This window comes from Parageobacillus caldoxylosilyticus, assembly GCF_019272935.1.
In the GTDB taxonomy this organism is placed as follows: domain Bacteria; phylum Bacillota; class Bacilli; order Bacillales; family Anoxybacillaceae; genus Saccharococcus; species Saccharococcus caldoxylosilyticus.
Window position 1 is genome coordinate 1195001 of sequence record NZ_CP040553.1, and the last position, 57671, is coordinate 1252671.

Here is a 57671-nt window from a genome sequence, read left to right on the forward strand (position 1 = left end):
TTCGTTTTGTTCAGTTTTCAAGGAACATTTTTCGTTAAAACGACTTTTTTATTTTAATATTTTCATTCTCTGTTGTCAACTCTTTTTTTATTAACGCCTCGCAACCAGCCGCGGTTGCGACGACGTTTTATAATATATCATCTCCTTTTTTGCAAGTCAATAACATTTTTTATTTTTTATGATAACAAAAAAATAAACAGCCCTTTTACCAGTGAAAAGTAAGGCTGGCATGTTTTCAAAAACAAAAGCGTCGCCCTCCAGCATGCAAAAAATGCATGTTCTCTTCCTGCTATTCGTTTTGCACTGAATAATAACGATGATATATATGACGACTTTTTGTCGGTATCTCTTCCACGGACAAAACTTTTTTCTCTGCTAAATATTCCAACATGATAATAAGATCTACCGAATACGGGGAAAGCTCCGGATGCTCTACAATTTCGGCAATGCTCCACGCCCCTTCTTTCTCACCTAACACTTTATACAAATGGGCGGCTCCTGATGAAATTCGTGAATGGATCAAAAATTCGTTTGCTAAAAATAAAAGCTCTAACCGTTTTTGCAACGGTTCTTCACTGCTCACAAGCTCCTCATACAACTTATAAATTTGTCCATCTATTTGTTTTACTTGGTCCCATACCGTTACTTCCGGATAAAATCCTTGTTCGATCACAGCTAGTCTTGCTAGGTGATGTAACGCATGAATAACATGATTATATGCATCTAATAATTGCCCTGCTTCAAAAAATGCCCTTCCATCCATATAGCGGCGAATCAGCTTTGCAAATTCTAACCCCATTTTTAATTGCCGCGTTTCCTCCGGAAATTCCTTCATACGGTTTCTCAGATGATGGATATAATCATTTCGGTCAAACAAAACTTTTCCATTGAATATCCAGTCAATCACTTTTCGATGGGAACCGAGAAGAAGCCATTCATTTAGCTTTGCTTCACTAACTGCATATAAGGCCGCTTTTTCTTCACCTAATGCATAATGTTTCATAAAGACGGGAGCATTCCCATCAGTGGTAATTACTAATAAAACCCTATCAAACGTATCAGTGACCGCTGAATTATTTACTTTCTTTTCAATCATTAAAATTCCTAATGTATCGCGGCGGCTAGCCCATTCTTGGTAGATGGGACGAAGCAAATCCTCCATAATCGTTTCCTCCATCTCCTTTATGCTGTCATTGCTTATTCGACAAAAATCGAAAAAATCCTCTTTATTGTTTTGCCCAACAGGACAAAAACATGCATTGGGAAGAAAAATGTTAAAATTAACGGATTTTCTGCACTTTATGGTATAGTGGTGTATATAGGAGGGACAAGCATGGGCATTAAATATTCAAGCAAAATCAACAAAATTCGTACATTCGCCTTAAGCTTAATCTTTGTCGGCATTTTTGTCATGTATATAGGTATATTTTTCCGCACCTCTCCTTTAGTAATGACACTGTTTATGATCTTAGGACTCCTTTTTATCATCGCTAGCACGGTCGTTTATTTTTGGATTGGAACATTATCAACAAGAGCTGTACAGGTGGTATGCCCTTCTTGTGGCAAAGTGACAAAAATGCTTGGCAGAGTAGACTTATGTATGTTTTGCAGCGAACCGTTAACATTAGATCCGGAGTTAGAGGGTAAAGAGTTTGATGAAAAGTATAACAGAAAAAAAAGAAAAAGCTGATAGCCATTTTCCTGCTATCAGCTTTTTAATGTTGGCGATGTCCGTTTTTCTGGCAGTCCGGACATGTTCCGTAGATCTCCATACGGTGATGATCCACTTTGAATCCGGTTACATGTGCGGCAAGCTGCTCCACTTCATCCAGCGCTGGATAGTGAAAATCGACAATTTTGCCGCACTGTTCACAAATAACATGGTAATGGTTTGATGTGACGAAATCAAAACGGCTTGATGCATCACCATACGTTAATTCTTTCACTAATCCGATCTCTTTAAAAACGCGCAAATTGTTATAGACGGTTGCTACGCTCATGTTTGGAAATTTTCCTTCCAGCGCTTTATATATTTCATCTGCCGTCGGGTGTGACATCGAATTAATCAAATATTCCAATATCGCATGACGTTGCGGAGTGATGCGTATTCCCGTCTGCTTTAACATATCAAGCGCTTCTTTTAGCTGTTGGTTGTCAGACACCGTCATGCACCTCTCTTCCTTCAAAAAATAAAAAGAATTATTATTTTATAATTTTTATAATTAGTCTACAAGTATTTTATATCATTTGTCAATATTCATTACCATTAATATATGAAACCGCCATATTTTTTTTACATTTTTCCCGAGAAGTCTCCCTTCCTCTAAACGGAGTAAAGGAGAGAGAGGAATCGGGAAGTTTTTGATTCCCAAAAACGAACATATGTGCTATAATCAAACTATCCTATCACGCAAAAAAAGAAGGGATTCTCATGCTTCGTGGCCAAAAAGTATTCTTCCGGGCATCGAAAGTGGATTTGGAACGATTGTACTCCTGCAATCGGGAATCCGCCCGTGTTTGGAACGAATGCCTCCGCTTAGCCAAAGAATACTTCCTCCAACATGGATGTTGGATCACCAAAAGCGAGCTGCAAAAGCAAACAAAAAGAAAGTTCCATCTTCACAGCCAATCGGTTCAAGCGGTCTGCCACAAATATCTCTTCGCAAGACAAGCTGCGCACCAAGCCATCCAACAAGGACATCCTGCCCGCTACCCCTACAAGAAAAAGAAGTATTTCTCTACGAAATGGGCAAAAGATGGATTCAAAGTGTATGAAAACGGAAAAATCGAATTGTCCATGGGCATTCATCACGGAAAACGGGAAAAGCCGATCGTCGTGTATGCGTCGCATCTGCCAAAGGGAACGATCAAAGAAATCGAATGCTGCTTTGATCATAGTCTTTATTTAGCCGTGACATATGAAGATGGACAAAAGGCCAAAGCGTATGAACCAGGGAAGGCCGTTGGAGTCGATCTTGGGGAAGTGCATACCATTGGAGCATTTTGCGAAAACGGTCAGGCTATTCTCATCACCGGAAGAAAAGTACGCTCCCTTCACCGGTTGCGGAATAAAAAACTGGCGGAGATTCAGCGTCGTCAATCCAAGTGTCAAAAAGGATCCCGTCAATGGAAAAAGTACGAACAGGCGAAAAAATATGTATTATCCAAATCCGAAAGACAGCTACGGGATGCGATGCATAAAACGACGAAACAGTTTGTCGACTGGTGTTTGAGGCAGTCCGCCTCCGATGTGTATATCGGAAACGTTGAAGGAGTGCAGCGCAATACGAGAAAGAAAAAGCAGGCAAGCCGCAAACAAGCGCAAAAACTCTCGAATTGGTCATTCGGGAAAGTGAAGAAGTATCTTGCTTATAAACTTGATCAGCATGGCATTCGCTTGCATGAAATCGAGGAGTCGTATACGAGCCAGACATGTCCTGTCTGTCAAAAGAGAAAAAAAGTATCTTCCCGCCTGTTTGTGTGCCGGTGTGGGTATGAGGAACATCGTGACGTTCACGGCGCGAGAAATATCTTAAGCAAGGCGCTGCATGGCACCTTTGTGCATTGGGACGTACAAACGAAGCTGACGTATCTACGGATTGCGTAAGCAAGAAGTAGTAGAAGGGTTGGACCGCCCCATCGGTGTAGTACGATGTTGCTTACTGGACCCATCGGGAAGTCTTCCGATGCATTCATCGAGTGGAAGGAGACTGCCTTCTTCTGCGCAGAAGCTTCTTCGATGGAGATGGTGAGAAACTCCCACCTTTTCATGGAATGAAGGTGGGAGAGGTTCATCAAAAAAATGTGCGGAAGAACGTTCCGCACCCATGTCACCCTTTCATTCATTTGAGGAGGTTAGTATCCATTATACGCAGCCTTTTTTGTTTTGTATGGACTTCTACCCAATTAACGGTACGTTAATGCAAATTTTTAGAAATATACTCGAGCGCCTCCTCGACATGACCCTTTACTTTGACACCTCTCCATTCTTTTACCAACTTGCCGTCGCGATCGATAATAAACGTAGATCTCTCGATGCCCATGTATTCTTTGCCAAAGTTTTTCTTCAGCTTCCAAACGCCGTACATTTCCGCTACCTTGTGATGCTCATCAGCAAGCAGCAAAAACGGCAGTTCGTACTTTTCAATAAACTTTTTATGCCGCTCGAGCGGATCGGTGCTAACCCCTAAAATAACCGTGTCCAACTTGGCAAACTGCTCGTAATGATCACGAAAATCGCATGCTTCTGTCGTGCACCCCGGCGTCATGTCTTTCGGATAAAAATATAGTACGACATGTTTACCGCGGAAATCCGAAAGGGAAACCATTTCCCCGTTGCTTGCCGGCAATGTGAAATCTGGTGCCTGTTGGCCAATTTGCAAAGCCATACTTTTCCCTCCGCAATATATTTTTCTTTTAGCGTAACGGAAGGAATGATAAATTGCAACGATTACCGCTTATCCCAGTCAACCATTGTTCGAACAACAAGCACAGCAGGCATAATATAACCTAACAAAGCTTCAATGATGGCAAGCCATCTTCCAATCCCCATTGGCGTAATGTCTCCATATCCGACTGACAATAACGTCACCCCGCTTAAATAAAGGCTGTCTTGAAGGATAGAAAAACATTCGTTAGCTGTTTGATTGGCAGATGGGGCAAATACGTTATGCCCATTAATTTGAAGCACCATATATATCAGAGCGAAACCTAGCATCATTGTGATATACCATTGGATAAGAACAAATAAATTTTCTAAGGAAATACGACGGGTCGTTTTTATACTTGTCGTCCAAATAGACGCAATGCTGGCAAGTAACACCGTCGCTATAATTCCAATGAACGCGTACTCCATCGCTCTCACCTCGCATACTTGTCCATAACCATATATACAAAAACAAAAAGCCGATTATTCATATAATAAGTGGATTAGATATAAATGAAAGGGAGAAAACAATGCATACGATTTTGATTGTCGAAGACGATGATAAAATCGCATCCATGCTGAAGGAGCGTATGGAAAAATATGAATATCGCGCACATATGCGGAACAGTTTGACGATATTAAAAGGGAATTTATAAAGTTCCGTCCTCATCTTGTACTGCTCGACATTAATCTGCTTCGATTTGACGGTTTTTATTGGTGCCAGCAAATCCGAACGATTTCCCTCTGCCCCATTATTTTCATTTCTGCACGCAGTCATGAAATGAACCAAATCATGGCGATCGAAAATGGCGGGGATGATTATATTACAAAGCCGTTTAATTTAGATCTAGTCATGGCCAAAATCAAAAGTTTACTGCGGCGAACATACGGTTCTTATGCCGCTCCTATGCAGCCCCGTGTATATGAAGTATCAGGGTTGTATTTTTTATATGATCAACATATGGCGCAATGGAAAGATAAAACGATTGAGTTGACCAAAAAAGAATTCATTTTATTGGAACGTTTGGCGAAAAAAGTAGAAAAAATCGTATCTCGTGAAGAACTTTTGGAATCATTATGGGATGATGCGGAGTTTGTCGATGATAATACACTATCCGTCAACATTGCACGCGTTCGCAAAAAACTGCAGCAGATCGGGATTGAACAAGCAATCGAAACGGTGAGAGGAGTCGGTTACAAGTTAATAAAAACATGGGAGGGTTAACCATTCACTTGTTTCTGCGTGAGCATGTCTCGTTGGCCATTTTTCATTTCCTTCATACATTGCTTTTGTTATCGATTGTTTATTTATATATGCTAGAACAATCCTTGCACCCATCCTTCGGTATATTCGCATATCTTTTTACCGTCAGTTTTGTGTGTTTAGTAGTGTTTTTAGCCGTTCGTTTCGGGCGGCAACGCGATGCATATCGTTTTTTATCATCCAGTTTGCATCATTTGGATAGGAGCATCCCCTCCTTTAGCGGTTCTCCATTGCTGCTCCATGCAAATGATAAAACGCGCCCTTCCCATTTTATTACTCGTCATTATTGGAACGTATTTTTTATATACGTAAGCGAGCAGCGGGCTGCTGCGATATTATAAACAGCGAAAGCACTCCTATTATCGTGGCACAAACTTAATTACCGCCGCTGAACTGACATATAAACTGAAAGACAACGCGAGAATTTTAAGCATGGTGACGATTTTAACAGCAGTGACCTATACTTCTACCGGGGTGCTTGCCAACCTTTATTTTGGCAAAAAAGCAGAAGCACGGTTTCCGCATGCAATTGCACTTATATCAAAAAAGAACCGAAAGCCTTCGAAAACAAATTGCAAATACTGAAAAATGCTTTACGTGATGAGCATATTCCTTTTACAAGTCATAAGGCCGTTTTCATCCGCGCATATAATCCTAAAAAAACTAACGATGATATAATGCAAAACCTTGTTCTTATGCGTGTAACAGATTATAATCGATTCGCGGATTTGGCCGGTCTGCCGCATATATCGCTGCCAGCAAATACAGCGGCGTATATGCACCCTACCCCTGACCAAGGATATGAACCTATTAAAGGAAAACAAATTGCGATTGCCATAAAAAATAGTAATGAGACGTCGGTGATTCCGTTGGCTAAATCGATTCCCCAGCCAGCTATCAATCCTTCGGGGTTTATCGGATATATGTTAATTGTTCCTGATCATTTATATGCTAAATTTCATCGTCTCGCAGCGGAAGAAACGATTCAATATTACGCTGGTGTATCATATAAAAATTGGGAAGCAAAAACATCCGTAATCAAAAAACTGAACCGCGTGATTCAAAAAGATGATGTCGATTTCACCAATCGTTTAGAATTCTTTAACCAAATGGAACAAATTTTCTCCTTAATGCTCTTTTATTGGTTTTTTCGTCAGTGCTCTCTTCTTTTTGGCGGCCGACACATTTTATATTTTAAGCTGTATAACGATTTGGAGCAGGACAGCAAGCAATACGAAGCGTTATCCAAACTCGGTTTAACATTAAAAGAAATGAAGCAAATCGCGGCGAAGCAAGTAGCAATTCTCTTTTTCATTCCGTTTGCCGTTGCCACCGTCCATGTCGGCTTTGCCTTTAAAATGCTGCAAAACATAGTGTCCGTCTCCATGATCAAAGCAAGCGTGCTCGTCATTATCATCTTTTTCGTTGTTCAACTTGGTTACTATTTTTTGATTCGTTCGCTTTACACGAAAAAGATGGAGCAAGTAATGTAAAATTAAACGTTTTGCGGCCTTTTTCCAGGTATATAAATCGGAAAAAGGCCGCAGAATCATCTTTTTTCGCCTATACACAACACAGTGCTTAACTTAATAAACAAACTATCATTATCTAAATTCCAATGATCGAAAGACCAATGATCGAAAGAACGTATGTCCAGACTCCCACAAACAATAGCAGGATCAAGCTATAATAAATCGTCATTTTAAACAAGTTAGATTCTCTGCCAGTCTCTTGCACCGCGGCTGTTGCAATCGCGATGGATTGCGGAGAAATGAGTTTTCCCATAACTCCCCCGCTTGTGTTGGCAGCAAGCAATAACGAAGAGTTTGTCCCTATTTGCGTTCCTGTAACGACTTGTAAATGGCCAAATAAAGCATTGTTGCTCACGACAGATCCTGTTATAAACACACCAAGCCACCCTAATAACGGGGAAACGAACGGAAATGCATTTCCCGTCTTCGCTAATGCTAAACCAATCGCAGAGGATAAACCCGCATAGTTAGCCAAGTTGGCAAATCCCATGATAAAACAAATAGTTAATACAGGAATCCATAGTTCTTTACATGTTTCTTTTAAACTTTGTACTCCTTCGGCGAACGTAATGTTTTTGCTAAACATACCTGTGAACAGCACCGCTAATAAAATTGCTGTACCTGTTGCAGACACAAGATCCAGCTTAAATATTGCATCTAACGCAGTCTGTGTCGGCGCCACCGGAGGAATTTTTACAACTTCTCCATGCAAAAACGGCACTTTAAATAAAAGCGTAGTTTGATGAAGCATTCCACCTTCAGCAAACAGAGCTTTAAAACTCGGCAGACTCCATATAACAACGATTGCCGTTAAAATATAAAAAGGAGACCACGCATGGATGACTTTTTTCAAGCTGTATTTAGATTTTTCAACAACTTCCCCATCCTGATTCACTCGATATATCTGTGACGGCTGCCATTTTTTTAAGAAAATAGTTAGTGCCCCCATACTGACAAGTGCTGCTAAAATATTAGCCAACTCAGGACCGAATACAATGATTGTCAATGTTTGTACAATGGTATAGCTTCCGCTTACCACTAAAAGAGCAGGCAATGTTTCTCTAATACCTTTCCATTTATCTAAAATAAACACTAATAAGAACGGAATAAGAAACGTAATAAACGGTAAAATCCAAGCAAGTGTGCGAGATAACTCAATCGGAGTTAAATCTCCCATTTGTGCTCCGACAATAACCGGAATTCCAATTGCTCCAAACGCGCCAGATGCAGCATTGGCAATTAAACAAAGAGCAGCTGCTTTTAATGGATGAAACCCGAGTTCAGCAAGTAAAGCAGCAGAAATAGCAATCGGAACACCAAATCCCGCGGCTCCTTCTAAAAATGCGTTAAAGCTAAAACCAATGAGCAACAGTTGAAGCCGCTGATCTTCAGAAATGTTTGCGATACTCCCACGGATAATGTCAAATTTCCCTGTTTTCACAGCGATTTTATATAGCCAGACAGCCATGATCACAATATAGCCAATGGGCCATAAACCGTTCGCGATTCCATAGATGGAAGCGGCAAGCGCCTTTGAAACCGGCATATGAAAAAACCAAACAGCTGTCACTAATCCAAAACAAAGAGTGAGAAAAGCGGCTTTTATTCCCTTCATCTTAAACACCGTTAAACATAATAAAAATAAAACAATTGGAAGCGCCGCAATGAATGCAGAAAGATACGCATTATGAAAAGGATTGTAATGTTGTATCCACATGATGTTCACCTTGTTGTTATTCTAAGTCAGTATTTATTGCTTTACCTCATCAAAATAACGGGAAAGAATGTCTTTTAATACGGTTACGCTATGATGAAATTGCTGTTGTTCTGTTTCATTTAGCTTCAATTCCATTACCTCGCGAATACCGTTTCGGTTGATAATGGCAGGTACGCCGATATAAACATTTTGCTCGTTATATTGGCCGTCCAGATAAGCGGAAACGGTGAGTATCGCATTTTCATTGTGCAAAATAGCGCGTGTAATGCGGACTAGCCCCATCGCAATGCCGTAATACGTCGCGCCTTTTTTCTCAATAATTTGATATGCCGCGTCACGAACATTGATAAAGATATTTTCTAAATCCTCTTTTCGGTAGCTATCGTTTTGCGACAATATTTGCTCAACTGGAATACTTCCAATTTCTGCACGGCTCCAAACAGGCAGCTCTGTATCCCCATGTTCTCCGATAATATACGCATGCACATTGGTTGGAGCTACTTGAAAGTATTCACTCAGCAAAAAGCGGAATCTTGCCGTATCCAGAATCGTTCCCGAGCCGATCACCCGTTCTTTCGGTAAGCCGCTGAATTTCCAAGTAGCATACGTTAAGATATCTACTGGATTCGTTGCAACAAGAAAAATGCCATCAAACCCTGATCTCATCACAGAATCGACAATCGTTTTAAAGATATTCATGTTCTTGTCAACAAGATCGAGTCTTGTTTCCCCTGGTTTTTGGTTAGCACCTGCACAAATCACCACCAAATCGGCATCTCGACAATCTTGATAATCTCCATGCCATATATTCATTGGCTTCGGCGCAAATACTTTTCCGTGATTGAAGTCCATCACGTCGCCCTCCGCCTTCTCTTTATTCACATCAATCAACACTAGTTCATCCGCTATTCCTTGATTCATAAGGGCAAACGCATAGCTGGAACCAACGAATCCTGTTCCTACAAGCGCCACTCGATTCATGCATTGTCTTTTCATCGTTGTCTGTCATCCTTTCCAAAAATCAATTTGTGAAATTATTCACAAATATATTGTGCATTATTTCACAAACTTTATCAAGTATCAACTATAAGAGAAATTTGTCTTTTTTGTTAACAGTTTGCTCACACAACAACATCCAATAAACGAAAAAACGGTCTGTCATTATTAACCTCCGTAATACCCTATAAAAAATAAGAGGGCGGATCCGTTAAAGGAATTTTTACTTCCTTTTGGATTCACCCTCTTTCTCAATTCCCCGCACCCCGATATCGCTTTACTCCTGCGTTCCATAAAACGACCGCAATCCCAAAAAAGATAACACCCATGATTGGAGTAAAAAATGCATAGCCGTACCATTCTTTTTTACCAAGAAAATACGATGCGGGATATACGCCAACAAACGCAAACGGCAAAATCCACGTTAAAATATAGCGGATAACGCGATGATAAATATCAATTGGATAGCGCCCGTAGTTGCTGATATTGTACATCATCGGCATGATCGATGTACGAGCATCAGACCAAAAACTAATAGTTGCCAATGACACAAATACTCCCGCGTAAATAAATGCTCCCCCTAAAACAAACAAAATAAACATCAAAATGTCATACCAATGAAACGAAAGAGATAAACGCGCACTTGCATACGCCATAATGATGATGCCCGTTACTCCGCCAAGCAACGATTCAAGTTCCATCCGCTCGAGAATAATTTGAAACAAGCTGTGCACCGGGCGCGTCAATACGCGATCCATTTCTCCACGCACAATATAGCGCTCATTAAAATCCCACAAATTAAAAAATGCTCCGAACACCGCATATGGCACTAAGAAAAAGCCGTAAATAAATAAAATTTCATCGCGCGTCCAGCCGTGCAATAACGACGTATGCCCAAACACAATGAGAAGAAAAACAAGATTGACCGCTTGTGACATCAAATCAGAAATAAACTCCACCAGCAAATCGGCACGATATTGCAGCTTTGTTTTCATGTATTGTGCCATATATTGAAAAAAGATCGATACGTAAAACACGACTCACCCTCCTTGAATGACAAGCTGTTTTTTCGCCGCTCGCCACAACAGCTGAATCGGGATGAGCAACAGCACACACCATACAAGCTGAAACAAAAGGCCATGGAGGATTGCTTGCCCTTGAAAACTTCCTGTTACAATCATACTCGGAATATAACTAATTCCTTGAAACGGAAAGTATTTCATTGCCTCTTGCGCCCAATCTGGATAAAAGCTGATTGGCAAAATAAGTCCGGAAAACAAGTCGATCACAAATCGCTTTGCCCGCAATAACCCTTCATTGTTAAGGGTAAAAAATGCTATGATGCCGGCAAGCAAATTTAATTCTGAATTAATAATAAAACTAAGGGCAATCGACAAAGTGAAAAACATCCATGTATGAACATCGGTTGGAAAACGAAGCGGCAAAAATAAAGCGACAAGAAAAATTCCCGGAAGAGAAAGAAACAACAAACGAAAGATTCCTTCCCCTAATCCTTGCATCGTTTTCATTCCGAGATAACTGTAAGGACGAATCAGCTCTGTCGCCACTCTTCCTTCTTTAATCTCCATGGCGATTTCACGGTCGATATTATTGAAATAAAACGCCCGCGCCATCCATGAGATGGCGACATACGTGGTCATTTGCGCCATCGACATTCCTTGCATCGTCGATTTGCTGCCGTAAATCGCTGACCAGAGAAAATAGTACGCGGCGATATTAATGGCGTAAATAAGAATGCCCGTATAATAATTGGTCCGGTAAGCAAGCATCATTAAAAAGCGGATGCGGATCATCTCAATATATTTATCCATGCACAACACCTTCTTCATAGATGTTGCGGATAATTTCTTCTGTAGAAATTTCATTAATGTTCATATCTTGAATCGAATAGCGGGCGACAACGCGGCCGATCACTTCCGGCAATAACGCGGAAGGCACTTGTGCTGTCCAGACATTGTCTTGCTCCCCTTTTTTCCATATCACTTGCAGACCATTCGTTAGTTCTCGTAACGCATGAAACGTGATTTCGCCCGCAAACGTAAACTGGATTTGCTTTCCTTCTCCCCATTTTTCTTTGAGACGCTTAAGCGAACCATCGTAAATGATTTTGCCTTCATCAAGCATAATGACACGCTCGCATAACGCTTCGATATCGGAAATATCATGTGTCGTCAATAAAATCGTCGTGTTGTATTTTTCATTAATTTCTTTTAAAAACTGACGGATTTTCAGTTTTACAAGCACATCGAGGCCAATGGTCGGCTCATCCAAAAACAACAACGGCGGATTATGAATGAGCGCCGCTGCCAGTTCACAGCGCATCCGCTGCCCGAGCGACAGCTTGCGCACCGGCTTGTCCAAGAGCGGGCCGATATCTAGCGCCTCAATAATATGTTCCATATGTTGCCGATAATCTTCATCGGAAACGCGATACACTTTTTTCAAGAGCCGAAACGATTCTTGCACCGCAATGTCCCACCACAATTGGGAACGCTGTCCGAATACCACACCGATCGTCCGCACGAACTTTTCCCGCTCTTTATGCGGATTCATGCCGTTGACGATCACTTTTCCCGCCGTCGGCGTCAAAATTCCCGTCAGCATTTTAATGGTCGTCGATTTTCCTGCGCCGTTTTCGCCGATATAGCCAACGATTTCCCCTTGCTTTACGGTAAACGAAATATCATTCACCGCACGAATGATTTTATAGTTTCGCGTAAATAAATCGCGAAACGCGCCGATTAAGCCGGAGCGGCTCGAATACGATTTAAACTCTTTTCGTAAGTTTTCCACTTCGATGGCGTTCATAGTTCTCCTCCCTGTATATAGACACAGAAAAAGGTATGAAATTCCTTTTTTCGTAAAGCGGAATGATTTTCGCTACGTATTGCATTATACATAAACACGCCGATATTTCATCTTTTTTGTTTTGTTATCATTTTCCATTCGTGTATCGTCCAATCACCGCCATGCGAAACGCCAAAAAGCTCCAATCACTATAAATATGTTAGAATAGGAAGGTAAAAGACTATGAGGATCACAGGAGGCTTTAGAACATGAATTTTACGAAATCGGAACAATTGTATCAGGAAGCGCTCAAGCATATCGTCGGCGGCGTAAACAGCCCATCCCGTTCGTATAAAGCGGTCGGCGGCGGAGCGCCGGTCGTCATGGAGCGGGCGCAAGGCGCTTATTTTTGGGACGTCGATGGCAACAAATATATTGACTATTTGGCGGCATACGGACCGATTATTACAGGCCATGCCCATCCCCACATCACGAAAGCGATTCAGCGCGCTGCAGAGACAGGCGTCCTTTATGGCACTCCAACTCCTCATGAAATTACGTTCGCGAAAATGCTAAAAGAAGCGATTCCATCCTTAGAAAAAGTGCGTTTTGTTAACTCAGGGACGGAAGCGGTCATGACGACGATTCGCGTCGCGCGCGCCTATACCGGCCGTGATAAAATCGTTAAATTTGCTGGCTGCTACCACGGACATTCCGATCTTGTCCTTGTCGCTGCCGGCTCTGGTCCGTCGACGTTAGGAACCCCAGATTCTGCCGGCGTGCCAAAAAGCATTGCCCAAGAAGTAATTACTGTACCGTACAACGATGTTGACTCATTCAAACAAGCGATGGAAATATGGGGAGACCAAGTCGCCGCCGTGCTTGTCGAACCGATCGTTGGCAACTTTGGCATCGTTACACCAAAACCTGGCTTTTTAGAAGCGATCAATGAGATCGCTCATCAGGCAGGAGCACTTGTCATTTACGATGAAGTCATCACGGCATTCCGCTTTATGTACGGCGGGGCGCAAAATTTATTAGGGATTGAACCTGATTTAACGGCAATGGGCAAAATTATCGGCGGCGGTCTGCCGATCGGCGCCTATGGCGGCCGTCAAGACATTATGGAACAAGTCGCCCCACTCGGTCCGGCCTACCAAGCGGGGACAATGGCAGGCAACCCTGCTTCCATCCTTGCCGGCATCGCCTGCCTTGAAGTACTGCAGCAAGACGGCGTGTATGAATACCTTGATAAACTTGGTGCGATGTTAGAAGAAGGCATTCTTCACCATGCCGACAAATATGGCATTCCAGTAACAATCAACCGGTTAAAAGGCGCACTTACCGTTTACTTTACGACCGAAAAAGTCGAAAACTATGAACAAGCACAGCGAAGCGACGGCGAAATGTTTGCGAAGTTCTTTAAACTCATGTTAAAACAAGGCATCAACCTCGCTCCTTCGAAATATGAAGCGTGGTTTGTCACGCTCGCACATACAGAAGGCGACATTGAATATACGCTTCAGGCGGTAGAAAACGCATTTAAACAATTAAAAAATGCATAATTATACAAGCCATCCAGGAAGGATCTTCTCCTGGATGGTTTGCTATATTTATGAAAACGGTTACAAACAAACAATAAAAAACTTGACAATTTTGTGAATAATATATCCAATAAAGTGAATAATTAATTGATTTGAACTTTCTGACATGGTATGATAAGTTATAAATTCTGAAAATTAAGACGTGATTTGCCGCTTACCATTCGGAAATCCGTCACTGACGTTATCAAGATGAAGCGGGGATCGGTTTTATAACGGGCTGACAGGACACGTATTTGTCCATGAAAATCTAGCGGAACAAGAGGAAACATCTATACGAAGATGTAGTGCGCTAAAGCATGCCGATTCCATTGTACAGAGGTTCAGGGAATACAACAGGAGGTGAACGGCGAAGGCGGGTTCCTTCCCGCTGGATCACGCCACTTGCATATGAAACAACGCTGGAATCCGAATCTTTTCAAAAACTTTCATCAGGTCGAGCATGATGCCTGTGGTATTGTCGCCGCCATTGAAAAGCAGCGCATCCCGACGCGCGAAAACATTATGACATGCATTGATGCACTTGTCAAAATGAACCACCGCGCCGGCTTTATTAACGGCGAAGGAGACGGCGTCGGCATTCATATGGATATTCCGAGAAAACTGTGGATGGAAAAACTCGCAAATGCCGGCCAAAACCCGGAGATTGCCAATGACGAAAGCTTTGCCGTCGGCCATGTTTTCATCCATCGGTCTGCAGATGTAGACAATGTCAAAGCACAAATCAAACAGCTTTGTAAACGTTATGGTTTCTCATTGATTTTTGAATCGGACCGAGTCACTTCATCGAGCGCATTAGGTCCAATCGCGCTTCGACAAGAACCGGTATTTTGGCAAATCGCCTTGCTGCCAAACGACAAGATGCAACTTTCGAAACGGTTATTTGATCTCGCTATTGACATCGAGCAAGATGAACATGTCCATGTCGCCTCTTTAAGCAATTTCCACGTTGTCTATAAAGTGATGGGAGCCGGAGATATTTTGCCAAAATACTATCATGACTTGGCCCACCCATTTATCGCATCGACCATGACATTAGGGCATAACCGTTACTCGACCAATACGCTGTCTAACTTTTTCCGCGTTCAGCCGTTTAGCGTATTAGGACATAACGGAGAAATCAACACGATCGCAAAGCTGCGCGAGGAAGCGGTGATGATCGGCGTTCCGCTGACAAAAGACGGCAGCGATTCCCAAGATTTAAGCCGCACGATGGAAACGCTTATTTGCCGCTATGGCTATAGCTTATTTGAAGCGATGGATATACTATTCCCGCCTATTTTGAATGAAATCAAGAAATATCCGCCACACTTGCAAGATTTATATGCATACATCCGCGAGGCGTGGGGACATTTCGCCCAAGGGCCGGCGGCGATTATCTCCCGCTACGCCGACGAAGCAGTATTCAGCGTCGATGCCCTTGGTTTGCGACCGCTGTGGAAATTAGAAACGGAAAAGCGGTTTGTGTTTACGTCCGAACCGGGAATTATGCCAACATGCGAATATACTGGCGACCCCAAACCGCTTGCGCCGGGGGAAAAAATCGGTTTGATGTGGTCCGGCAGCGGAGCCATTCAAGTGTTGGAATATGAGCAATTCCAAGAAGAAGTATACACTCGTTTTTCGGGGCGGTTTGATATCGCAAACTTTCGAAAACGCCTCGATGTTCCGAAACTAGAAAACTATATATTTTCCTCCGCTCCGACTAAAGTGCATAACGGGCAATATGCGGCATTTGGCTGGGACAGGGAGCATATTCAGCTGTTAGAGCAAATGGCAGAAAAAGGTGCGGAGCCGATTCGCTCACTTGGTCATGACGCGCCGCTGGCAGCGATTGATCCGAACCGCAAAAATCTTGCCGACTTTATTAAAGAAAGCGTCGCTGTTGTCACCAATCCGGCGATTGACCGCGACCGTGAGATGGAACATTTCTCCACAAGAACCGTCATCGGAAAACGGCCATCTCTCGTAAAAAAAGCAGAAGCTTCCTATGTAATCGAGCTTGGCTCGCCGATTCTCATCGAGGGGAAAATCGGCAGTGATTGTTTAGCGGAACTAGGCCATCCTTCGTATGATCAAATCGTTCATTCGTTCCAAGAAAAACAGTTAACGCACATCTTGTCAACGACATTTACAAGCGAAGAAACAATTCCAGAAGCGCTAGCGCGTCTTGCCGCTGAAGCATGTAAGGCGGTTCGTTCCGGCAAAACCTTGCTCGTTTTAGACGATGCAGAGGCACACCAAAACGGAAACTTATGGATTGACCCATTGCTTGTTACATCGGCGATTGATCAAGCGCTGACAAAACAAGATTTGCGCCGCGACTGTTCGCTTTTGCTTCGTTCCGGTGCGATTCGCTCCCTTCACGATGTGATCGTCGCCTATGGGTTAGGAGCAAACGCCATCAGCCCGTATCTCATGTTTGCGACGGTTGCGGCAGAAGAATCGATTACGCCTGTAGTAAACTTATTTAAAGCACTGAATAAAGGATTAGAAAAAGTCATTTCCACCATCGGCATTCATGAATTGCGCGGTTACAGCCGTCTCTTCTCGTCGATCGGACTGCATGATGAAATTGCCGATGTGTTAAACATCGTCAACTTCTTTGGTTCAGATTCATTGCAATACGATTTCGCGGCACTAAAACAAGACGCCATCGCCCGCGCCGAAGACTACGCCAACGAAAACGCCAAGCCGAGAAAAACGTTCCACCTCTTCCCGCGCATTTGGAAGGCGATTGGTGAAGTCGCACAAACAGGATCATATGACAGCTACCGGGAAAAAGCAAACGAGCTGGAAAGCGAAACGCCGACAACCATTCGCCACTTGCTGGATATGAAAAAATCCAACAAGCCGGTTCCGGTCGAAAAAGTCGATATTAGTGTCGGTGAACATAGCCTGCCGTTTGTCATTGCTTCGATGTCGTTCGGCTCGCAAAATGAAGTGGCGTTCCGTGCTTATGCGGAAGCGGCAGACCGATTAAATATGGTCAGCCTCAACGGCGAAGGCGGCGAAATTAAAGATATGCTCGGCAAATACCTGCGTACGCGCGGCCAGCAAATCGCCTCCGGCCGTTTCGGGGTCAACGCGGAGCTGTTGAACTCTTCGAATCTGCTCGAAATTAAAATCGGCCAAGGGGCAAAACCAGGCGAAGGCGGACACCTTCCAGGTTCAAAAGTGACGGCAAAAATCGCCGAAGCGCGGAACGCAACAGTCGGTTCCGACTTAATTTCGCCGTCCAATAACCACGACATTTATTCAATCGAAGATTTAGCGCAAATGATCGCCGAATTAAAAACGGCAAACGATAAGGCAAAAGTCGCCGTTAAAGTGCCGGTCGTGCCAAACATTGGAACGATTGCCGTCGGCATCGCCAAAGCGGGGGCGGATATTATTACATTAAGCGGCTTTGACGGCGGAACCGGGGCGGCGCGCATCCACGCCCTGCAGCATGTCGGCCTGCCAGTGGAAATCGGAGTAAAAGCGGCCCATAACGCGCTCATCGAAGCCGGTTTGCGACACAAAGTCGAAATTTGGGCGGACGGCGGCATCAAGAGCGCGCTGGACGTTCTTAAAGTGATGCTGCTTGGGGCAAACCGCATCGGCTTCGGTACATTATCAATGATCGCGATCGGCTGTACGACCTGCCGCGGCTGTCATTTAGATACGTGCCACGTCGGCATTGCTACGCAAATTGAATCGGTAGCACAAGCAAAAGAGCATGGGCTGCGCCGTTTCGTACCGCGGCAATTCGAGGCGGCGGTGCAAGGATTAGTCAACTTATTCACCGCTTTTGGAAACGAGCTAAAAGCGTTAACAGCAGCTCTCGGGGTTACCCGTCTGCAAGATGTTGTCGGCCGCTCTGACTTATTGGAACAAACAAGAGGACTGGGGCAAATGAATCTAGCAAACTTGCTCGAAGTGCTCGAGGTCGAGCAGCTGGCGCCAAAAGAAGCGGCCGCAAGCGCGGAAGAACCAGCATTGCTCGTGGCCGCTGGAGCGGAATATCTTGATTATCATGTAGAAGATTTGCACCGCTCCCGTGAATTTACGACTGTGACATCGGAACAGCGCGTTCTTGGCAGCCGTGTTTCATGCCACCGCGTGCGCGGACGTCTGGATGGTTCGTACAAAAAATTGCCAAACGTCACCTTGCGCTATACGAAAGGCTCGATCCCAGGGAACGGCCTTGGCGCTTATAACACTCATGGCATTCACATTCATGTTGACGGCGGCGGACAAGATGGCGTCGGAAAAACCGCATTTGGCGGCAGCGTCTTGATTTTTAAAGCAAAAGGAAAAGACGGAAAATTTTATAATGGGTCTGTCGGCAAAGGCTTTGGATACGGTGCGCAAAAAGGACTTCTCGTCGTGCAAGGAAACGCCGATGCACGTGCCGGCATCCGCCTCTCCGGCGCCGATATGATCATCGGCGGCCAAGTAACCGTTCCGCTTCCGGATGAAGAACACGGAAACATCGGAACACGCGCCAATATTAAAGGGTTTGCTTTTGAATACATGACAAATGGACGCGGGCTCGTCCTTGGCGACCCAGGCCCATGGATTTGCGCCGGCATGACAGGTGGTGTCGTCTACTTGCGCCATCAGCCTGAAATGGGCTTAACCAAAGCGGCGTTAGAGCGCCGCATCGCCAAAGGAGCGCAAGTACGCCTCGAGCCATTAAACGAACGCGGCAAAGCAGATGTCGAAGAACTGTTATCGACATACATTGAACTGTTAAAAGAACATGATCAGCACGAAGAAGCGCAATCATTACAGCCGCTTCTCGAAAACGTAGAAGACCATTTCTTCCAAATCATCCCGACAAAAGAACAAGCAGACCCTTCGATTTCGACGGAATGACGAAAAGAGCATCCCGCCGTGTGAACATATCCCTGTCAAGTAGACAGTATGAAAAACGCCCACCTTCTTCAGCTGCTTGCAGGATAGTTGAATGAGGGGAAGCTGTCAAGGAAAGCACTTGACAACTTCCCCTTCATTCAACTTTAACGGTTGGTAAGCTGAAGAAGGAGTCCATATCATCCGTTCGTCTGCTAAGCTACCTTGGTGGTTCGATATTCGACAGGACTGAGGTAGCCTAATTTTTTTTGAAAACGCTCATGATTATAAAAATGCATATACCGGTCTATGGCCAGAATCACTTCCTCGTCCGTTCGAAAGGTGCGAAGGTCCATCACTTCAGATTTCAAATGTCCAAAAAAGTTTTCCATACAAGCATTGTCTAAACAATTCCCTTTTCTGGACATACTAGGGATAATGTGATGATCCTTAAGCAGTTTATGGTATTGACGAGATGTGTATGGCGAGCCTTGGTCACTGTGGAGAATGACTCCTCGCACATCTCGTTTTTTTATGGCCTCTTTTACGGTATCAACCACTAATTCCAAATTATTAGAATGACTGATGCGATACGCAATGATTTCATTGTTGTACAAATCTTTAATGGCCGAAAGATATAAATATTTTCCTTGAAACGGCAAATACGTAATATCCGTCACCCATTTTTGATTGGCCTCGGTCGCTGTAAAATCGCGGTTTAACACGTTCGAAACAACGATATTCTCCGTGCCTTTTTTATACTTTCTCTTTTTTTGCCGGATTTTTGCTCTAATCCCCAATTCTTTCATTAGTCGGTAGACTCTTTTATGATTCACTACCTTCCCATATTTCCGTTGAAGCCACGCTTTCACACGATCATACCCGTAGATCCCGTTGACCTCTTGATGGCATTCCAAGATCATTCGCTTTACCATCTCATCTTCTTTTTGCTTCTCCGTCATCATTCCCCGTCGGTTTAACCATTTATAGTAACCGCCCCTTGTGACTCCTGCCATTTCACATAGTAAGGAAATGGGGTATGTCACGGATAACTCTTGGATGATCTGAAATCGTTCTTCCGGTTTCACCTCCTTGCCAGGGATCGCAACTTTTTTAAATATTCATTCTCTGCTTTCAGTCTCCGATTTTCTTCTTCCAGACTTAACTTCTTTTTTCTTGGTCCTCCCTTTAGCGGGGACTTGGATTTTCCGCGCCGTTCTTCCAGTCCGTCAAGACCTGTCTCATCGTAATTTTTCACCCAAAGCCTGATAGTTTTGGTGCTAGGAATTCCTAATTCTTTGCATACACGCTTATATCCGTATCCCTCTTCTATGTACATCTTGACAGCCTTTAGCTTAAATTCCGGTGAATACGTGGTTTTTCCTTTTCGTGTTTTTTTCATTTCGAACATAAAAATAATCCCTCCAGTGTTTTTGTTTACAGTATGGGCTTTTTCCCAACTGTCTACACTAGAGGGATAATATCAGTGAGCGGGATGCTCTTTTTTTGTTTTGCTCTTATTTCCCATTACTTATACATCCATCGTTCTCTCCTGCCGGCACTTCTTTATCGATCGTCTCATAGGATTGTTGGCGTATCTTTACTAGCCTATCGTCAAAAATCGTCATATTTATTTTTTTACCTTTTGCATCGATAAATGTTATTGTATATTTGTACCCCTTGATCTTATCCGGTGTTTGTTTTTTCCGCTTCATTTCATGTTTCTAGCAAACGTCTTATTTTGCGTAAATCGTTGACAGTGACGCTTTTCCCTGACTTCCCTTCCTTGATTTGCAAAGAAACAATTTTTTCATGCAAAAAGGACTTCATCGTAACAGGCACGGCGCAGCCAACACGACCAATCATGCCAACAGCCACCATCCATTTCGCAAGAGAATCTCTCCTGCCATTTTTGAACCAAAATCCCCGGACACATTCCCCTTCTATCATGCGAAACATTTAGGCAGAGAGGTTCACATATTCCATGTATATTTCCCACTTGATATCATATATAAAAGCGTGTATAGTACTAAATTGTTTACAAGAACGAAAGAGGAGAGGTTTGAAGATACTATGAAGCTCGGTGCCCGCATTTTTAAAACGGGAATCGCCGTTACATTGGCGCTTTTCCTCGCAGCACTGCTACACTTGCCTTCTCCCGTATTTGCGGGAATTTCGGCTGTGTTTGCGATGCAACCGACGATCTACCGATCTTACCTTTCATTGGTCGAACAAGTGCAGGCGAATATCATCGGGGCCGTCTTGGCAGTCATCGCCGTCCTGTTATTTGGACGCGATCCATTTATTATCGGCCTTACGCTGATGATTGTTATCGCCCTCTGCTTAAAAATGCGCCTAGAATCTACCATTTCAGTGGCGCTGGTTACGGTTATTGCGATTATGGAATATACGGATAAACAGTTTATCGAATTTGCCGTTATCCGTTTTCTCACCATTATGCTTGGCATATTTGCTGCTTTTGTTGTCAATTTAATCTTTCTACCGCCAAAATATGAAAAGAAACTATATGAGAAAATTACCGAAAACACGGAAAACATTTTAAAGTGGATTCGCATCCATACGAGACACGCATCGGAACATCACATTTTAAAAGAAGATATTGAAAAAATGAAAGAAAATATGACAAAGCTTGAACATCTTTACTTAATGTATAAAGAAGAGCGCACGTATTTTCGTAAAAATCGCTTCCAAAAATCGCGAAAGCTCGTGTTATACCGGCAAATGATCGTCGCGACTAACCGGGCGCTCGAGACATTAAAACTTCTCCATCGTTTTGAAAACGAACTGTATCACATGCCGCTCGAATTCCAGCAAATCATCCGTTCACAGTTAGATTGCCTGCTTCATTATCACGAACAAATACTATTAAAGTTTATTGGCAAAGTAAAACACCTGCCGCGTACTGACACAGTCAATGAAACACATCATGAAAGAATGCGGCTCATTGAGGCGTTTTACGCGCATCACCATCAATCGCACGAATATTATCTTTTCTCGTTGGTTGGCATGATTATCGATTATAGCGAGCAGTTGGAACGTCTTGATAAGCTTATTGACAGCTTCCATCATTATCATCATGATTCTTCCTTAGCGAAAACTTTAGTCAATGACTAAAAGGCTATCTCCGCTGGAGAGATAGCCTTTTTCGTTAACTTTTCATGCGCGGGTCTAGCGCGTCGCGCAACCCGTCGCCCATTAAGTTAAAGCCAAGCACCGTAAGCATAATGGCCAGCCCCGGAAAAATCATCGTCCATGGCGCCTGTGTCAAAAAGTCTTTCGAATCAGCAAGCATTTTCCCCCACTCCGGATTTGGCGGCTGCGCCCCTAGTCCTAAAAATCCAAGAGCGGCCGCTTCAATGATGGCCGTCGCAATCGCCAGCGTCCCCTGTACAATAATCGGTGCCATGCTGTTCGGCAAAATGTGGTGGAACAAAATGCGCGTATCACTCATTCCAATTGCTTTTGCCGCCATGATGTATTCTTCTTGTTTAATGCTTAAGACGCGCGAGCGGATCAAGCGCCCAAAGTTCGGAATGTTGATGACGGCAATCGCAATTAATGCATTTTGCAAAGACGGCCCGAGCACGGCGACAATACCAATAGCCAACAAAATGCTTGGAAAGGCGAGCATAATATCAAACAAACGCGAAATAATGCCGTCGATCCAGCGCCCGTAATACCCGGCGATAATGCCGAGCAGCGAGCCGACAATGACTGAGCCAAGTACAGAGAAAAAACCGACCCATAGCGAGATTCTCGCCCCGTAAAGGACACGCGAGAGAATATCCCTTCCAAAATCGTCCGTTCCAAATAAATGTTTCGATGACGGCGGCTGCAGCCGCTCTGCTAAATTTGGCTCTTTAAAGTCATAAGGTGCCAGCAGTGGAGCAAAAATGGCCAGCAAGATAAAAAAGACGACGATGCCAAGTCCGATAAGAGCAATTTTATTTTTGCGAAATCGGCGCCATCCTTCTTTCCATAGGGAAGCAGACTCTGTTTTTTCTTGCACCGTATGCATCGGCGTTTGATTGCGTGCCAGTTCCGCCATATCCGCTTTCCCCCCTCCTTAGTTATATTTGATGCGCGGATCGATCACCGCATAAAGCAGATCGACGATTAAGTTGATAAAAATAAAGATGGTAGCGATCACTAAAATTCCCGACTGAATAACCGGATAATCGCGATAGCCAATCGCGTCGTAAATATAGCGGCCAATGCCGGGCCAGCTGAAAATCGTCTCTGTTAAAATCGCGCCGCCAAGCAACAGGCCTGTTTGCAAACCAATAACGGTCAACACTGGAATGATGGCATTTTTCAATGAATGCTTGTACACGACCCAAAACATGCTTAACCCTTTTGCTCTTGCCGTGCGGATGTAATCCGATTTCATCACTTCGAGCATGCTCGAGCGCGTAATCCGGGCGATAATCGCCATTGGAATCGTCGCTAAGGCGACGCTTGGCAAAATTAAATGCTGCAGGACTTGCATAAACTGCTCCGTATTTCCTGCTAGGAGCGTATCCAGCAAATACAGGTGGGTAATCGGCTCAATCGGGTTTCGTACTTCTTCGCGACCCGACGTCGGAAGCCAATCTAATTGAATTGCAAACATCCACTGCTCCATTAGGCCAAGCCAGAAAATCGGCATCGAAACGCCAATAAGCGCCAGCACCATCGCGATATAGTCAAACCAGGAATTTTGAAACCAAGCACTAATAATGCCGGCATTAACCCCGATGACGACTGCAATGATCATCGCGGCAAGCGACAGCTCCAACGTCGCCGCTAAATACGGCCAAATTTCATCCGATATCGCGGCACCTGTGCGGATCGACTCCCCTAAATCTCCATGCAACAGGCTGCCTAAATATTTAATGTACTGCACATACCAAGGTTGATCTAAGCCTAGCTTATGCGTTAACGCGGCAACCGCTTCTTTCGTCGCTTTCTGTCCTAAAATGACTTGCGCGGGATTGCCCGGTATCGCGCGAATCATGAAAAAAACGACAAGTGACATTCCTAACAATACAGGGATGACCGTGAGTATTCTTCTGACTACGTATGAAAGCACGCTTATACCCCCTTTTGCCGATCATGAAAAAGAGGGGAGGATGCACTCCTTTCCCCTCCGCATATCGTTATTTGAATTCGACTTTTGTAAATTTATCGGAGCCAGTTGGATGCGGCTTAAACCCTTTAATGTTTGCTTTGCCGGCAAGCAGCGGTGTCGAGTGAACGAGCGGAATCCATGGAGCATCCTCTTTAATAATCTCTTGTGCCTTTTTGTACAGTTCATTTCGTTTGTTTTCGTCGCTGACTGTTTGTGCTTCGACTAAAATTCTATGAAGCTCATCATTCGAATAATACGTATAGTTGTTGCTGCCGATGCTGTCTTTGTCGAGCAGCGCGTACAAGAAGTTGTCGGCGTCGCCGTTATCGCCGGTCCAGCCGAGCAAGAACGCATCGGCTTCTCCTTTGGCCAATTTATCCAAGTAAGTAGCCCATTCATACGTAACGATTTTCGCTTTGACGCCGATTTTCGCAAAATTCGCTTGCAGCGCCTCAGCGATTTTTTTTCCGTCCGGCATATATGGACGCGGCACCGGCATTGCCCATAGCTCCATTTCGAAGCCGTTTGGATATCCCGCTTGCGCGAGCAATTCTTTCGCTTTATTTAAATCAAACGGATAGTCTTGAATGGCATCATTATAGCCAGGAATGCTTGGCGGCATCGGGTTTTTCGCCGGTTCCGCCTGGCCGGCGTAGAACGCGTCAATAATCGCCTTTTTGTCCACCGCGTAGTTCAATGCTTGACGGACTAATTTGTTTTTCAACGGCCCTCTCGTCGCCGTCAACCCGACGTAACCGACGTTCATCGACGGACGTTTAAAAATTTGGAAATCTTTATTTCCTTCCACTTGTTTCAAATCGGTTGGATTCAAGTCTTCCATCAAATCGATTTCACCTTTTAACAACGCATTGAGACGCGCAGAGTTATCTGGAATGGAAACAAAGATCAATTGATTCAGCTTCGGATACCCTTTTTCCCAGTAATCTTTATTTTTTTCTAAAACAATGCGCTCGTTGCGCTTCCATTCTTTAAACACGAATGGCCCGGTTCCCACTGGATGTTCGCCAAACTTGTCTCCATATTTTTTAATCGCTGCCGGGCTGGCGATCGCAAACGGCGGCATGGCAATATTTTTCAAAAACGGCGCCTGTGGACGCTTCAACACAAATTGAACCGTGTAGTCGTCCACTGCCTTTACTTCTTTAATGACATGGCTTTCGTCGTTTTTATAACCACCAAACATCGAGCCGTAATACGGGAATTTTTCGGCGTTGCCATTGGCCCAACGTTCAAAGTTAAAGACCACCGCTTCAGCGTTAAAATCCGTTCCATCATGGAATTTCACACCTTTGCGGAGCTTAAACGTATAGGTCAGCCCGTCTTTGGAAATCGTCCATTCAGTCGCCAATGCCGGTTTTACCGTCGTATCTTCGTCATTATAGTCTAACAGCGTGTCAAAAATATTTTTCGTTACCTTTAACGATTCCCCATCCGTAACCGTAGCCGGGTCAAGCGAGACAGAATCGCCGCCGCGTCCGTAGACGAGCGTATCTTGCGATGATGATTTTTCTGTTGCGCCGCTGCTTGTTTTTTCTGACTTTCCGCAGCCGACAAGCGCCATTGACACCGCAAGCATCAAGGCAAGCAATGTCATCCATGTTTTTCTCCTCATTCTTTGTTCCCCCTTAAATAAAATTTCTATCATTTCGTTGGTTGCCATCCTGTTAATACAAGTGGCAAGCAACGTAATGCCCTTTTTCTACTTCTTTCATCTCCGGCCGCTTTTGCTTGCAGATATCCATGCAAGCGCTGCAGCGCGTATGAAACGCGCACCCTTGCGGCGGATTGGCCGGGTTTGGCAAATCGCCTGATAAAAGCTGGCGTTCTCTTTTATACTCCGGGTCCGGAATCGGCACAGCAGAAAGAAGCGCCTGCGTATACGGATGTTTCGGCGATTGATATAATTGATCGCTATCGGCCAATTCCACCAGGCGTCCTAAATACATCACGCCGACGCGGTCGCTGATATGGCGGACAACCCCTAGGTCATGGGCGATAAAAATATAGGTAAGCCCAAATTCTTTTTGTAAGTCTTCAAGCAAATTCAACACTTGCGCCTGAATCGACACATCGAGTGCAGACACTGGCTCATCGGCGATAATAAGCTTCGGATTGGTCATCAAAGCGCGCGCGATGCCGATGCGTTGCCGCTGCCCGCCGCTGAACTGATGAGGATAGCGCTTGGCATGATATTGTCCAAGCCCGACCACTTCCAGCATCTCCCGAACGCGCTTTTTCCGCTCCTCTTTGGAGCCTATTCCATGTACGATCAGCGGCTCTTCCAAAATTTTTTCCACCGTATGGCGCGGATTCAACGAGGCGAAAGGATCCTGAAAAATCATTTGCATATCGCGCCGCATTTTCCGCAATTCTGCTTTAGGCAATGTCGTTACTTCTTTTCCTTCAAAAACGATCGACCCTGCTGTCGGTTCAATTAAACGGAGGAGCATCCGCCCTGTCGTTGACTTGCCACAGCCGCTTTCCCCGACAATGCCAAGCGTTTCCCCTTTATAGACGGTAAAAGTAACATCATCGACTGCTTTCACTTCGCCAACTTTTTTGCCAAACACTCCTCCCGTAATCGGAAAATACTTTTTAAGCCCTTTCACTTGCAACAGCGGCTCGCTCACGATTTTGTTCCTCCTCTCCGAGCGGCAAAAAACAGCGGACGCGATGGCCGCGTTCTCCTGCTTCGTATAGTTCTGGATCTTCTTGAAGACAACGGGAAAAAGCATGCTCGCACCTTGCCGCAAACCGACATCCTTGGCGAACCGATCCCGGCTTCGGCACATTGCCTGGAATGGAATATAACCGTTCTTTTTTGTCGCGAATGTCGGGAACCGATTGAATCAGGCCGATCGTATACGGATGTTTCGGATTTTTAAAAATCGTCCGCACATCGCCCTCTTCCACAATCTTTCCCGAATACATGACAATCACACGGTCGCATATTTCAGCGACTACTCCCAAGTCGTGTGTAATCATCATGATCGAGGTGTGAAAGTTTTTATTCAGCTCTTTCATCAACGCCAAAATTTGTGCCTGAATCGTCACATCGAGTGCCGTAGTCGGCTCGTCGGCAATGAGCAGCGCCGGATTGCACACCATCGCCATCGCAATCATCACACGCTGGCGCATCCCGCCGGAGAGCTGGTGCGGATATTCGTCGATGATTTGCTCCACGCGCGGCAGGCCGACCAGCTTTAACATCTCGACGGCTCTTGCTTTCGCTTCTTTCTTGCTCGCCTTCGTATGTATGCGAATCGCCTCTATTAACTGATTGCCAATCGTAAACAGCGGATTTAAGGATGTCATTGGCTCTTGAAAAATCATCGCGATTTCATTGCCGCGAATCTGCTTCATCCGTTTTTCGGAGGCATGAACGAGATTTTCGCCTTTAAAAAAAATTTCACCATCGATAATGCGCCCGACCCCTTTCGGCAACAAGCCCATAATCGACAGCGAGGTGACGCTTTTTCCGCATCCCGATTCGCCGACGACTCCTAAAATTTCACCTTCATTTATGTAAAAATCAACGCCATCAACGGCGGGAATTTCTCCTTCATCCGTAAAAAAAGACGTTTTTAACCCTTTCACTTCCAGCACACGTGCATCTGCCATTATTTCACCTCCTATCCCGATTGAACTGAATTGATAAAATATTTTTATTTTAATTAAAATTATGCCATGCAATTTTTCATAAGACAATATAATATTATAAAAAATTAAAATTATCGAAATAGATGAAACAATAATAAAAAACGGTCTTACATTGCGTAAAACCGTTTTTATCTTTTATTTTCCAATAATATAAATATTTTTCTTTTACTTATTGATGGAGTTGCTGGATTGTAAATAAATGATAATAGCTCCCTTGTTTCGCCATTAATTCCTCGTGGGTGCCGCTTTCGACAATCTTGCCGTTTTCAATAAGGAAAATGCGATCCGCATGCGTAATCGTCGAAAGGCGATGGGCAACAATAAACGTTGTGCGATTTTTGGCAAGCCGTTCCAGCGCCTCTTGAATGTAATGCTCATTTTCGAGATCGAGCGCCGATGTCGCTTCATCGAAAATAAGCAAAGGCGGATTTTTTAGAAAGACGCGGGCGATAGCGATCCGCTGTTTTTGCCCTCCGGACAATTTTATGCCGCGCTCCCCGACTTTTGTGTCATATCCATCCGGCAGGCTCATAATAAAATCATGGGCGTTGGCGGCTTTTGCGGCGGCAATGACCTCTTCATCCGTCGCATCCGGCTTTCCGAGCAAAATGTTGTCTTTCACTGAGTCGCTGAATAAAAAGCTGTCTTGAAAAACGATGCCGATTTTATCACGAAGACTGCGCACGCGTATATCGCGAATATCGATGCCATCCAATAAAATCCTCCCCTCTGTCACATCATAAAAGCGTGGGATCAGGCTTACTAACGTAGATTTTCCGCCGCCGCTCATGCCGACAAGGGCGATCGTTTCCCCTGCTTTCACGGAAAACGAAATATCGCGCAGCACCGGCGGTTCATTTTTATGATAAGCAAACGTAACATGATCAAATACAATATCGCCTTTTACTTCTCGACAATCGACCGCGTTTGGCGCATCTGTAACATCATACGGCTCATCGAAAAACTCAAACATTCGATCCATCGAAGCGAACGACTGCGTTAAGGTCGTTGACGAATTCACAAGACGGCGCAGCGGGCTGTACAGCCGGTCGATATATCCGACGAAAGCAACCATCGTTCCGACGGTAATATGGCCGAGCAGCACTTGGTAACCAGCATAAATAATCACCATGATCGGAGCGATATCGGTCACCGTGTTGACAACCGCAAACGATTTGGCATTCCAGCTCGTATGCATCAGCGCCTTTGTTAAAAAATGGTTGTTTTGCGCAGAAAACCGCTTCTGCTCCGCTTCTTCGATCGCGAAACTTTTAATGACCGACATTCCTTGCACCCGCTCATGCAAATAAGCTTGAAGCTCTGCCAAAGCTTGAGAGCGCATTCTTGTCCGCTGCCGGAGACGTCCGAAAAAATATTTTACTGAAAGCGCATAAATCGGCAGCGTACTAATGGAAACAAGCGTTAATTTCATATCCATCTTCATCATAATAACAAGTGCAATCATAATGGTTGCCATATCTAACCAGAGATTCATCAGTCCCGTAATAATAAAATCTTTTGTCTGTTCGACATCGTTAATGACGCGCGAAATAATTTCACCGGTGCGGTGATTCGAATAATATGTAAAACTTAGTTTTTGCATATGTGTAAACAACTGGTTGCGAATGTCATACAGCACTTTGCTCGCTGTCCACTGGGCAAAATATTGCCGATAATATTCGACAATCGGACGAATTAGAACAAAAATAACCAACATAATCACAAGCGCCCACCAAAGCCGGGTGGTTTTCACCGACATTGGCATCGTCTCATTTCCAATGATTTCATCCACCACATATTTCAGCAGCAATGGAATAAGAAGCGGGATCGCAAACTTAATAATGCCGATGATCATTGTAGCGATAATATACCACTTGTATGGGCGGACAAATTGCATATAGCGGCGAATACTTTCCATAAAAATCCCCCTTAAAAGCAGAAAAACCTGTTTGCGGCGACGAACAGGCTTTTTGCTTTCTTCTTTTTTATTCACTTTCGATATGACTGAAACTTTTCATACCACTTGTCAATAAAATCAGGCGCAAACGGGCCCTTTCGTTCTTGAATCCAGCTGATCAGCTTTTTTACGTTATTTTTTAAAATACGGTCGATCACATCGGGATAATTCATCTCTTTGCGGTGCCATTCATACTCATCTTCATCAAGCAAAATATATGTCATATCCGGGAATACCTTAATATCCAAATCATAATCGATATATTTGAGCGCTTCCTCATCCCATACAAATGGCGAACTTAAGTTGCAATAATAATAAACCCCGTCATCGCGAATCATCCCAATAATGTTAAACCAATGTTTAGCATGAAAAAAACAGATGGCTGGCTCGCGCGTCACCCATGTCCGGCCGTCCGCTTCCGTCACCAGTGTTTTGTCATTCGCCCCAATAATATATGTAGAAGCTCCTTTTAGCACCAATGTTTTTTCCCATATACGGTGAATCATCCCATTATGTTTATAACTATGGATTTGAATAATCTCTCCATCTACAGGATATCCAGACATCATTCTCCCTACTTTCTCATGGGAACTTCTCTTTCCTATTATAACGATTGGGCAGATAATTGAAAACAAAAGAGAGCCATCCTACCAAGCTGAAGATGGCTCGCATGTGCGGCGATACTGGTTTTGATAAGAAAGAATAACTTCTTCCGTTTGCTTTTCAAACGTTTGTTGAATTTCCTTTAACTGTTGTTTCATCTGCTGGATTTCTTCCTGAATCGATTGAAGTTTTGCTTCTTGCTGTAGTTCGATCAATTGTTTTTTAATTTCTTGGCAGCGCTCGATTTCCGACTGTAGAAACAACAGCTGCTCCATTGTTTTTAATTGTTCATTCACTAAACGTTCAAACAGCTCCATGACCGTTTTCTCCCTTCCCCTGTGATTCCGCAGGTAAGCGTGCGTCAAAACTGTAAGCACTTTTCCATATTGTGCAGCCGCTAGCTGTTTATATATTTCGGGGAAGGGCTTGTAAATTCCTTTGACTATATATGTAAAGTTGTGGCAACTTTTGTCGTTGCTCCGATCGTGTTGCAGTTGCAACTTACGTTGGCGTTTTCGCGGTGAGGCAACATGAAATAAGCAGAGGCTCGCGCCGCCTCCGCTTTTCTTTGCCTAACTTCAGCGGCTAGCTCTCTTGCGCAAAATAACCTTCTCCCTTGAAGTGCAAGCACTTCAGCGGGCGAAGAACATTTCGCTTCGAGAGCTATTCTCGCCGCTTCCGCTTTTTTAACTGTCTAGCTCGGCTCGCAAACCGCTCGGGGTCAAATAACCTTCTCCCCCGGGGTGACAGGCACCCCTGCGTGCGAAGAACATTTGCCCGTCGCGGTTAAACGGCTCGCCTCCGCTTTTCTATGTTACTTGCTGGAGTTTTGCGCTTTGCGAGCTTCCGCTTGCGCGTTTTGTTGTTGTACTTGTTGCACATTAGTTTCTGCAGCAAATTCAGTGCCGAATTGGCCTGCTTGTGCAGATTGTGCGTTTTGTTGTCTTACTTCTTGGATGTTAGTGCCTGCAGCTGTTTTGTTTGGTTGTTGTTTTGCCACTGTTATCACCTCCACGTGACTTACTGTGCCCAGGAGGCGATGGTTTTATCCATTCAAATTACAAAAGTAAAGATCTTCCACCATCCACGATGATCGTTTGACCGCGGATCATTTCTGCATCATCGGACAGCAAAAACATTACTGCATTAACAATATCTTCTGGTTTTACCATGCGACCGGCAGGTGTTTTTGCGATAGCGTCAGACAACAACTCTTCACGGTTTGGAAAATGTTTCAACGCATCTGTGTCGACTGCACCACCTGATACAGCATTGACAGAAATATTTTTCGGTGCTAATTCGACCGCTAAATAGCGCGTCAGTGATTCAACCGCCGCCTTCGAAACACCGACAGCCGTATAATTTTCCAGATAGCGGATTGCCCCCAATGAACTGATGCTGACGATTTTGCCGCCGCCGACTTTTTCCATTCGTTTTGCTGCCTCTTGGGCGCAAAATAAAAGCGCTTTGCTGTTAATGTCCATTGTCCAATTCCAATGCGACTCCTCAAGTTCCATCGCCGGCCGCAGCACGCCTGAGGCGGCGTTATTAATAAGAACATCCACACGTCCAAATACTTCATCCACTTGCGCGAACATCTCTTGAATTTTTTCGACTTTGCCCACATTTGCTTTCACGACAAGCGCTTTTCGTCCTAACGCTTCGATTTCCTGTGCCGTTTGTAACGCTGCTTCTTTACTGCGCGCATAGTTTACAACAATATCATATCCTTCTTTTGCAAGACGAAGGGCAATCGCTTTGCCGATTCCACGGCTGCTTCCTGTAACTACCGCCACTTTTTCGCTCATATTTTTCTCTCCTTTATGCATAAATGAATAAGTACTTTTTAAAACTAGAAAAAAAGGGGGCTTTTATCATGTACGTTGGTCGTGATATGACAGAGCTGTCCATGATTCCAAAATCGGAATGGACGGACAGCGAACTCGCTTATTTCCATCATTCCTTTCAGCAAATCGCTCCATATTTAAACGCGGAAGGCCAGACGATCCATCGTGAAATCATCGAAGAAATCGAGGCGCGCGGCGGGCTAAGAAACAGCGAAGCCACGTATACACAAGGCACGAGACAGACGTATGACTAAAACGGGTGGAACAATCCGCCTGTTTTCTGTTTATACTCTTCCCAAATGCGCTGATGGGAAACGGGAAACGCGTACGATTCGATCTCCTTCTCACCCACCAGCTTCAGCTGTTCCGTTTCAGTAAATTTGCCGGCTATTTTTCCGTCATAAACCGTAATATCCCAAATCAAGTGGGAAAATGCATGCTCTAGTGCAAGGAACGGTTGGCCAAGCTGTGCCTGGACCCCATATTGTTCCTTTAAAAATGCTTCCAGACGCTCTTCTGGACTCGCTTGTCCGTCCGCCGCTTCACAGTTTGGAAATTCCCATAAGTTCGCGAGCAGGCCTTCGCTGCCGCGCTTATGGATCAATACCTTTCCATTTTCGTCCTTCAACACCGCAGCGATGATCGGCACTTGTTTCACGTTCGTTTTTTTGGTTTTGACCGGCAGCTCTGTCTGCACTCCTTCGGCAAACGCGCGGCAATGCGCCTGCACCGGGCAGAGCAGGCAGGCGGGATTGCGCGGTGTGCAAATAAGCGCCCCTAACTCCATCAACGCCTGGTTAAAATACGAAGGGTTTTCGCGTGAAATAATTTGCCGGACAATCGCTTCAAACAGCTTTCTCGTTCCTGTTTTGGCAATATCTTCCCAGACAAGAAAAATCCGTGATAATACCCGCATCACATTGCCGTCGACCGCCGGTTCAGGAATGCCGTAGGCGATGCTTAGCACCGCACCGGTCGTATACGGTCCGACCCCTTTTAATTTCGCAAATTGTTCGCGGTTAGCAGGAATTTTTCCGCCGTATTGCTCTTTCACTTCTTTTACCGCCGCATGCAAATTGCGGACGCGCGAGTAATAGCCGAGCCCTTCCCACGCTTTCATCACTTCTTCTTCATCCGCTTCCGCAAGCGCTTCAAGCGTCGGAAACTGCTCGATAAACTTTTGAAAATACGGAATGACCGTATCCACTTTTGTTTGCTGAAGCATCACTTCCGACACCCATACTTTATACGGGTCGTTATCTTTGCGCCACGGCAGGTCGCGCTGTTCTTTTTCAAACCAGCCGATTAAATCTTGCTGAAACTGTTTGATGGCAAATCCGCCAAGCAATGTTTGTTCTTTCACCTTATTTCCTCCATGATGCCCTTATGTCCGTTTTGCATGTTTATTATAACAAAAAACACCTGATTGTGCCTTTCGCAGCATCAGGTGTTTCACTGTTATTATCTTGCTTCTTTTTTGACTACTTTCACATGAGCAACGTTTTGTTTCGCATGGTCCTTCACATACACAAACCAGTATAATAACGCGACAAAGATGCTTCCGCCAACGGCGTTGCCAAGGAAGACAGGAACGAAATTTCGGAACCAGTCTGCCCATGCCGCATGGCCTTCAAAAATCGCTGCAGGAATAACGAACATATTGGCGACGACGTGCTGAAAGCCGATGGCGACAAACGCCATGACCGGAAACCAAATCGCAAGTATTTTGCCGCCGATATCTTCCGCGCCGTATGACAGCCAAACCGCCAACGTCACCAGCCAGTTGCAGCCAATCCCTGAAATAAACGCCTGTATAAATGTATCGTGAAGCTTCGCATCGGCAATGGCAACCGTCTTGGCTAAAAACGGACCTTCCGCCGTTAAACCGACGACATGGCCAAACAAATAGGCGACAAAGACCGCGCCAAGGAAATTGCTTACAGTAACCCAAAACCAGCCTTTGATTAGCTTCCCCAACGTAATCGTTTTTGCTAACGCCGCCAAAGTCATTGACATCATATTCCCCGTCAGCAGCTCGCCGCCTGCAATAATCACCAGCACAAGCCCTAACGGAAACACCGCCGCCCCTAAAAAATTGGCAAAGCTCCCCCATTGCGGCGGAACGTTGCCAATTACGCGAATGTCCAATAAAAATCCAAGCGCAATAAACGCTCCTGCCAAAAAACCAAGAACGATTTGTGATAATAACGGTAAATTCGCTTTCCGCGTTCCCGCTTCAATGGCGAGTTGCGCAATTTGTGACGGATTGCGGTAAGCCATTATTTGATCCCCCACTTAGTTCCATGATTAGTTATCAAATTGCAATGTTTTTTCTTCTAACCCCGCTATTTTATTCGGATGGGTGTATACATTAAACGTATGGCCGCGAAGAAATCCTACCACCGTAATGCCTAAATCATTTGCCAGTTCAAGCGCTAACGTCGTCGGCGCCGATTTCGACAAAATCATGCCGATTCCCATTTTAGAAACCTTTAACAACACTTCGGATGATACTCTGCCGCTAAAAGCGATCACTTTATCTGACAATGGCAACCCTTGCTGCAGGCAATATCCATAAATTTTATCGAGCGCATTATGTCTGCCGATATCCGAGCGAACAATGACTAATTCGTTTGGCGTACAAAGTGCCGCATTATGAATGCCGCCGGTTGCCTGGAAATCCGTTGATTGCTCCTGCAATAGCTGCATTAGGCGGATGCATTGCTCTACCCGGATGTTCGTGCTGTGAACAATCGTCTTTGCCGTCTTCATGTCATTATAAAAGTAAAATTGTCGGCTTTTTCCGCAGCAGGAACCAATAAAACGCTTAGCGTAAAACTCTTTTTGAATCGACTGTTTCGTGACCAGCTCCACGTAAGCAAACCCGCGATGTTCATCCACAGCTATCGCTTTTATTTCCTTGCTGGAGCGAATAATCCCTTCTGAAGCTAAAAAACCAATCACTAATTCCTCTAAATGCGTCGGGGTGCAGACCATCGTCGCAAACTCTTGTCCGTCAACGACAATCGTAAGCGGAAATTCCACGGCAATTTCATCATCGACTTCTTCAAATTGATTGCCACGATACTTGATAATGTTTTGCCGCCGCATAACAAAGCTTTCCATCCAATCCCCCCTCGTTCCTAATTTCGCAAAAAGAAAACCGCCATCTTTTCTATGACGAAGGCATATGCATCCTTCTCTATCCATAGAAAAGTGGCGGTAGTTTCCACACAGCATTTCTGTGATAAAACCAACGCTCTCATCACACTACAAACGGAAACTTAACTACCAATAGCCCTTTCGCCATTGTATAGCCAAGCTTCCTACCGTATTCATCATGTTAATCTACTTTTAGCATAACATGAAAGCGTATTAAAAAACAATACAGAAATCGTTATATGTTATTGCCTAATCGGTTTTTCAAATACAAACACAGAAACGGCAATATCTTCTTCGACTTTAATATCATTGAACAAATATAACAGCTTCGATCCGGCCAGCTCCTCGAGGCCTTCCGGGACTTTTTGAGCATATACCTCCTGAATCATCCGCGTGCGGGCGGTATGCACCATCTCTTTTCCTTCCGGCGACCGGGCAATAAATTTTTCTGTCGGCGTTAAATTTCCTTGCAATATCGTGACAGCGAGATTATCAACAAAATAAGTTTTAATTCGTTCCGGCCCTTTCCCAAACAGCTGTTTGCGAACTTTTCGCACCAAATCATTAAATGCTGCTTCTTTTTTCGACATAGGAAAGCCCCCTTTCCAGCTCTGATTCATTTGCAAAAAACAGAGGCCAGCGGTTGTTTTATGAACTATATAGTACTATAATTATAATAAAACAACATATACATAGTGGAAAAATAATAAGGATGTCCTTGTTATTTTTCTACTAGTCTATTTTTAGGATGCGGATTGGTTCTTTTAGTATCATTATGCTAAAAAACTACTCCACCATGACTGAGCACAGCTTTCATTCATGGTGGAGTTTTTATTTTAGGAGGAGGTATCACGCATGAGCGAACCTTGGGTCACGATTACGATCAACGGAAGCGATTACAACGCCAAACAAGGAATGACCATTTTACAGGTCATTAATGAAAACAACATTCCCCATCCGCAAGTTTGCTATACTCCTGAACTGGGAGCCATTCAAACATGTGACACATGTATTGTTGAAGTAGACGGAAAATTAGTGCGCGCCTGTTCCACTCCTGTAAAAGATGGCATGAACGTCGAGCTCTCTTCGCCGCGGGCGAAAGCAGCGCAAAAAGAAGCGATGGACCGTATTTTAGAAAACCACCTATTATATTGTACGGTCTGTGATAACAATAACGGAAACTGCAAATTGCACAATACGGCGGAACTGATGGGAATTGAGCATCAATCGTATCCATATCGCCCAAAAGTAGACCCATCGGAAGTCGACATGTCCCATCCGTTCTATCGCTATGATCCAAACCAATGCATCGCCTGTGGGCAATGCGTGGAAGTATGTCAAAACTTACAAGTGAACGAAACATTATCGATCGACTGGGAAGCGGAACGTCCTCGTGTCATTTGGGATAACGGTGTTCCAATTAATGAATCTTCCTGTGTTAGCTGCGGACAATGCGTTACCGTTTGTCCATGCAATGCATTAATGGAAAAATCGATGTTAGGCGAGGCCGGTTTTATGACCGGTTTAGATAAAGAACTTTTAAATCCGATGATCGATTTTGTAAAAGAAGTCGAACCTGGCTACAGCAGTATTTTTGCCATTTCTGAAATCGAAGCGGCGATGCGGGAACAGCGCATCAAAAAGACGAAAACGGTTTGTACGTTCTGCGGTGTCGGCTGTTCATTTGAAGTATGGACGAAGGGACGGAAAATTTTAAAAATCCAGCCTGTCTCCGAAGCGCCGGTCAACGCGATTTCCACATGTGTAAAAGGGAAATTTGGCTGGGATTTCGTCAACAGCGAAGAGCGCCTAACCAAACCGCTCATTCGTAAAGGCGATGCGTTCGTAGAATCCACATGGGAAGAAGCGCTTTCGCTCGTTGCGGAAAAACTTGGCGAAATCAAGCAAAAATACGGCGGCAACGCCATCGGCTTTATTTCGTCGTCGAAAATATCTAATGAAGAAAACTATTTAATGCAAAAATTGGCTCGACAAGTGTTTGAAACGAACAATGTCGATAACTGTTCGCGCTATTGTCAATCGCCAGCAACGGACGGCCTGTTCCGCACGGTAGGAATGGGCGGCGATTCCGGAACGATTCAAGATATCGCATCCGCAGGATTAGTGATTATTATCGGCGCTAACCCGGCAGAAGGACACCCTGTTTTGGCGACTCGCGTCAAACGCGCACATAAGCTATTCGGCCAAAAATTAATTGTCGCCGACTTGCGCAAAAATGAAATGGCGGAACGCGCCGATCTATTTATCCGACCAAAACAAGGCACTGACCAAGTATGGTTGATGGCCGTCACGAAATATATCATCGACCAAGGCTGGCATGATGAAAAATTCATTCGTGAACGCGTTCATTTCTTCGATGAATTCAAAGAAGTGCTCGAAAAATATACGCTCGATTACGCGGAAGAAGTAACAGGCGTTGCGAAAGAAGACTTAATTCGCATCGCTGAAATGATCCATGAGGCGGATGGCACGTGCGTCCTCTGGGGAATGGGCGTTACACAAAACACTGGAGGAAGCGATACGTCCGCGGCCATCTCGAACTTATTGCTCGCAACAGGTAACTACGGACGCCCAGGCGCTGGAGCGTTCCCGCTGCGCGGTCATAACAACGTGCAAGGCGCTTGCGATATGGGCTCTCTGCCTGGCTGGCTTCCAGGATATCAACATATTACGGATGACGTTGCGCGGGCAAAATTTGAAAAAGCATACGGTGTCCGCATTGATGGAAAACCAGGACTTGATAATATTCAAATGCTTGAAGCTGCGGAACAAGGAAAATTAAAAGCAATGTATATCGTCGGTGAAGATATGGCGTTTGTTGACTGCAACGCCAATCATGTCCAAAAAGTGCTTTCAGAGCTAGATTTCGTGGTGGTACAGGACATTTTCTTATCGAAAACAGCGCAATTTGCTGACGTTGTTTTACCAGCAGCGCCAAGCTTAGAAAAAGAAGGAACATTTACCAATACGGAACGGCGCATTCAACGTTTCTACCAAGCGCTTGAACCGCTCGGCGATTCCAAACCAGACTGGTGGATCATTCAAGAAATCGCGAAACGGATGGGCGCTGATTGGAACTACTCTGGTCCGAAAGAAATCATGGATGAAATTGCAAGCCTCGCACCGCTATTCTCGCAGGCGCAATACGAAAACTTGGAAGGATGGAACAGCCTCTGCTGGGGTAGCTATGACGGTGCGCATACGCCAATTCTTTATAAAGAACGCTTTAACTTCCCAGACGGAAAAGCACGCTTTGCGCTTGCCGATTGGGTACAGCCAGTAGAGTATCCGGAAGAATACGATTTGCTTGTCAATAACGGGCGATTGCTCGAACATTTCCATGAAGGAAACTTAACATACAAATCGCAAGGCATTCAGAAAAAATTCCCGGAAGTGTTCGTCGAGGTATCGCCGGAATTGGCAAAAGAACGCGGCATCAAAGACGGTTCGCTCGTTCGTTTAGAATCACCGTTTGGCCAAGTAAAAGTGCGCGTGCTGGTCACGGATCGCGTCAAAGGAAAAGAGTTATTCTTACCAATGCACTCGGCAACAAACGAAAGTGCCATTAACATCCTTACCGGTCCTGCTACTGACCATCGCACAAATACGCCGGCATACAAGCAAACAAAAGTACGGATGCAAGTGTTAGAAGTCGATGGAACGCCACCGCTTCCACGTACAAACCCGCGCTTTAAAAAGCGGAATCCGAGAAGAGGCGTCGAAGTCGAGCGAAAATGGCAGCGTCCTGACTACGTTCCTCTAACAGACGAATGGAAGGAGGCAGAGCCGCGTGGCTAAACCAATTACAACGATTCAAAAACAAATGGTGACGGAGGAAGAAAAGCGGGAGAAAACGATCGAGGAGCTTAAAGCTTCTCTGACGGAAAAGGAAAAAGCGGTTCACGAACTGCTTTCCATCGTAGAGGAACTGCACAAAAGCGGCCTCCTCGAAGCCGCCAACGCGATGCTGAAAGCAAGGGAAGACATCGCGAAAATCGTCATTGGGCAAGCGAATCGCAAGCCAGTGACAACAATGATTAACCATGTGATCGGGATTGCGCAGCTGTTCGCCAATCTCGATCCGCAATTAACCTCTAAATTATTGGAAAGCACCGCTTCCGGCTTTGCCGAAGCCTATAAACAAACAAAAGAAACCGGTAAAAAAATCGGCATTTTTGATCTGCTAAAAGCAATAAATGATCCTGACATTAACCGCGCCATCCGCTTTATTCTTTCCTCTTTAAAAGAAATTGGAAAACGTCTGCATGACGACAAAAGCTAAACATTCGCCTATTTCAGCCATCTTTCCTGGACAGGAAAGATGGCTTTAGTATTTCCATCCCTCGCTAATGAATACGAAATATGTTACACTGGCAATACATCATTTGCTTTTCATACGCTCACTTGTCCAATGATCGGAAACGAACTGGGTATACTAATGAACGAGACTAACAAAGGAGGCTTACTTCGTTTGGATACAGGTACGCACATTTTGATGGGGGTAGCGCTAGGCAGCATTGCCACATTAGACCCCGCTGTCGCACATGATCCTTTTTTGTCTCACGCTGTACTGATTGGAACATTAGCCGGCTCCCAAGCACCGGATATCGATACCGTGCTGAAATTGCGCAACAATGCCAAATATATTCGTAACCATCGCGGCATTACTCATTCCATCCCTGCCGTATCGTTATGGCCGCTCCTGATTACCGCGATTATCGCTTTTCTTTATCCAGCGGTCAACTTATTTCACCTATGGCTATGGACGTTCATTGCTGTCGTGTTTCACGTGTTTGTCGACATTTTCAACGCTTATGGCACCCAGGCGCTGCGTCCGTTTACAAAAAAGTGGATTGCGCTCGGCGTGATTAATACATTCGACCCAATCATTTTTGCCCTGCATCTCATCGGGGTCGGCCTTTTGTTTCTTGACGTTCATCCTGGTTATACGTTTTTAGCGATTTACGGTGTCATCGCCGTTTATTATATGATACGATTCCGCCAGCAGGCAGCGATTAAAAAAGCCGTCCGCGCCGAAATTAACGATGTCGAACAGATTATTACCGTTCCGACGTTCCGCTTCCGAGAGTGGCATTTAGCAATTACGGCAAAAGATTACTTTTATGTCGGACGGGCAAAAAACGGGCGCATCTATATATTGGATCAATTTGAAAAATGCCCTCTTCCCGACGATCCCGTCATCGAAGCGGCCAAGCGGGATGAAAACGTTGCCGCCTTTTTATCTTTTTCCCCTGTTTATCGCTGGGAGCTTCATGAATATGATGATTATTATGAAGTGCGCCTTACCGATTTACGCTACCGAAGCAAAGGCCACTACCCATTTGTGGCCGTAGCACAATTGGATCGCAATTTAAATGTTATCAGTTCCTACACAGGATGGGTGTTTAGCGAAGGAAAGCTGCGGAAAAAACTGGATCTTGCGCCAAACTAAACAAAACCGGCGGACGCTTAAAAGCACCCGCCTATTTTTAATGCTTTGGGTAATCATTGCGATTTAGTAAATGTTTGTATTTTGGGTTGTTTGTTTGGAACTCATGCAGCGTTGCACCGTAGCGGTCGATCCATTGCCGAACGACTTTTTCGGTCAGCTCCTTTCCTCTGTACTCGTGTCCGGCGCGGGCGTATGTCGTTTCGAAATCTTCCCAAAGCAATTCGACCCATGTTCGCGCTTGGGCATAAGCAAGGGACGGGTTTTTCTCAAGCAAATAATTCGTTAGCCGTTCAAAATATTCGTGCATCGTCATTTTTTTCACCTCTTGTCCCAACAATTTGCATACATAAGCCGGCCAAGTTGCATCATAATAAGAATACGTGTTGGCCATCAACACGAGCAAGAAAAAAGGAGGAAATGTGCAATGCGGAATAAAAAGCACAATTTCCCAAACCAAAACAATAACAAATTCGAGGGAGAACCGCGAGCAAAAGCGGAATATGCTTCCAAACGGGCAAACGGCACGATAAACACCCATCCGCAAGAACGGATGCGCGCCTCTGGCGAACGCGGAGATTATTTTTAAAAATCTTCCTTGATGTTGAGGGGTGTTCGACAATGGGTCACCATTCACGCAAAAAGTTTTATGATAACTTCTACTCCAACCCTTTTCAGCAGCCATGGGCAAACCCGAAACATGCCCACTCTCAAGTAAACGGGGAGACGCAGCAGACACTCGATTTAATTATCCTGGAACGCCAGACGCGAAAACAGTCGTAGCTGATGAAACCTAGAGAATTCCTTCATTCTCTAGGTTCTTTTTTACCTATTCGGCTTGCAGAGCAGCGAAATCGGCAATGCCTCTTCTTCCCCATTTCCTTTTAGACGATAGCCCCAAGCAAACACACCTTTTAAATAACGCACTTTAAAATACTCTCCCGGATCGCCTTCAATTTCATATATCTCGCCAGGCTGGAAATCGTTCGGGTCAAGCAAATACGCTTTGGCCATGGCAATTTTTCTTTCATATACGGCGTATTCGTTAACCATCCCCATCCGTTCTGCTTTGCGTGCTTTTTCTGTCAATGCGGCGATTTCTTGCTGAAGTTCTTGTTTTGTCATTTCACTATATCGTTTTTGTTCCCCAAGAGTGCTCATTGTTTGTTCCTCCTTTGAATTGTATTATATGATAAAAACGTCAATCGAACAGAATGGAGAGACAGATAATGGACATTATTGCGATTACCGGAGCTGGAACTGGGTTAGGAAAAGAATTGGCGCTGCAATACGCCAAGCAAGGGCATACGATTATTGCCATTGGCCGGCGGCTATCTCCGCTTATGGATGTCGTTTGGCACATTGAACATAGCGGCGGAAAAGCATTTGCCTATCCGCTTGACATCCGCTGCTATGAAGAAGTGACCCACACGGTAAATGAGATTGTAAAGCAACATCGTGTTACGCGTTTGGTAAATAACGCCGGCATCGGCTATTTTGGTCCGCTTTCTTCCCTTTCCCGGCAGCAAATTGACGAGATGATTCAAACGAATGTCAACGGCACCATTTATATGACAAAAGCATTTTTGCCGCATCTTCTCGCCATGCCAAAGGCAAAAATTGTAAATATTATTTCCACCGCCGGTTTGCGCGGCAAAGTAAACGAAGCCGTTTACGCGGCGACCAAATTTGCGATTCGCGGTTTTAGCGAAAGCTTAGTGAAAGAACTGGAAGGAACCAATGTTTCCGTTACCGCCGTATATATGGGCGGTATGGACACACCGTTTTGGAACGGAAGCGACCATATAAAAGACCGCTCGCGGCTGCGCCCGCCAAAGGAAATCGCAAAGCAAATTATTGCCTGCGAAGACGGTCAAACGGAAATCATTTTATCTTAACGTTCCTGCTCGCTTTTTAATTGGCTTAAAAACTGCTCGATCATCTCGAGTGGGAAACCTTTGCGGTACAGCGCCTGCTTCATTTTTTGCTCGTACAGCGGGCTTTCGTATTTTTCATAGCGGCGATGCGCTTTTCTTCCTTGATACTGTAAAGCTTCCCACTCCTGTTCCCCCTTTTCATCATGTTCTGACGACAGCACCTGATCGATGACTTCCTGTGGAAATCCTTTTCGATATAAAAGCTGCGCGACCTGATATTTCCATTGCCGCAACGACTGCTTCGCCCGTTGTTTTTTTGCTTTTTCATAAAGTGAGCGCGCCGTTTCCACTTGTTCGGTAAAGGAGTAAATAGCCAGGCTTTGTTCAATCCATTTCGCCGCGATCCCCATTTTTTCCAGCTCGTTGCGGATTACATACGGGCCTTTCGCCGATGTTTGCTTTTGCGTGCGCACATAGGCGAAAGCGAATTCGCGGTCATCGACATATTTGTTTTCTCTCAACTTATGCAGCACTTCTGCAATCACATCTTCGGGTGCGCCTTTTTTCTTCAGGTGCTGGATTACCTCGTGTTCAGACCGCATGCGGTGCGATAAAAAATATAAAGCCTGATTATATGTTTTTTTGACTTGATCCGCATATACTATTTCTTGTAAGGAATCCTCATCGATCTCCATTCCTTTTTTCAGGCGAAATTGAAGCAACACGTCTTGATCAACGGTAAAAACATCTATTTCTCCATTTTCTTTTTGCATCGTGACACGAAAACGTTCGTGGCTGTTTGGCTGAACGGCTATATTCGTGATAATTCCCATCGGTTTTTCCCTCCGCTTTTATCGTATCATAAGAAGGAATGTTGCACATAAAAAGCGAAATGAATAATGCGATGTCAAAAAATAGGGAGGGAATTGGATGCATATCGCCATTGCCGGCGGCACAGGTTTCATTGGGCAGGCGCTCACTAATTACTTTGCGGCGCAAGGACACCGGATTTATGTCTTAACCCGACGCCCTAGACCATCTTCCTCTGCAACCATCCACTATCTTGCATGGGCGCCTGATACCCGCCCCAACATGGATGTTCCTGCCTTTGATGTCGTCATTAATTTAGCCGGCGAGCCCATTAACCGCAAAAGATGGACAAAAACACAGAAAGAGCGTATCGTTAATAGCCGCATATCGACCACGGCATCCATCATCGAACTAATGAAATCGCTGTCAATCCCTCCGAAAGCATTTATTAACGCTAGTGCAATCGGGATTTATGGAACCTCTCTTACCGCTTCTTTTACCGAAGAAAGCCCTGTTGCCGGCAGCGATTTTCTCGCCCAAACAGCAATAAAGTGGGAACAAGCAGCCAAGCAGGCCGAAACAATCGGCGTCCGCACCATAATGGCGCGATTGGGTGTCGTTCTTGGCAAAAACGGCGGCGCGCTTCCAAAAATGGTTCTTCCTTATCGCTTTTACATCGGCGGTCCCATCGGCACAGGACAGCAATGGCTTTCTTGGATCCATATTGACGATGTTGTTCGCGCCATCGCCTATATGATCGATCATGAGGAGCTCGCAGGACCGATCAATATTACCGCCCCATCTCCAGTCCGCATGGAACAGTTCGGGGAAACGGTCGCCCGTATACTTCACCGTCCTCATTGGCTTCGTGTACCAAATGCGATGCTGCGCGCCCTTCTTGGTGAAATGAGTATGCTTGTGACCGAAGGACAGCAAGTAATTCCGAAAAAACTGATGGAAGCTGGGTTTATCTTTTCCTTCCCTACGCTGGAAAAAAGTTTAGCCGATTTATTAGCCACATAACTATTTCGCTGTCGAAAATTAAAAAAATATCCATAAAAAATTAACAAAAGACCTATTTCTTTTTTCTTTATCATCGTGTATGATGATGAAGACTTCATCCACTCATTACCTATAATCATATAGCGACGCGACAAAGGGGAAGGCAAATGGTGCGCCACCAGCGGATCCCGCTGGTTCTAGTGGGTTCGATTCCCACCCCGAAATTTTTTGATGAATATATATTAAAAAATTTCGAGGGTGGTTTTGCCCACAGGTAAACTGCCCTCGGTAAGGAGGGAAAAGTATTGCTAAAAAAACGTGAACTGCAAGATTGTCATGTGCTTTACGAGCTGATGGTGCACCCAGAGGTCTTCCCTTTCGTGCGCCAAAAAGCGAGCTCGTACGAAGAATTTTTGTTTATGACGAAACAAGTGATCGAAGCAGAAGAGCGCGGGGAACTTATCTCTCGCACCATTTTAGACGAATGGGGCAATCCGATCGGCACGATTAGCTTATTCGATATACAAGATAACACCGGATTTTTAGGCACATGGCTAGGAAAGCCGTATCATGGGCAAGGGTACAATCGCCGTGCGAAAGAAGCATTTTTCCATGAACTATTTTACGAACTTTCCATCGAAACGGTATTTATGCGCATTCGCAAAATAAACACACGCTCCATTAAAGCGGCGGAAAAACTGCCGTACGTCACTCCGGCAAACGAGACAAGAAAAAGCCTGCTCGAACAAATTGGAGCGGATATATACAATCTATACGAAATTACAAAAGATAATTATACGCTATATACGCTTCGCCATCCTTCTTTAATCGAAGAGGAACAACGCAAAGAAGCGTAACGGGGCTGACGACGGCAGCCCTTTTTTATTTGCGTGCATAAAAAAGCAGGGCGGCGGGCAAACTAAAAACAAATAAATTTTTATAAAAGTGAGGGGCAGAATATGACGGAAAAACGAAGACGCGAAAAAACAAAAAGCACGTTAACAAGCGCACAAGAAGTGAGTTATGCCCGCGACTTTAAACTGGCTGACCAGGCAGGCGGCTACACGGCAAAAAAAGCAAAGCATTAGAAAACATTGTTATTTATACTTTTCAATAAGGCCCGCCATCCTAAGTAATGAATCGTACGATTCACATTATGGCTTAGGAGGCATAGACGATGGGCCGATCTCGCGGACAAAAAACACGCGATAAAAATAAGGCTACTTTGCCGCAAGTTCCGAAACAGCTAAAATCCGACGGACTCGATGTCGAATACTCCCGCGAATTTGCTGATCACGAAGACCTTGAAGCGCAAGCGCGTGCCCAAGCCGCAGGAATTCGCCAAAGCAAAGCGCGCAAAAAATAACATTCGCAAGGCAGCGGTTGACGCTGCCTTTATGTTTTCTCCTCTTCGAACTGCAAAACATTGCTATACTGTTTATAGAACAGGCCGAGCTCCCCTTTATAATTTTCCTTCCACGGCTTATCTTTTCCGCAATAATGAATAAATACAGTGTTTTCCTGAATCCAGTGCAAATCATGTTTTGGATTTGGCAGCAGCTGAATCATATCATAATAGCGGGCATCATAATTATAACGATAGCCATCAACTGGTTTAATTTTGTCCCAATACAAGCCGTTCAGAACATCTTGGTCAGGAAGCACAAGCTTAAAGCGATTATCGCGGATAAACTGATAAATATCTTCTAGACGAACCTCTTTTCTCATCAACGGCAAGTTCATCATCATCACACCAGTATTAAAATATCCCTTTGCATTTGGCGTTTTCAGCCTCAGCTTATTAAATAAATTCGCTACTTTCGTGGAGTGGGTATGTTCCGCGGCGATAAACATATTTCCTTCAAAATCCATATCGTACAATTCGTCGATTGGATTAATGGCGACAATGTCGGGGTCAAGATACAAAACACGGTCTAAATGCGGCGGCAAAAACTGATGAGCGGCAAGCCGATAGTACATCTCCGCCGTGTAATGACGAAATACAGGCGCATCGGCGAACAAATCTGGATCTACAAAAATCGGCGCGAGCTGATGTCCTTGCCTCTCCACAAACTGTTTTAATAATTCGATTTCTATCTCGGGGATGCGGGAATACAATAAATAAAACGTAAATGGCCGGTTGTTATTGCGAAACAAAGAATTCATCAGCACTTTGAGCGGAGGAAGATAATTGGCGTCTAGCGTCACAAGAACATGAAACATCAACTATCACTTCCTTGTCCATATCATCAGTAAAAAATAGACCATTCCCTCCTTACAATTATATATAAATATCGCTTGATGTTTCTTCTTTTTCATGGCTTCCGGTAAATTTTTATTGACGCAAAAAACGTGTGATTTTGTTTGTTTGCTTCCTGCCAGCAAGGCATCGTGCAATAGGATGAACACAGCTGTCAGACAAAGAGGCAATTCCCTTATGGATGGAAAATAAAAAAGCAGGCCATGAAAAAACAGCAGCGCACCGCTGCTGTTTTATCACCCGTGAACCGCCGCAAATCCCGGTTCACCGTCGAATAAGTAAAGATTTTCCGTTTTAATGCAATCATATCCAGCCGCAACAAGCTGGTTGTATAATTCGGCAATTTGCCGATGTTCGATCGTTTCGCCTGGTTCTGCATGGAAGCGGCAACGCCAATGGTCCGTGCAGAACGTTTCCGGAAGTCCGCCTGGATATACTTTCACACCACGGTTCGTAATGACGCGAAGCTTGAGATTGCCTGCTTTAAATTGCTCCAACGCTTTGCCCAGCTCTTCTGCCGTCCCTTTATCCCAGTCAAGAAAAATGTCAACGCCAAATAATTCTTTCTTTTGTTTTTGCCGTTGTTTCAACACCGTATGAAGCTTTGGCGCTTCTTTGTAGGAAACTGGCGAAAGTTTTTCCGGAAGCTGGCCGAGACGGTCGATGACCGCTTGGGCAAACTCTTTTGTTCCCACTTTCTGTTTGCTGATGCCTTCGCGGTAAATGTCAAATGTGTGAATGCCGTCTTCAATGGTTTTTAGCCAAGCGTTATGCACTCGTGCAGCTACTTCTGGCTGGCCGATATGTTGCAGCATCATCACCGCTGCTAAAAGCAATCCCGATGGATTGGCAAGATTTTTTCCGGCAAGCGGCGGCGCCGATCCGTGAACGGCTTCAAACATCGCGCATTGATCGCCGATATTCGCCGAACCGCCAAGCCCAACAGAACCAGAAATCTGCGCCGCAATATCGGACATAATATCGCCGTATAAGTTCGGCATGACAATAACATCAAATTCCTCCGGGCTATTGGCCAATTTTGCCGCGCCGATATCGACAATCCATGTTTCTTTTTCAATATCCGGATACTCTTTGCCGATTTCGTCAAACATACGGTGGAAAATGCCGTCTGTCAGTTTCATAATGTTGTCTTTCACAAAACAGGTTACTTTTTTACGGCCGTAGCTGCGCGCATATTCAAACGCATAGCGGATCACTTTTTCCGAACCGGGCTGGGTAATCAATTTCAAACATTGATATACTTGTTCCGTTTGGCGATGCTCGATGCCGGCGTACAAGTCTTCTTCATTTTCGCGAATAATGACGACATCCATATTTGGATGTTTCGTTTCAACAAACGGATAATACGCCACCGCCGGACGGACGTTCGCATATAGACCGAGCGCTTTGCGAATCGTGACGTTTAAACTTTTATAGCCCCCACCTTGCGGCGTCGTAATTGGTGCTTTTAAAAATACTTTCGTTCTTCTTAACGAATCCCACGCGCTCTCTTCCAATCCCGTCGTGCCGCCGCGGAGATAAACTTTTTCGCCGATTTCAATCGTTTCAATGTCCAATTGTGCCCCAGCAGCGTCTAAAATTCTTAATGTGGCGTCCATAATTTCAGGACCGATGCCATCTCCGTACGCAACCGTAATCGGTGTTTTGCTCATCTGAATCCTCCTTTGACAATGATGATGTGATCTATTGCCAACCCGCTGCCGCGCAAGCAGCGGAAGACCACTCTTCGCCTAAAAAAGCAACCGTTTGCATCTTATTGTCCTTTCTCATGCGTGTATTGTATCCTAAAACGTTCTATGTCAAAATCGCCCCTTTATGATAATAACAAAGTATTGTTAAAATTTCCTCAAAAAATTTCATTTTTTCTTATATATTAATTTTTTCTATTAAGGGTAGTGATTTATCCGTATTAATATTTTGAATAGTAACAAAAATATCTACATTTTCATAAATGACTATCGTCATAACTTCACTAAATGATAGTAAATAAATCATATCAATATAATTTTACAGTTATTCCAATATTCATTCTCCTCTCTTTTTCTACTATTTTTGTTGGCTATTCGTTCCTGCACAATGGTATATTTGACATAGAAACGAAACTGCCCGGAATATACTTCACTATAATGGGAGGGAATGGAAAATGAAGAAAAGACGAAGCCTATTATTTTTTGCTGCTTTGTTTCTATCCATTGCATTATCTTCCTGCAGCAAACCGCCATCCCCGCATGACGCGCTGCAAAAATACACAAAACTATGGACGGATGAGCGGTTCGAGGATATGTACGCAATGCTGTCGAAAAAGGCGAAAGAAAACATATCCAAGGAAGAGTTTGTAAAGCGCTACAAAAAAATTTATCAAGACATCGAAGCAACGAATTTATCGGTAACACCATTGCCGGTGAAAGAAAAAGAAGAAGATAGCGACAAAGACCAAACGAAGCTTCCTTTTTCCGTAAAAATGGATACGATCGCCGGCCCTATCCAATTTAAACATGAAGCACTGCTTGTGAAAGAAAAAGGGCAGGATCAGGAACAATGGCATGTGCAATGGGATACCACCTACATTTTCCCGCAATTGCAAAAAAACGATAAAGTCCGCATTGCCATTACACCTGGAAAACGCGGCGAAATATACGACCGCAACGGACTGCCGCTCGCCGTCAATGGAACTGCTTATGAAATCGGCATTGTTCCTGGGAAAATGGGCGAAAACGAGGAAGCCATTAAAAAACAGCTTGCCGATCTGCTCCATATCCCTGTGGAATTCATTAATGAAAAACTGAATGCCGACTGGGTGCAGCCTGATTATTTTGTTCCCATTCAAAAAGTGGCAAAATCAGAAACAGCGCTATTAGAAAACGCTCGCAACATTCAAGCTGTGGCAGTAAAAGAAGTATCAGAAAGGGAATATCCATTCGCGGAGGCCGCCGCCCATCTGATTGGATATATCGGCAATATTACGGAAGAAGAACTACAAAAATTCAAAGACAAAGGTTATTCGCCATCCGACCGCATCGGAAAACGCGGGCTCGAGGAGCTGTTTGAAGAACGTCTCAAAGAACAAGACGGAGCCAAAATCTACATCGAAAAAGAAAATGGATCGACGGTGACGATTGCTGAATCAAAACCAAAAAACGGAGAAACGATTACGCTGACGATCGACGCCAAACTGCAAAAAACGATTTATGAAAACATGAAAGGAAGAGCGGGAACCGCCGCTGCCATTCACCCGTTGACCGGCGAAATTCTCGCCTTGGTCAGCTCCCCTTCGTTTAATCCGAACCAGTTTGTACTCGGAATTTCATCAGAGGAATACAAAAAATTAGAGAATAATCCGCTAAAACCATTGATTAATCGTTTTGCTGCCACCTACGCACCTGGCTCGGCCATTAAGCCGGTGACAGCGGCAATCGGTCTCGAACAAGGCGTGATTACTCCTGAACAGCCAAAAACGATTACCGGGAAAAAGTGGCAGCCAAAGGACGGATCATGGGGAAATTATTTCGTCACCAGGGTAAGCGATCGCCTGCAGCAAGTGAATTTACGAAACGCGCTCATTTATTCCGATAATATTTATTTCGCCATGGTCGGTCTGGATCTCGGACCGGATAAATTGAAAGAAGGGTTACACTCATTCGGATTTGGCGAAAAATTGCCGTTTCCATACCCGATTCCAGCTTCGCAAATTTCGAATACAGGCGAGCTGAAGCCGGGGCCGCAGCTGGCGGATACCGCTTACGGCCAAGGAGAAATGCAGATGAGCATGCTTCACCTTGCCGCCGCGTACACGCCGTTTATCAACCATGGCGATTTACTGCAGCCTATTTTGGAAAAAGGGAAGCAAAAAACCGTTTGGAAACCGCAATTGATTTCATCCAAAACAGCCGCTACGATCGCAGACGCATTAAAACAAGTCGTCGCCGATCCAAACGGAACGGCACACGGAGCTTATATGAACGACATCCCGTTGGCTGGAAAAACCGGAACGGCTGAACTGAAAGGGCAAAAAGGAGAACAAGGAAAGGAAAATGGACTGTTCGTCGCCTATAATACAAACCATCCTGACCTCCTCCTTGCTATGTTAATAGAGGATGTACAAAATGATCATGGCAGCAAATACGTTGTCAATATCGTGAAACATATTTTTCAAACAGTAAAATCGCATTAACGGGGCTCCATCACGAGCTCCCTTTATCCTGAATAATTTTTAGACTATTTACAATTGTAAATCTATTATTTATAATAAAACTTAACAAAGCCGTCTCCCGTCAGTTTCGCCGCTGACGCGCCCAGACGGTAATGATGGGACAAGAAGACAACCATTTTATCAGTGTCATAAATGGAGAACTGTGACGGTCTGATCAGCATTTCCTCACCGAAATGCTTCCTCAGTCCGTTTGGCCGGTTCCTTTCTTGACAAAGAAAAGGAGCCGGCTTTTTATTTTCCCGCATAAGGAGGGGAATCCATGCCAGGAGCGTTAGACGGCATCCGCATTCTCGATATGACGCGCGTGCTTGCCGGACCGTATGCGACGATGATTTTAGGCGATCTTGGCGCCGATGTCATTAAAGTGGAAGCACCGGGAGGATCGGATGACACAAGATTTTGGGGCCCTCCCTTTCAAAACGGGATGAGTGCCTATTATACGGCGATTAACCGCAATAAACGAAGCATTACCGTCAACTTAAAAACGGAAGAAGGTCGAAAAATCATCCGTCGCCTTGCCAAAACAGCCGACGTCGTCATCCACAACTTTAAAACGGGAACGATGGAAAAGTTCGGGCTCGGTTATGACGATTTGTCGTTGTTGAATCCGCGCCTTATTTACTGTTCCATTACCGGCTTTGGCGAAACAGGGCCTTGCTCCCACCTTCCTGGATACGATTACATTATCCAGGCGATGAGCGGATGGATGAGCATTAACGGCACCCCTTCATCCGGACCGCTTAAAGTCGGAGTGGCCATTACCGACGTTTTTACAGGTTTGTATGCGGCAATCGCTATCCAAACAGCTCTCCTCGCGCGTGAGAAAACAGGACGCGGACAAAAAATAGACCTTTCTTTATTTGATTCGGCTGTCAGCACGCTCGTCAATGTCGCCGCCAACTATTTAATGTCCGGCGACATTCCGACGCCGTTCGGAAACGAACATCCTAATATTGTTCCATACTCGACGTATGAAGCAAGCGATGGCCCGATCGTGATCGCCATTGGGAACGACCGGCAATTCCAAGCGTTTTGCAAACTTTTGTCAGACCCGGCGATCGGAACGGACCCTCGCTTCCAAACGAATCCAAGTCGCGTCGCCCACCGCGAGGAACTCAACAGACGCATTAATGAAGAAGTGAAAAAACGGACGCGGGCCGAGTGGCAGCGCCTGCTTGCCGAAAAAGGAATACCATGCGGCCCAGTGCAAAATCTTGAACAATTGTTCCAACATCCGCAGACGCTAGCCCGCGACATGGTCATTACGATGCATCATGACAAGATCGGACCGCTAAAGCTTGTCGGAAGTCCGATCAAATTATCGGATACAAAAGTATCGTACCGTCTGCCGCCTCCGCTTGCCGGAGAGCACAACGACGAAATTATAAAAGAAATCATCAATGAAACGGGGGAGAATTCACTATGATGAATTTCGATTTTACTCCAGAACAAGAAATGCTTCGCAGCACCGTGCGCAAATTTGTCGACAAAGAAATTATGCCGTACATCAAAGAATGGGATGAACGCGGATATTTTGATCCAAATATTTTCAAACGGCTTGCGGAATTAAACTTAATGGGCGTATGCATTCCGGAAAAATACGGCGGAATGGGCATGGACTATAACTCGCTCGCCATCGTCTGCGAGGAGCTGGAACGCGGGGATACCGCGTTTCGCACTGCCGTTTCCGTGCACACTGGCTTAAACAGCTTAACCTTGCTGCAATGGGGCACGGAAGAACAAAAACAAAAATATCTTGTTCCGCAGGCAAAAGGGGAAAAAATCGGCGCTTTCGGCCTGACGGAGCCAAACGCCGGTTCTGATGTCGCCGCCATCACCACCACCGCCGTCCGCGACGGGGACTACTACATTTTAAACGGGCAAAAAACGTGGATTTCGCTTTGTGATATCGCCGATCACTTTATCGTGTTCGCCTATACGGACAAATCGAAAAAACACCGCGGCATTTCCGCCTTTATTGTCGAACGAACGATGCCAGGCTTTTCATCAAGAGCCATTAAAGGAAAACTAGGCATCCGCGCCGGCAACACAGGCGAACTGTTCTTTGACAACGTCCGCGTGCCGAAAGAAAACCTGCTTGGCGAAGAGGGCGAAGGATTTAAAATCGCCATGTCCGCCCTTGACAACGGAAGATTCACGGTTGCCGCCGGAGCAGTCGGCCTGATTATGGCTTGCTTAGAAGCAAGCGTCAAGTATTGCCATGAGCGGAAAACGTTCGGCAAAGAAATCGGGAGACATCAGCTCGTGCAGCAAATGATCGCCAGAATGGAAGCGGGTCTGCAAATCAGCCGCTTGCTCGTCTATAAGGTAGGCTTTTTAAAAAATCAAGGCCGCCGCAACACGAGAGAAACCTCCCTCGCGAAATGGATCGCCTGCGACTTTGCCAATAAAGCCGCCGATGATGCGGTGCAAATTCACGGCGCATACGGCTACTCGAACGAATATCCTGTCGAACGATACTTGCGCAACTCGAAAGCGCCGGTCATCTACGAAGGAACACGGGAAATCCATACGATTATGCAGGCGGAATACGTGCTCGGCTACCGCCAGGACAAACCGCTGCGCAAAACGCTGCCGCCTTGGAATCCGGAGTCGATGAAAATGTAAAAACCCCCGCTTGAAGCGGGGGTCTATTCTTTTTCCTCCAGCATTTTGCAATATTGCTTGTACAAATCTTTTAGCGCCGCACACAGCGCTGAATTCGCCTTTCCTAAATACCCTTCATTCAGCTGCTCTAAAATCGAATCAATTCCCTCCCTTAGCGAATGACCCTTAAGCAAGCGGGCGACATAATCGCGCCCGTGCTCGGTCGCCAGCGTACACGAAGCGTCGACAATCACCCCGTACTTTTTATCAATCTCCGCCGTAATCGTCAGCGTATCATATACGCTTTTTGCCGCCATTCCCGCCGGCAGCCGCGCGTGTCCTGCGATAAATTGTGTGTTCATCTTCCTCTCCCCTTATGTAAAGATGGTATGTCTAATAAGATTATAAAACATAACTAATCACAATTTTCTAAAATATATCGGCAAACTTTGTTCTTTTTCATCATAAATTTGGCTACACTGTTCCCCCACTGATTTCCTTATCCGCCCTTTATGGACGAACGACATAATGCTATAATGATGCTCAAACGAACATCTTCGGATGGAAGGTCAGCGTAAGGGGGCTTGTATGTCGCTGCCGTTTAGCAAAAGCATACAAGTCGTCAGAGCCCCGCTTCAAACGAAGTAAAGTGGCAAATCGTTCACTAGGGGTGATAACATGGATTCATTTACTGTTTCCTCTATCGCAAAAGTGATGAATGAATTATTTCCTAAAGAAGCGTCTTTCGTGATTTCTGATGATAAGCGCTATATTTACTACCAACCAAGCAAACAGATCGATTTAAAAATTCGTCCCGGAGACCAAATCAAACCGGAATCGGTCACTTACAAGGCCTTGGCCGTCCAACGAAAAATTGCAGAACAAAAAGACAGCCGCGTTTTTGGCGTACCTTATTTCGGGATATCCGTCCCAATTTTAGATGATGGCAGCCCGAGAGGCTGCGTTACTGCGATATTGCCGAGAAAACCGATGCTTACAATGCCGTATTTAACGATCCGACTGACAGATCGTTGGCTGCCTATTCCTTTTGAGAGCGTTATCTATTTAGAAGCCCAAAACCGGAAAACGTTCGTAAAATCGAGTTATGCGGAAGGCTATCATAAATATAACTTAACAGAACTGGAATTTTCCCTTCCTGATGATATATTTGTTCGGTGTCACCGATCATATATCGTTAACATTCATCACATTACAGAGATTCATCCAGATTCACATTCGACTTTCTTATTGATGATGAAAGACGGCTCAAAAGTGCCTGTCAGCCAAACATACGCAAGCCATTTTCGGAAACTGCTCTGCTTTTAGTAATATAATAATTTATCTGCTTTTCTCCCACTGTACGGTTCCTTTTACCAATCCCCTTTTCTCTAAAGAGCTCATGGAAGTGAGCTCTTTATTTATTTTCCGCAACTATTCACTGATGCTTTGCCATCTATGTATTTATTTTCGTTTATAGGTAATGTTTTTTCTGGTTTATCCTTATCCTTTTCGAAGTTGTTTTTTATTTTTTCTTCTTTATGTATCAAAAATTCTTTTTTATTCCTAAAGAAAGCCTTTTTATTCAATTTTAAATGATTTTTTACAGCTAAATCGATAGAATATTTTAAAAAAACAAAAGAGGTGATGTCGCGTTGGATAAACATATTTCAGAGCTAATCGGTCATTCCCGTTTAAGAGACCGAATTGTAACGGCGGAAACAGCGGCTTCATGGATAAAAAACGGCATGACGCTCGGTTTGAGCGGATTTACCCGCGCGGGCGATGCCAAGGCAGTTCCTTTTGCACTGATCGAGAAAGCGAAACAACAACACTTAAAAGTAAACGTATATACAGGCGCTTCACTAGGCTCGGACGTTGATAAGATGATGGCAGAAGCAGGAATTGTCAACAAAAGGCTTCCATTCCAGGCTGATTCTTTTATGCGCAAAAAAATTAACGAAGGGGAAATTTTGTTTATTGACCAACATTTATCCCATACAGCAGAATTAGTGCGTTCAGACGTATTAAATCCTATCGATTTCGCAATTGTGGAAGCGGTTTCGATAACGGAAGATGGAATGATCATCCCGTCGACTTCCGTAGGAAATTCTTCTATCTTTGTGAAAAAAGCCCGACATATTATTGTTGAATTGAACACAGCACAACCAAAGGAACTCAAAGGACTTCATGACATTTACGAAGTCGGCAAACAAGGGGAACGAGAACCGATACCTTTGACAAAAGTAGACGATCGAATCGGAACGATTGGCATTCCAGTGGATGAGGATAAAATTATTGGAATTGTTTTGACAAACCAATTTGATTCACCATCCACAATTGTACCTCCAGATGCGGAAACATCTGCTATAGCGAATCATTTAATCCATTTTCTGCGAAAGGAAGTGGCAGCAGGCCGGCTTTCCGAAAATTTAGCTCCGCTTCAAGCAGGTATTGGTTCGGTTGCAAATGCTGTCCTTTATGGTTTGTTAAATTCAGAATTTTCCAATTTAGAAGTTTATTCAGAAGTTCTTCAAGACGCCGTGTTTGATCTCATTGATGCTGGAAAAGTCCGGTTTGCTTCCGGCTGCTCCATTACTTTGTCTCAAAACAAAATGAAACAAGTATATTCCAATTTAGATGCTTACCGAGACAAGCTGATCCTTCGTCCTCAAGAAATTTCTAATCATCCGGAAATCGTTCGCCGTCTCGGACTCATTTCTATCAATACAGCCTTGGAAGCAGACATATACGGAAATATTAATTCTACACATGTTCGCGGCACAAACATGATGAACGGCATCGGCGGTTCAGGCGATTTTGCGCGCAATGCACGCCTTACGATCTTCGTGACAAAATCTGTTGCAAAAAATGGGGCTATTTCGAGCATCGTTCCATTCGTATCACACGTCGACCATACCGAACATGACGTGGATGTAATTATCACGGAGTATGGTTACGCTGACCTTCGCGGGTTGGCGCCAATTGAACGAGCGCCACTTATCATTGAAAATTGCGCACATCCAGATTACCGTCCGCAGTTGCGTGAATACTTCAAGGAAGCGCTTAAGCGCGGAGGGCAAACACCGCACGTCCTTGAAAAAGCATTCTCATGGCATATCAATTACGAAAAATACGGAACCATGATGGAACCGAAATATCAATTGCAAACTCAACAATAAGAGGAACGGGGTAGCCTTCATAGGGATACCCCGTTCAGCCAATTACACGTGCTCTACTATATTCCACTTAAACTTTTGACACATAAAACTTGTGAGAGACGTTGAAGTACTTTTCCTGGCATATTTTGCATCACCCAGAATCATGACAACCTTCACCTTTGTATTTTTCTACGTTAAGAGATACGAATAAAAATTCTCCTCCCTAAAGGTAAATGCAATGAAGATCATTAAACTTACTAAACATTTCTGCCCTTTACTTCAACAAAAAAAGCATTACTCCTGTTTATGGAAGTAATGCTCCCGTTAGCCACCCACTCGACACTCACAGCGCCACAGATGATGAAAGAGAGTTCAATAAAGATTATAAAAAAGGAATATTGTCATGATTCTGTTTAGTACTGTGCATATAAGTTTCTACATAAATTCTTTCAGAATCTGAAACATTTTTTGCTCCTTCTTCAGGGTCTATTTTTATATTTCTTTTTCTTGCGATAAAATCCATAACGCCCCCCAAGAGAAGCAGTCCAACGATTAGTATAATCCATCCCACAATTTTATCGCCTCCTGCTTTATTTTATTATATTTTAGCACTTATTGATAACGATTACATCTATTGGATAAAAAGAAAACGCGGCTTAATGTAGGGTATAAATGATAAAGCTCGGCAAACG

56 protein-coding genes and 1 pseudogene are annotated in these 57671 nt (G+C 44.6%); 23 read left to right on the forward strand and 34 right to left on the reverse strand.

Going from position 1 to position 57671, the window contains the following annotated elements; translation table 11 throughout:
- Positions 1 to 289 precede the first annotated feature (289 nt).
- Complete coding sequence (locus BV455_RS06170) at positions 290 to 1162, reverse strand: nucleotidyltransferase-like protein (protein WP_017436529.1); 873 nt, start codon at positions 1160 to 1162, stop codon at positions 290 to 292.
- 171 nt (positions 1163 to 1333) lie between these two features.
- Between BV455_RS06170 and BV455_RS06175 the strand changes: the two genes are divergently transcribed.
- The gene (locus BV455_RS06175; protein WP_017436530.1) at positions 1334 to 1690 is read left to right on the forward strand and encodes a YgzB family protein; all 357 of its coding nucleotides are present in this window, start codon (positions 1334 to 1336) and stop codon (positions 1688 to 1690) included.
- A gap of 25 nt (positions 1691 to 1715) precedes the next feature.
- Here BV455_RS06175 and perR read toward each other — a convergent pair whose 3' ends face one another.
- Complete coding sequence (perR, locus tag BV455_RS06180; RefSeq protein ID WP_017436531.1) at positions 1716 to 2168, reverse strand: peroxide-responsive transcriptional repressor PerR; 453 nt, start codon at positions 2166 to 2168, stop codon at positions 1716 to 1718.
- Positions 2169 to 2431: 263 nt separating this feature from the next.
- On the opposite strand from perR, the gene BV455_RS06185 reads away from it, so the two are divergent.
- Positions 2432 to 3607, forward strand: a complete 1176-nt coding sequence (locus BV455_RS06185) for an RNA-guided endonuclease InsQ/TnpB family protein (protein ID WP_042410770.1) — start codon at positions 2432 to 2434, stop codon at positions 3605 to 3607.
- A 310-nt stretch (positions 3608 to 3917) separates the two neighbouring features.
- On the opposite strand, the gene bcp is transcribed toward BV455_RS06185, so the two are convergent.
- Positions 3918 to 4388: a thioredoxin-dependent thiol peroxidase gene (bcp, locus tag BV455_RS06190; protein WP_042410766.1), complete on the reverse strand. Its 471-nt coding sequence runs from the start codon at positions 4386 to 4388 to the stop codon at positions 3918 to 3920.
- Positions 4389 to 4450: 62 nt separating this feature from the next.
- Entirely contained in the window at positions 4451 to 4855 is a 405-nt protein-coding gene (locus BV455_RS06195) for a potassium channel family protein (RefSeq protein WP_218687853.1), read from the reverse strand.
- 101 nt (positions 4856 to 4956) lie between these two features.
- Here BV455_RS06195 and BV455_RS06200 point away from each other — a divergent pair.
- Positions 4957 to 5651, forward strand: a pseudogene (locus tag BV455_RS06200) (response regulator transcription factor).
- Positions 5652 to 6367: 716 nt separating this feature from the next.
- The gene (locus BV455_RS06205) at positions 6368 to 7183 is read left to right on the forward strand and encodes a hypothetical protein (RefSeq protein ID WP_218687854.1); all 816 of its coding nucleotides are present in this window, start codon (positions 6368 to 6370) and stop codon (positions 7181 to 7183) included.
- Positions 7184 to 7298: 115 nt separating this feature from the next.
- Here the strand turns inward: BV455_RS06205 and BV455_RS06210 are convergent, their stop codons facing one another.
- The 5 genes from BV455_RS06210 to BV455_RS06230 form a co-directional block, all read right to left on the reverse strand.
- On the reverse strand, positions 7299 to 8939 hold the full coding sequence (locus tag BV455_RS06210; protein ID WP_061580025.1) for an L-lactate permease: 1641 nt from the start codon (positions 8937 to 8939) through the stop codon (positions 7299 to 7301).
- A gap of 33 nt (positions 8940 to 8972) precedes the next feature.
- On the reverse strand, positions 8973 to 9935 hold the full coding sequence (locus BV455_RS06215) for an L-lactate dehydrogenase (RefSeq protein WP_061580026.1): 963 nt from the start codon (positions 9933 to 9935) through the stop codon (positions 8973 to 8975).
- A 251-nt stretch (positions 9936 to 10186) separates the two neighbouring features.
- A complete protein-coding gene (locus BV455_RS06220; protein ID WP_218687855.1) occupies positions 10187 to 10972 on the reverse strand; it encodes an ABC transporter permease in 786 nt (261 codons plus the stop codon).
- A gap of 3 nt (positions 10973 to 10975) precedes the next feature.
- A complete protein-coding gene (locus BV455_RS06225; RefSeq protein WP_017436541.1) occupies positions 10976 to 11767 on the reverse strand; it encodes an ABC transporter permease in 792 nt (263 codons plus the stop codon).
- Entirely contained in the window at positions 11760 to 12764 is a 1005-nt protein-coding gene (locus tag BV455_RS06230; protein ID WP_017436542.1) for an ABC transporter ATP-binding protein, read from the reverse strand. The genes BV455_RS06225 and BV455_RS06230 overlap by 8 nt, the downstream gene beginning before the upstream one ends.
- A gap of 248 nt (positions 12765 to 13012) precedes the next feature.
- Between BV455_RS06230 and BV455_RS06235 the strand changes: the two genes are divergently transcribed.
- Positions 13013 to 14308, forward strand: a complete 1296-nt coding sequence (locus tag BV455_RS06235; protein ID WP_017436543.1) for a glutamate-1-semialdehyde 2,1-aminomutase — start codon at positions 13013 to 13015, stop codon at positions 14306 to 14308.
- A 426-nt stretch (positions 14309 to 14734) separates the two neighbouring features.
- Positions 14735 to 19207: a glutamate synthase-related protein gene (locus tag BV455_RS06240; protein WP_218688018.1), complete on the forward strand. Its 4473-nt coding sequence runs from the start codon at positions 14735 to 14737 to the stop codon at positions 19205 to 19207.
- A 191-nt stretch (positions 19208 to 19398) separates the two neighbouring features.
- On the opposite strand, the gene BV455_RS06245 is transcribed toward BV455_RS06240, so the two are convergent.
- The 3 genes from BV455_RS06245 to BV455_RS06255 form a co-directional block, all read right to left on the reverse strand.
- Positions 19399 to 20271: an IS3 family transposase gene (locus BV455_RS06245; protein WP_218687856.1), complete on the reverse strand. Its 873-nt coding sequence runs from the start codon at positions 20269 to 20271 to the stop codon at positions 19399 to 19401.
- The gene (locus BV455_RS06250; RefSeq protein ID WP_218687857.1) at positions 20268 to 20594 is read right to left on the reverse strand and encodes a transposase; all 327 of its coding nucleotides are present in this window, start codon (positions 20592 to 20594) and stop codon (positions 20268 to 20270) included. The genes BV455_RS06245 and BV455_RS06250 overlap by 4 nt, the downstream gene beginning before the upstream one ends.
- A 305-nt stretch (positions 20595 to 20899) precedes the next feature.
- Complete coding sequence (locus BV455_RS06255) at positions 20900 to 21049, reverse strand: hypothetical protein (protein WP_155835578.1); 150 nt, start codon at positions 21047 to 21049, stop codon at positions 20900 to 20902.
- Positions 21050 to 21256: 207 nt separating this feature from the next.
- On the opposite strand from BV455_RS06255, the gene BV455_RS06260 reads away from it, so the two are divergent.
- Positions 21257 to 22318 (forward strand): FUSC family protein, encoded by a 1062-nt coding sequence (locus BV455_RS06260; RefSeq protein ID WP_061580030.1) that lies wholly within the window; start codon positions 21257 to 21259, stop codon positions 22316 to 22318.
- 34 nt (positions 22319 to 22352) lie between these two features.
- On the opposite strand, the gene nikC is transcribed toward BV455_RS06260, so the two are convergent.
- The 10 genes from nikC to fabL form a co-directional block, all read right to left on the reverse strand.
- Positions 22353 to 23252, reverse strand: a complete 900-nt coding sequence (nikC, locus tag BV455_RS06265) for a nickel transporter permease (RefSeq protein ID WP_061580031.1) — start codon at positions 23250 to 23252, stop codon at positions 22353 to 22355.
- A gap of 18 nt (positions 23253 to 23270) precedes the next feature.
- A complete protein-coding gene (locus BV455_RS06270; protein ID WP_061580032.1) occupies positions 23271 to 24275 on the reverse strand; it encodes an ABC transporter permease in 1005 nt (334 codons plus the stop codon).
- 67 nt (positions 24276 to 24342) lie between these two features.
- On the reverse strand, positions 24343 to 25947 hold the full coding sequence (locus BV455_RS06275; RefSeq protein WP_218687858.1) for an ABC transporter substrate-binding protein: 1605 nt from the start codon (positions 25945 to 25947) through the stop codon (positions 24343 to 24345).
- 52 nt (positions 25948 to 25999) lie between these two features.
- Positions 26000 to 26965: an ABC transporter ATP-binding protein gene (locus BV455_RS06280; RefSeq protein WP_017436550.1), complete on the reverse strand. Its 966-nt coding sequence runs from the start codon at positions 26963 to 26965 to the stop codon at positions 26000 to 26002.
- Entirely contained in the window at positions 26931 to 27956 is a 1026-nt protein-coding gene (locus BV455_RS06285) for an ABC transporter ATP-binding protein (RefSeq protein WP_218687859.1), read from the reverse strand. The genes BV455_RS06280 and BV455_RS06285 overlap by 35 nt, the downstream gene beginning before the upstream one ends.
- 208 nt (positions 27957 to 28164) lie before the next feature.
- On the reverse strand, positions 28165 to 29913 hold the full coding sequence (locus BV455_RS06290; protein WP_042410775.1) for an ABC transporter ATP-binding protein: 1749 nt from the start codon (positions 29911 to 29913) through the stop codon (positions 28165 to 28167).
- A 71-nt stretch (positions 29914 to 29984) separates the two neighbouring features.
- Positions 29985 to 30518: a nucleoside tri-diphosphate phosphatase gene (gene ntdP, locus BV455_RS06295; protein WP_017436553.1), complete on the reverse strand. Its 534-nt coding sequence runs from the start codon at positions 30516 to 30518 to the stop codon at positions 29985 to 29987.
- Positions 30519 to 30599: 81 nt separating this feature from the next.
- Positions 30600 to 30872: a YgaB family protein gene (locus BV455_RS06300; RefSeq protein WP_017436554.1), complete on the reverse strand. Its 273-nt coding sequence runs from the start codon at positions 30870 to 30872 to the stop codon at positions 30600 to 30602.
- A 497-nt stretch (positions 30873 to 31369) separates the two neighbouring features.
- On the reverse strand, positions 31370 to 31555 hold the full coding sequence (locus tag BV455_RS06305; RefSeq protein ID WP_017436555.1) for a gamma-type small acid-soluble spore protein: 186 nt from the start codon (positions 31553 to 31555) through the stop codon (positions 31370 to 31372).
- A gap of 58 nt (positions 31556 to 31613) precedes the next feature.
- Positions 31614 to 32363 (reverse strand): enoyl-[acyl-carrier-protein] reductase FabL, encoded by a 750-nt coding sequence (gene fabL, locus BV455_RS06310; protein ID WP_017436556.1) that lies wholly within the window; start codon positions 32361 to 32363, stop codon positions 31614 to 31616.
- Positions 32364 to 32431: 68 nt separating this feature from the next.
- Between fabL and BV455_RS06315 the strand changes: the two genes are divergently transcribed.
- Positions 32432 to 32656 (forward strand): hypothetical protein, encoded by a 225-nt coding sequence (locus BV455_RS06315; protein ID WP_042410748.1) that lies wholly within the window; start codon positions 32432 to 32434, stop codon positions 32654 to 32656.
- Here BV455_RS06315 and mutY read toward each other — a convergent pair.
- The 4 genes from mutY to BV455_RS06335 all read right to left on the reverse strand — a co-directional run bounded on the left by mutY (position 32653) and on the right by BV455_RS06335 (position 36154).
- Entirely contained in the window at positions 32653 to 33765 is a 1113-nt protein-coding gene (gene mutY / locus BV455_RS06320) for an A/G-specific adenine glycosylase (RefSeq protein ID WP_017436558.1), read from the reverse strand. The two genes, BV455_RS06315 and mutY, sit on opposite strands and share 4 nt — an antisense overlap.
- A 98-nt stretch (positions 33766 to 33863) precedes the next feature.
- Positions 33864 to 34682, reverse strand: coding sequence for a formate/nitrite transporter family protein (locus BV455_RS06325; RefSeq protein WP_017436559.1), 819 nt, complete (start codon positions 34680 to 34682; stop codon positions 33864 to 33866).
- A gap of 27 nt (positions 34683 to 34709) precedes the next feature.
- Positions 34710 to 35528, reverse strand: a complete 819-nt coding sequence (gene fdhD, locus BV455_RS06330; protein WP_061580036.1) for a formate dehydrogenase accessory sulfurtransferase FdhD — start codon at positions 35526 to 35528, stop codon at positions 34710 to 34712.
- Positions 35529 to 35806: 278 nt separating this feature from the next.
- Positions 35807 to 36154: a Na-translocating system protein MpsC family protein gene (locus tag BV455_RS06335; protein ID WP_017436561.1), complete on the reverse strand. Its 348-nt coding sequence runs from the start codon at positions 36152 to 36154 to the stop codon at positions 35807 to 35809.
- A gap of 265 nt (positions 36155 to 36419) precedes the next feature.
- Between BV455_RS06335 and fdhF the strand changes: the two genes are divergently transcribed.
- The 3 genes from fdhF to BV455_RS06350 all read left to right on the forward strand — a co-directional run bounded on the left by fdhF (position 36420) and on the right by BV455_RS06350 (position 41037).
- Complete coding sequence (gene fdhF / locus BV455_RS06340) at positions 36420 to 39383, forward strand: formate dehydrogenase subunit alpha (protein ID WP_017436562.1); 2964 nt, start codon at positions 36420 to 36422, stop codon at positions 39381 to 39383.
- Positions 39376 to 39867, forward strand: coding sequence for a helical membrane plugin domain-containing protein (locus BV455_RS06345; RefSeq protein ID WP_017436563.1), 492 nt, complete (start codon positions 39376 to 39378; stop codon positions 39865 to 39867). The genes fdhF and BV455_RS06345 overlap by 8 nt, the downstream gene beginning before the upstream one ends.
- Positions 39868 to 40056: 189 nt before the next feature.
- On the forward strand, positions 40057 to 41037 hold the full coding sequence (locus tag BV455_RS06350; RefSeq protein WP_017436564.1) for a metal-dependent hydrolase: 981 nt from the start codon (positions 40057 to 40059) through the stop codon (positions 41035 to 41037).
- Positions 41038 to 41074: 37 nt separating this feature from the next.
- Here BV455_RS06350 and BV455_RS06355 read toward each other — a convergent pair whose 3' ends face one another.
- Positions 41075 to 41350: a YfhJ family protein gene (locus BV455_RS06355; RefSeq protein ID WP_017436565.1), complete on the reverse strand. Its 276-nt coding sequence runs from the start codon at positions 41348 to 41350 to the stop codon at positions 41075 to 41077.
- A gap of 111 nt (positions 41351 to 41461) precedes the next feature.
- Here BV455_RS06355 and BV455_RS06360 point away from each other — a divergent pair, with 111 nt between their 5' ends.
- Positions 41462 to 41623, forward strand: a complete 162-nt coding sequence (locus BV455_RS06360) for a small, acid-soluble spore protein K (protein ID WP_017436566.1) — start codon at positions 41462 to 41464, stop codon at positions 41621 to 41623.
- Positions 41624 to 41655: 32 nt separating this feature from the next.
- Positions 41656 to 41817, forward strand: coding sequence for a YpzG family protein (locus BV455_RS06365; protein WP_017436567.1), 162 nt, complete (start codon positions 41656 to 41658; stop codon positions 41815 to 41817).
- A gap of 42 nt (positions 41818 to 41859) precedes the next feature.
- Here the strand turns inward: BV455_RS06365 and BV455_RS06370 are convergent, their stop codons facing one another.
- Entirely contained in the window at positions 41860 to 42195 is a 336-nt protein-coding gene (locus tag BV455_RS06370) for a YfhH family protein (RefSeq protein ID WP_042410745.1), read from the reverse strand.
- A gap of 68 nt (positions 42196 to 42263) precedes the next feature.
- Here BV455_RS06370 and BV455_RS06375 point away from each other — a divergent pair, with 68 nt between their 5' ends.
- A complete protein-coding gene (locus tag BV455_RS06375; RefSeq protein WP_017436569.1) occupies positions 42264 to 42932 on the forward strand; it encodes an SDR family NAD(P)-dependent oxidoreductase in 669 nt (222 codons plus the stop codon).
- On the opposite strand, the gene recX is transcribed toward BV455_RS06375, so the two are convergent.
- The gene (recX, locus tag BV455_RS06380) at positions 42929 to 43744 is read right to left on the reverse strand and encodes a recombination regulator RecX (RefSeq protein WP_081160882.1); all 816 of its coding nucleotides are present in this window, start codon (positions 43742 to 43744) and stop codon (positions 42929 to 42931) included. The genes BV455_RS06375 and recX overlap by 4 nt on opposite strands.
- A 97-nt stretch (positions 43745 to 43841) precedes the next feature.
- Between recX and BV455_RS06385 the strand changes: the two genes are divergently transcribed.
- The 4 genes from BV455_RS06385 to BV455_RS06400 all read left to right on the forward strand — a co-directional run bounded on the left by BV455_RS06385 (position 43842) and on the right by BV455_RS06400 (position 46089).
- The gene (locus BV455_RS06385; RefSeq protein WP_042410740.1) at positions 43842 to 44744 is read left to right on the forward strand and encodes a TIGR01777 family oxidoreductase; all 903 of its coding nucleotides are present in this window, start codon (positions 43842 to 43844) and stop codon (positions 44742 to 44744) included.
- Between the two features lie 284 nt (positions 44745 to 45028).
- Positions 45029 to 45580, forward strand: coding sequence for a GNAT family N-acetyltransferase (locus BV455_RS06390; protein WP_017436573.1), 552 nt, complete (start codon positions 45029 to 45031; stop codon positions 45578 to 45580).
- 102 nt (positions 45581 to 45682) lie between these two features.
- On the forward strand, positions 45683 to 45811 hold the full coding sequence (locus BV455_RS06395) for a YfhE family protein (RefSeq protein ID WP_017436574.1): 129 nt from the start codon (positions 45683 to 45685) through the stop codon (positions 45809 to 45811).
- Between the two features lie 89 nt (positions 45812 to 45900).
- Positions 45901 to 46089 carry a YfhD family protein gene (locus tag BV455_RS06400; protein ID WP_017436575.1) on the forward strand — a complete coding sequence of 63 codons (189 nt, stop codon included), beginning with the start codon at positions 45901 to 45903 and terminating at the stop codon, positions 46087 to 46089.
- A 29-nt stretch (positions 46090 to 46118) separates the two neighbouring features.
- Here BV455_RS06400 and BV455_RS06405 read toward each other — a convergent pair whose 3' ends face one another.
- Both BV455_RS06405 and BV455_RS06410 read right to left on the reverse strand, forming a co-directional pair.
- The gene (locus BV455_RS06405) at positions 46119 to 46946 is read right to left on the reverse strand and encodes a glycosyltransferase family 8 protein (protein ID WP_218687860.1); all 828 of its coding nucleotides are present in this window, start codon (positions 46944 to 46946) and stop codon (positions 46119 to 46121) included.
- Positions 46947 to 47219: 273 nt separating this feature from the next.
- Positions 47220 to 48656 (reverse strand): NADP-dependent isocitrate dehydrogenase, encoded by a 1437-nt coding sequence (locus BV455_RS06410; protein WP_218687861.1) that lies wholly within the window; start codon positions 48654 to 48656, stop codon positions 47220 to 47222.
- 491 nt (positions 48657 to 49147) lie between these two features.
- Here BV455_RS06410 and BV455_RS06415 point away from each other — a divergent pair, with 491 nt between their 5' ends.
- Positions 49148 to 51175, forward strand: a complete 2028-nt coding sequence (locus BV455_RS06415; RefSeq protein ID WP_218687862.1) for a penicillin-binding transpeptidase domain-containing protein — start codon at positions 49148 to 49150, stop codon at positions 51173 to 51175.
- 65 nt (positions 51176 to 51240) lie between these two features.
- Here BV455_RS06415 and BV455_RS06420 read toward each other — a convergent pair whose 3' ends face one another.
- On the reverse strand, positions 51241 to 51459 hold the full coding sequence (locus tag BV455_RS06420) for a hypothetical protein (protein WP_042410834.1): 219 nt from the start codon (positions 51457 to 51459) through the stop codon (positions 51241 to 51243).
- A 14-nt stretch (positions 51460 to 51473) separates the two neighbouring features.
- On the opposite strand from BV455_RS06420, the gene BV455_RS06425 reads away from it, so the two are divergent.
- Positions 51474 to 52640, forward strand: coding sequence for a CaiB/BaiF CoA transferase family protein (locus BV455_RS06425; protein ID WP_017436579.1), 1167 nt, complete (start codon positions 51474 to 51476; stop codon positions 52638 to 52640).
- Positions 52637 to 53842, forward strand: a complete 1206-nt coding sequence (locus BV455_RS06430; protein ID WP_017436580.1) for an acyl-CoA dehydrogenase family protein — start codon at positions 52637 to 52639, stop codon at positions 53840 to 53842. Before BV455_RS06425 ends, BV455_RS06430 begins: the two co-directional genes overlap by 4 nt.
- A gap of 23 nt (positions 53843 to 53865) precedes the next feature.
- On the opposite strand, the gene BV455_RS06435 is transcribed toward BV455_RS06430, so the two are convergent.
- Positions 53866 to 54183 (reverse strand): DUF3870 domain-containing protein, encoded by a 318-nt coding sequence (locus BV455_RS06435; RefSeq protein ID WP_017436581.1) that lies wholly within the window; start codon positions 54181 to 54183, stop codon positions 53866 to 53868.
- Between the two features lie 316 nt (positions 54184 to 54499).
- Between BV455_RS06435 and BV455_RS06440 the strand changes: the two genes are divergently transcribed.
- On the forward strand, positions 54500 to 55147 hold the full coding sequence (locus BV455_RS06440) for a LytTR family DNA-binding domain-containing protein (protein ID WP_042410836.1): 648 nt from the start codon (positions 54500 to 54502) through the stop codon (positions 55145 to 55147).
- A gap of 326 nt (positions 55148 to 55473) precedes the next feature.
- On the forward strand, positions 55474 to 57000 hold the full coding sequence (locus BV455_RS06445) for an acetyl-CoA hydrolase/transferase family protein (RefSeq protein ID WP_218687863.1): 1527 nt from the start codon (positions 55474 to 55476) through the stop codon (positions 56998 to 57000).
- A gap of 361 nt (positions 57001 to 57361) precedes the next feature.
- On the opposite strand, the gene BV455_RS06450 is transcribed toward BV455_RS06445, so the two are convergent.
- Complete coding sequence (locus BV455_RS06450) at positions 57362 to 57550, reverse strand: hypothetical protein (protein ID WP_218687864.1); 189 nt, start codon at positions 57548 to 57550, stop codon at positions 57362 to 57364.
- Positions 57551 to 57671 lie beyond the last annotated feature (121 nt).

Coding starts and splice junctions, on each gene's coding strand:
- BV455_RS06360 (WP_017436566.1), top strand. CDS start 41,462: ATGCGGAATAAAAAGCACAATTTCCCAAACCAAAACAATAACAAATTC.
- BV455_RS06370 (WP_042410745.1), bottom strand. CDS start 42,195: ATGAGCACTCTTGGGGAACAAAAACGATATAGTGAAATGACAAAACAA.
- BV455_RS06275 (WP_218687858.1), bottom strand. CDS start 25,947: ATGAGGAGAAAAACATGGATGACATTGCTTGCCTTGATGCTTGCGGTG.
- BV455_RS06300 (WP_017436554.1), bottom strand. CDS start 30,872: ATGGAGCTGTTTGAACGTTTAGTGAATGAACAATTAAAAACAATGGAG.
- fdhF (WP_017436562.1), top strand. CDS start 36,420: ATGAGCGAACCTTGGGTCACGATTACGATCAACGGAAGCGATTACAAC.
- BV455_RS06365 (WP_017436567.1), top strand. CDS start 41,656: ATGGGTCACCATTCACGCAAAAAGTTTTATGATAACTTCTACTCCAAC.
- recX (WP_081160882.1), bottom strand. CDS start 43,744: ATGGGAATTATCACGAATATAGCCGTTCAGCCAAACAGCCACGAACGT.
- BV455_RS06410 (WP_218687861.1), bottom strand. CDS start 48,656: ATGAGCAAAACACCGATTACGGTTGCGTACGGAGATGGCATCGGTCCT.
- BV455_RS06315 (WP_042410748.1), top strand. CDS start 32,432: ATGTACGTTGGTCGTGATATGACAGAGCTGTCCATGATTCCAAAATCG.
- BV455_RS06325 (WP_017436559.1), bottom strand. CDS start 34,682: ATGGCTTACCGCAATCCGTCACAAATTGCGCAACTCGCCATTGAAGCG.
- BV455_RS06230 (WP_017436542.1), bottom strand. CDS start 12,764: ATGAACGCCATCGAAGTGGAAAACTTACGAAAAGAGTTTAAATCGTAT.
- BV455_RS06290 (WP_042410775.1), bottom strand. CDS start 29,913: ATGGAAAGTATTCGCCGCTATATGCAATTTGTCCGCCCATACAAGTGG.
- BV455_RS06260 (WP_061580030.1), top strand. CDS start 21,257: ATGAAGCTCGGTGCCCGCATTTTTAAAACGGGAATCGCCGTTACATTG.
- BV455_RS06425 (WP_017436579.1), top strand. CDS start 51,474: ATGCCAGGAGCGTTAGACGGCATCCGCATTCTCGATATGACGCGCGTG.
- BV455_RS06210 (WP_061580025.1), bottom strand. CDS start 8,939: ATGTGGATACAACATTACAATCCTTTTCATAATGCGTATCTTTCTGCA.
- BV455_RS06240 (WP_218688018.1), top strand. CDS start 14,735: ATGAAACAACGCTGGAATCCGAATCTTTTCAAAAACTTTCATCAGGTC.
- BV455_RS06195 (WP_218687853.1), bottom strand. CDS start 4,855: ATGGAGTACGCGTTCATTGGAATTATAGCGACGGTGTTACTTGCCAGC.
- fabL (WP_017436556.1), bottom strand. CDS start 32,363: ATGAGCGAAAAAGTGGCGGTAGTTACAGGAAGCAGCCGTGGAATCGGC.
- BV455_RS06435 (WP_017436581.1), bottom strand. CDS start 54,183: ATGAACACACAATTTATCGCAGGACACGCGCGGCTGCCGGCGGGAATG.
- BV455_RS06420 (WP_042410834.1), bottom strand. CDS start 51,459: ATGCGGGAAAATAAAAAGCCGGCTCCTTTTCTTTGTCAAGAAAGGAAC.
- bcp (WP_042410766.1), bottom strand. CDS start 4,388: ATGGCTTTGCAAATTGGCCAACAGGCACCAGATTTCACATTGCCGGCA.
- BV455_RS06185 (WP_042410770.1), top strand. CDS start 2,432: ATGCTTCGTGGCCAAAAAGTATTCTTCCGGGCATCGAAAGTGGATTTG.
- BV455_RS06285 (WP_218687859.1), bottom strand. CDS start 27,956: ATGGCAGATGCACGTGTGCTGGAAGTGAAAGGGTTAAAAACGTCTTTT.
- BV455_RS06235 (WP_017436543.1), top strand. CDS start 13,013: ATGAATTTTACGAAATCGGAACAATTGTATCAGGAAGCGCTCAAGCAT.
- nikC (WP_061580031.1), bottom strand. CDS start 23,252: ATGGCGGAACTGGCACGCAATCAAACGCCGATGCATACGGTGCAAGAA.
- BV455_RS06215 (WP_061580026.1), bottom strand. CDS start 9,935: ATGAAAAGACAATGCATGAATCGAGTGGCGCTTGTAGGAACAGGATTC.
- perR (WP_017436531.1), bottom strand. CDS start 2,168: ATGACGGTGTCTGACAACCAACAGCTAAAAGAAGCGCTTGATATGTTA.
- BV455_RS06355 (WP_017436565.1), bottom strand. CDS start 41,350: ATGACGATGCACGAATATTTTGAACGGCTAACGAATTATTTGCTTGAG.
- BV455_RS06405 (WP_218687860.1), bottom strand. CDS start 46,946: ATGTTTCATGTTCTTGTGACGCTAGACGCCAATTATCTTCCTCCGCTC.
- BV455_RS06250 (WP_218687857.1), bottom strand. CDS start 20,594: ATGTTCGAAATGAAAAAAACACGAAAAGGAAAAACCACGTATTCACCG.
- BV455_RS06395 (WP_017436574.1), top strand. CDS start 45,683: ATGACGGAAAAACGAAGACGCGAAAAAACAAAAAGCACGTTAACAAGC.
- fdhD (WP_061580036.1), bottom strand. CDS start 35,528: ATGGAAAGCTTTGTTATGCGGCGGCAAAACATTATCAAGTATCGTGGC.
- BV455_RS06335 (WP_017436561.1), bottom strand. CDS start 36,154: ATGTCGAAAAAAGAAGCAGCATTTAATGATTTGGTGCGAAAAGTTCGC.
- BV455_RS06375 (WP_017436569.1), top strand. CDS start 42,264: ATGGACATTATTGCGATTACCGGAGCTGGAACTGGGTTAGGAAAAGAA.
- BV455_RS06175 (WP_017436530.1), top strand. CDS start 1,334: ATGGGCATTAAATATTCAAGCAAAATCAACAAAATTCGTACATTCGCC.
- BV455_RS06170 (WP_017436529.1), bottom strand. CDS start 1,162: ATGGAGGATTTGCTTCGTCCCATCTACCAAGAATGGGCTAGCCGCCGC.
- BV455_RS06415 (WP_218687862.1), top strand. CDS start 49,148: ATGAAGAAAAGACGAAGCCTATTATTTTTTGCTGCTTTGTTTCTATCC.
- ntdP (WP_017436553.1), bottom strand. CDS start 30,518: ATGTCTGGATATCCTGTAGATGGAGAGATTATTCAAATCCATAGTTAT.
- BV455_RS06385 (WP_042410740.1), top strand. CDS start 43,842: ATGCATATCGCCATTGCCGGCGGCACAGGTTTCATTGGGCAGGCGCTC.
- BV455_RS06205 (WP_218687854.1), top strand. CDS start 6,368: ATGCAAAACCTTGTTCTTATGCGTGTAACAGATTATAATCGATTCGCG.
- BV455_RS06225 (WP_017436541.1), bottom strand. CDS start 11,767: ATGGATAAATATATTGAGATGATCCGCATCCGCTTTTTAATGATGCTT.
- BV455_RS06430 (WP_017436580.1), top strand. CDS start 52,637: ATGATGAATTTCGATTTTACTCCAGAACAAGAAATGCTTCGCAGCACC.
- BV455_RS06255 (WP_155835578.1), bottom strand. CDS start 21,049: ATGATTGGTCGTGTTGGCTGCGCCGTGCCTGTTACGATGAAGTCCTTT.
- BV455_RS06440 (WP_042410836.1), top strand. CDS start 54,500: ATGGATTCATTTACTGTTTCCTCTATCGCAAAAGTGATGAATGAATTA.
- BV455_RS06400 (WP_017436575.1), top strand. CDS start 45,901: ATGGGCCGATCTCGCGGACAAAAAACACGCGATAAAAATAAGGCTACT.